The sequence below is a fragment of the Nitrosomonas nitrosa genome, assembly GCF_003051105.1.
GTDB lineage: Bacteria > Pseudomonadota > Gammaproteobacteria > Burkholderiales > Nitrosomonadaceae > Nitrosomonas > Nitrosomonas nitrosa.
Genome location: NZ_QAOO01000027.1, coordinates 1 through 41,684 on the forward strand (window position 1 = coordinate 1; position 41,684 = coordinate 41,684).

The 41,684-nt window shown below is 47.4% G+C and carries 35 protein-coding genes and 2 pseudogenes; 26 read left to right on the top strand and 11 right to left on the bottom strand.

Features of this window, described 5'->3' with window-relative positions; genetic code table 11:
* Positions 1 to 996: pseudogene (locus tag C8R30_RS12760) on the top strand (hypothetical protein); the annotation flags it as partial.
* A gap of 20 nt (positions 997 to 1,016) precedes the next feature.
* Positions 1,017 to 2,192 carry a JAB domain-containing protein gene (locus C8R30_RS12765; protein ID WP_107790262.1) on the top strand — a complete coding sequence of 392 codons (1,176 nt, stop codon included), beginning with the start codon at positions 1,017 to 1,019 and terminating at the stop codon, positions 2,190 to 2,192.
* A 335-nt stretch (positions 2,193 to 2,527) separates the two neighbouring features.
* On the opposite strand, the pseudogene C8R30_RS12770 reads toward C8R30_RS12765, so the two are convergent.
* Positions 2,528 to 2,929: pseudogene (locus C8R30_RS12770) on the bottom strand (ISL3 family transposase); the annotation flags it as partial.
* A 138-nt stretch (positions 2,930 to 3,067) separates the two neighbouring features.
* Between C8R30_RS12770 and C8R30_RS12775 the strand changes: the two are divergent.
* From C8R30_RS12775 to C8R30_RS12885, 24 genes are all read left to right on the top strand, one after another.
* Entirely contained in the window at positions 3,068 to 4,030 is a 963-nt protein-coding gene (locus C8R30_RS12775) for an AraC family transcriptional regulator (protein WP_107790264.1), read from the top strand.
* Between the two features lie 75 nt (positions 4,031 to 4,105).
* Positions 4,106 to 5,219 (top strand): IS630 family transposase gene (locus tag C8R30_RS12780; RefSeq protein WP_107790293.1). Its coding sequence is split into 2 segments (ribosomal slippage): positions 4,106 to 4,533 and positions 4,532 to 5,219, totalling 1,116 coding nucleotides; the frame shifts between segments, so codons are not numbered across the junction.
* 523 nt (positions 5,220 to 5,742) lie between these two features.
* The gene (locus C8R30_RS12785) at positions 5,743 to 6,963 is read left to right on the top strand and encodes an RICIN domain-containing protein (protein WP_107790265.1); all 1,221 of its coding nucleotides are present in this window, start codon (positions 5,743 to 5,745) and stop codon (positions 6,961 to 6,963) included.
* 134 nt (positions 6,964 to 7,097) lie between these two features.
* A complete protein-coding gene (locus C8R30_RS12790; protein WP_107790266.1) occupies positions 7,098 to 7,604 on the top strand; it encodes a fascin domain-containing protein in 507 nt (168 codons plus the stop codon).
* 357 nt (positions 7,605 to 7,961) lie between these two features.
* Positions 7,962 to 11,018: a hypothetical protein gene (locus C8R30_RS16470; RefSeq protein WP_258192042.1), complete on the top strand. Its 3,057-nt coding sequence runs from the start codon at positions 7,962 to 7,964 to the stop codon at positions 11,016 to 11,018.
* Positions 11,019 to 11,665: 647 nt separating this feature from the next.
* Positions 11,666 to 12,289, top strand: a complete 624-nt coding sequence (locus C8R30_RS12800) for a Pvc16 family protein (RefSeq protein WP_107790267.1) — start codon at positions 11,666 to 11,668, stop codon at positions 12,287 to 12,289.
* Positions 12,290 to 12,296: 7 nt separating this feature from the next.
* Complete coding sequence (locus C8R30_RS12805; RefSeq protein ID WP_146162697.1) at positions 12,297 to 13,445, top strand: hypothetical protein; 1,149 nt, start codon at positions 12,297 to 12,299, stop codon at positions 13,443 to 13,445.
* Positions 13,446 to 13,449: 4 nt separating this feature from the next.
* On the top strand, positions 13,450 to 14,940 hold the full coding sequence (locus tag C8R30_RS12810; RefSeq protein ID WP_107790269.1) for a phage tail sheath family protein: 1,491 nt from the start codon (positions 13,450 to 13,452) through the stop codon (positions 14,938 to 14,940).
* Between the two features lie 11 nt (positions 14,941 to 14,951).
* On the top strand, positions 14,952 to 16,370 hold the full coding sequence (locus C8R30_RS12815; RefSeq protein WP_219908883.1) for a phage tail sheath family protein: 1,419 nt from the start codon (positions 14,952 to 14,954) through the stop codon (positions 16,368 to 16,370).
* Positions 16,371 to 16,396: 26 nt separating this feature from the next.
* On the top strand, positions 16,397 to 16,852 hold the full coding sequence (locus C8R30_RS12820) for a phage tail protein (protein WP_107790271.1): 456 nt from the start codon (positions 16,397 to 16,399) through the stop codon (positions 16,850 to 16,852).
* Positions 16,853 to 17,383 carry a phage tail protein gene (locus C8R30_RS12825; RefSeq protein WP_107790272.1) on the top strand — a complete coding sequence of 177 codons (531 nt, stop codon included), beginning with the start codon at positions 16,853 to 16,855 and terminating at the stop codon, positions 17,381 to 17,383.
* Between the two features lie 2 nt (positions 17,384 to 17,385).
* Complete coding sequence (locus C8R30_RS15980; RefSeq protein ID WP_181258748.1) at positions 17,386 to 17,553, top strand: DUF5908 family protein; 168 nt, start codon at positions 17,386 to 17,388, stop codon at positions 17,551 to 17,553.
* Positions 17,550 to 18,302, top strand: coding sequence for a CIS tube protein (locus tag C8R30_RS12830; protein WP_107790273.1), 753 nt, complete (start codon positions 17,550 to 17,552; stop codon positions 18,300 to 18,302). Before C8R30_RS15980 ends, C8R30_RS12830 begins: the two co-directional genes overlap by 4 nt.
* A gap of 17 nt (positions 18,303 to 18,319) precedes the next feature.
* Positions 18,320 to 20,041, top strand: a complete 1,722-nt coding sequence (gene vgrG / locus C8R30_RS12835; RefSeq protein WP_107790274.1) for a type VI secretion system tip protein VgrG — start codon at positions 18,320 to 18,322, stop codon at positions 20,039 to 20,041.
* A gap of 97 nt (positions 20,042 to 20,138) precedes the next feature.
* On the top strand, positions 20,139 to 20,369 hold the full coding sequence (locus C8R30_RS12840) for a PAAR domain-containing protein (protein WP_219908884.1): 231 nt from the start codon (positions 20,139 to 20,141) through the stop codon (positions 20,367 to 20,369).
* Positions 20,370 to 20,372: 3 nt separating this feature from the next.
* A complete protein-coding gene (locus C8R30_RS12845; protein ID WP_219908885.1) occupies positions 20,373 to 20,810 on the top strand; it encodes a GPW/gp25 family protein in 438 nt (145 codons plus the stop codon).
* A 5-nt stretch (positions 20,811 to 20,815) separates the two neighbouring features.
* Positions 20,816 to 23,992: a baseplate J/gp47 family protein gene (locus C8R30_RS12850; RefSeq protein ID WP_107790276.1), complete on the top strand. Its 3,177-nt coding sequence runs from the start codon at positions 20,816 to 20,818 to the stop codon at positions 23,990 to 23,992.
* Positions 23,992 to 24,567 carry a hypothetical protein gene (locus C8R30_RS12855; protein WP_107790277.1) on the top strand — a complete coding sequence of 192 codons (576 nt, stop codon included), beginning with the start codon at positions 23,992 to 23,994 and terminating at the stop codon, positions 24,565 to 24,567. Before C8R30_RS12850 ends, C8R30_RS12855 begins: the two co-directional genes overlap by 1 nt.
* Before the next feature lie 8 nt (positions 24,568 to 24,575).
* Positions 24,576 to 25,154: a hypothetical protein gene (locus tag C8R30_RS12860; RefSeq protein ID WP_107790278.1), complete on the top strand. Its 579-nt coding sequence runs from the start codon at positions 24,576 to 24,578 to the stop codon at positions 25,152 to 25,154.
* A 6-nt stretch (positions 25,155 to 25,160) separates the two neighbouring features.
* Positions 25,161 to 28,229, top strand: a complete 3,069-nt coding sequence (locus C8R30_RS12865; protein WP_107790279.1) for a hypothetical protein — start codon at positions 25,161 to 25,163, stop codon at positions 28,227 to 28,229.
* Positions 28,219 to 29,598, top strand: coding sequence for a contractile injection system tape measure protein (locus C8R30_RS12870; protein WP_107790280.1), 1,380 nt, complete (start codon positions 28,219 to 28,221; stop codon positions 29,596 to 29,598). Before C8R30_RS12865 ends, C8R30_RS12870 begins: the two co-directional genes overlap by 11 nt.
* A 15-nt stretch (positions 29,599 to 29,613) precedes the next feature.
* Entirely contained in the window at positions 29,614 to 31,674 is a 2,061-nt protein-coding gene (locus C8R30_RS12875; RefSeq protein ID WP_107790281.1) for an eCIS core domain-containing protein, read from the top strand.
* Between the two features lie 203 nt (positions 31,675 to 31,877).
* Entirely contained in the window at positions 31,878 to 34,211 is a 2,334-nt protein-coding gene (locus C8R30_RS12880; RefSeq protein ID WP_107790282.1) for an eCIS core domain-containing protein, read from the top strand.
* Positions 34,212 to 34,341: 130 nt separating this feature from the next.
* Positions 34,342 to 35,649, top strand: coding sequence for an ATP-binding protein (locus C8R30_RS12885; protein WP_107790283.1), 1,308 nt, complete (start codon positions 34,342 to 34,344; stop codon positions 35,647 to 35,649).
* Positions 35,650 to 35,664: 15 nt separating this feature from the next.
* Here C8R30_RS12885 and C8R30_RS12890 read toward each other — a convergent pair whose 3' ends face one another.
* From C8R30_RS12890 to C8R30_RS12935, 10 genes are all read right to left on the bottom strand, one after another.
* Entirely contained in the window at positions 35,665 to 36,231 is a 567-nt protein-coding gene (locus tag C8R30_RS12890) for a transglycosylase SLT domain-containing protein (protein WP_258192043.1), read from the bottom strand.
* Positions 36,167 to 36,553, bottom strand: a complete 387-nt coding sequence (locus tag C8R30_RS12895; protein ID WP_107790285.1) for a DUF5615 family PIN-like protein — start codon at positions 36,551 to 36,553, stop codon at positions 36,167 to 36,169. Before C8R30_RS12895 ends, C8R30_RS12890 begins: the two co-directional genes overlap by 65 nt.
* Complete coding sequence (locus C8R30_RS12900) at positions 36,550 to 36,780, bottom strand: DUF433 domain-containing protein (protein ID WP_107790286.1); 231 nt, start codon at positions 36,778 to 36,780, stop codon at positions 36,550 to 36,552. The genes C8R30_RS12895 and C8R30_RS12900 overlap by 4 nt, the downstream gene beginning before the upstream one ends.
* A gap of 101 nt (positions 36,781 to 36,881) precedes the next feature.
* Positions 36,882 to 37,178: a TrbM/KikA/MpfK family conjugal transfer protein gene (locus tag C8R30_RS12905; RefSeq protein WP_107790287.1), complete on the bottom strand. Its 297-nt coding sequence runs from the start codon at positions 37,176 to 37,178 to the stop codon at positions 36,882 to 36,884.
* Complete coding sequence (trbL, locus tag C8R30_RS12910) at positions 37,179 to 38,255, bottom strand: P-type conjugative transfer protein TrbL (RefSeq protein WP_107790288.1); 1,077 nt, start codon at positions 38,253 to 38,255, stop codon at positions 37,179 to 37,181.
* Between the two features lie 34 nt (positions 38,256 to 38,289).
* Positions 38,290 to 38,493 carry a hypothetical protein gene (locus C8R30_RS12915; RefSeq protein WP_107790289.1) on the bottom strand — a complete coding sequence of 68 codons (204 nt, stop codon included), beginning with the start codon at positions 38,491 to 38,493 and terminating at the stop codon, positions 38,290 to 38,292.
* A gap of 22 nt (positions 38,494 to 38,515) precedes the next feature.
* A complete protein-coding gene (gene trbJ, locus C8R30_RS12920; protein WP_107790290.1) occupies positions 38,516 to 39,331 on the bottom strand; it encodes a P-type conjugative transfer protein TrbJ in 816 nt (271 codons plus the stop codon).
* Positions 39,328 to 40,749: a TrbI/VirB10 family protein gene (locus tag C8R30_RS12925; protein WP_107790291.1), complete on the bottom strand. Its 1,422-nt coding sequence runs from the start codon at positions 40,747 to 40,749 to the stop codon at positions 39,328 to 39,330. Before C8R30_RS12925 ends, trbJ begins: the two co-directional genes overlap by 4 nt.
* A 2-nt stretch (positions 40,750 to 40,751) precedes the next feature.
* Positions 40,752 to 41,312, bottom strand: a complete 561-nt coding sequence (locus C8R30_RS12930) for a conjugal transfer protein TrbH (protein WP_107790292.1) — start codon at positions 41,310 to 41,312, stop codon at positions 40,752 to 40,754.
* 2 nt (positions 41,313 to 41,314) lie between these two features.
* The coding region (locus C8R30_RS12935) for a TrbG/VirB9 family P-type conjugative transfer protein (RefSeq protein WP_181258749.1) at positions 41,315 to 41,684 on the bottom strand (370 nt) is incomplete at its 5' end.

Here is a 41,684-nt window from a genome sequence, read left to right on the forward strand (position 1 = left end):
AAAGTCGAGATACGCTGGAGGGCCAAAGGCTATACGCTGACCGAAGCGCAAAAGGCTGCCTTTGCCGCCCAGGTTGCGATCAAACAGCAGGAACGAAAAGCCGAACAACAGGCGCAGCATGTCAAAGTCGCACAAGCCATCAAAGCCCTGTTGGTTATTGCCTTGCCTGCCAATGGTGATCATCCTTATTTGCAAGACAAAAATGCAAGACTGGGGAGTTTAAAAGTGGTGCCGCAATCGTCAGCTGGTTTGCCGCAAGATTCCATCATCAAAATCTGCAATGACCGGCAGGAAGTCAAATCGGTTCGAGAACAACATCCCGACAGTCTTGTGTTTGTCGCGGGTGATTTGCTGCTGCCGATTTATGATGCAAATGGAGACATCTGGAGCGCACAGACGATACAACCTAACGGCACCAAGCTCTTTGTGGCGGGCAGCCAAAAGGAAGGTCACTTCCATGTGGTTGACGGTAATAACCAGGATTTGGTGGGACTGACGGCGCTCGACAACACCAAAGTCATTATGATTGCGGAAGGTTATTCCACCGCCGATACCGTATCGCAAGCTATAGACGGCCCGGTTGTCGCGGCATTCGATTCGGGTAATCTCATTCCGGTTGCAAAACTGTTACATGATAAATTTCCGAACAAACCCATTGTTATCGCCGGTGATGACGATCAGCACCTGGTCGCGCTGAATGGGAAAAACACCGGCAGGGACAAAGCGCAGGAAGCGGCTAGACTGGTTAGTGGTATCGCGGTCTTTCCTGTCTTCGCTACCAATGAACAAGCATCGCAAAAACTCAGCGACTTTAACGATCTGGCCAACAAAAGCGTATTGGGAATGGAAGCCGTCAAACGGCAGGTGGGTGCAGCAATCAAGAAAGTGATTCAGCAAAACACGATTCAAAAACATCCGACCCAAACCCAATCCGAAAGCCAAAGTCGGCATCAGGTCGGCACAAAAGCCAAAACACAAAAACAGGCATTGGCTTAATACGGACAGGAGAATCAGTCATGCGTGATAATCTACAAGCCACACCTGTAAATCCATCCAGACCAGATGCAGGTGATCTCTATGACAACATTGAAACCCGTCCCAATACCACCGAAGCACAAAAAGAAACTGGCAGAAACGCCTATATCGAACTGCTCGAATCTCAAGCTCGATGGGCAGGTGGCACGATACTGGGTTGTCATTTCCCGAAAGATTTCAAAGAGCAAGGAGGCGTCACACTCCTGAACCGGAAAATCGAATCCGCGCACGAGTTTGCTGTGATGGCACAGATATTGCGCGACCCGCGCTTTGAAACACTGCGCATATTTTATACCCGTAAAACCCGCATCATTCACCACACAGCCATCAGCTCCCGACTGCCCGGATCGGTGTATCTGGAACAGATCAACGGTAGCGACCATCATCTGGGTGATTGGGTGAACAATACCCGATTCCGCGTACAGGCCGATGGCTACTGGCTGCTGCATAATCATCCTAGTGGGAATGCAGCAGCATCCCGCCAGGATGAAAGATTCACCGCGCAAATGGTTTCCCTTGCACCGGGCTTTAAAGGTCATGTCATTATCAACACCAACCAGTACAGCGTCATCGACTCAAAACTCGAGGTCAACTTCATCAACTGGATGGGCGGTCAGGCCGGTGGATACCAGGGTGATGCTTACAAACAACATGATTGTTTGCTGGAAAACATTGCCACGCCGGATGATCTGGCAAGAATCGGCATGGCGTTGAAGCATAAAGATCAATACTTTAGCCTGGTTGGCGCCCATGCCACCGGTGCTGTTCAGTCGATCAGTGAATTGCCGATCTTACTGCTGGAACGCTCACCCAAAATATTGTTGGCGAGATTGCAGAGATTTACAAGAAACGCCGGTGTGAGCTCGTTATTTGCTATTACGCCTGACAAGCACTTCAATCAGCCGGTATTATTGAAGGCCTGTGAAAGCGGGGTTTTACGGGACGTGATCGGTATCAGCACCAATAATGATAATCGCGATTACCGCTCTCTCAGAAAAGAAGGGGTTATTGCAACCGGCTCCAATCTTGAAATCAGTGCCCTGTACAGAAAATCCCGGGCATTGATTACCGAAGACGACAATCTGCATGAGCTTAAAAACAAAACAAATAAAATAAACATGACAATACAAAAAGGCCGCCGGAGGCGTAGCCGCTAGAAAAGGATAAAGCAGGAAAAAAACAATGTGCGGCAGAGTATTGAATACCAGCGTGAACTGATTTACTTCCCGAATCGGGAAGCATGATTGCCGGTGCGGTTGCATAACGGTAATGTGACTTGGATTTCTGAGCAAACTGTGTACCAATTAGGTTAATAAAAAATCTCTTCAGCAAAATCTGTGGTTGTACTCAGGCATCGGTAATTCGCCAAGTGTATGATACAAAGCGATTTCAAGATATTTCAGTGTTTTGAAACCATAGGCTTTTTTCATAGTAAGTTTCTTCACGCCAGGCCATAATCGACGACAGATTTGACTGCCCGGTAAACCTAAACCGTATCCCAGCTCGTCTCGAAGATTTCGGCAGTCTCTTTCCAGGAGAGCCACCTTGCTCAGCGGGCCAGATAGGTCTGATTTGAGAAAGTCATTCGCTCCTTGCCTTGACCTCAAGGTAGCGCTTCTATCTTAATACCGTGGGTTGGGCATCGGACACGGCGCGGTGCATAGCGCAAGTCGCATTTAAATGACCAAATCGGCTGATACTCGAATAATCGTTGGGGGTTGTCGGTCATAGCTCGTACCCGCTTACCACATTCAAGGCAGATCGGCTGACTATTGATGCGTGGTTTGATGTCAATGACTGAAGCTTCTACACCTTCCACCATCATGATAATGATGGAGTCATAAACAAATGACTTGAACCTCACAATATTGTTTAGTAAAGTATTGATCAGCATTGCTTATCCTTGGCATAGATCCGATAGTTTTGGGAAAACAATCTTACCTCCCCATGAGGAGTAATGCCCTAATTTCTGCCGGATATTACCCACAGATTTTGCGGAAGTGGCCATCTTCATTAAATGAGGTAGAGAAAAATGGGTCATTTTAGGTTTTCTACAACAGACTTTCCTGAAAGCGAGCGGGTTAATGCATTTCAGGATGTTTATGCTTCCATTGCTAACATGGATATGGAACCTTATCAGGGTCATGCACCATTCGTGGAAATGGTAGGGCAGTTATTACCTAATCTAGGCGTTTACGAGACCATCGTTTCACCCCATCTATCTCGGCGTACTGCTACCCATGTCGCTGCTGAAAGCAATGACAATCTGGCATTAGTCGTCCCTATTGATCACTCGGCATTAATCTTTCCAGATAATGGCAAACAATTGCATTGTATGCCTGGAGAAGCAGTGCTGATGCCAACGGATTCCATTCACCAGGCGCTTAACCCAAATACGATCACAATCGCGGTCATTGTCGTGCCTAGAACACAGATTGCGCACAGAGTTTCTGAACTGAACGAGCGCTTGATGAAAAAAATCAGCAGCGCATCTATGCCTGAATTACGCTTGCTTGTGGGTTATACCCGAATGTTGATACAAATGAAGCAAGATCTGTCACCTGAGCTCGCTTCATTAGCTTCTACTCAGATACACGATCTGCTCACACTGCTGCTCGGCGCAAAACAGGATGAGATGGAAATAGCGAAGGGGCGGGGGCTCCGTGCAGCACGGCTCAAAGCGGTGAAAAGCGATATTCTGGAGCATATTGCTGAGAGCGAACTCACTATCAACCAGGTAGCCTTGCGCCAAGGTATATCTCCTCAATATATCCGCGCCTTATTTCACAGTGAGCAAACTACGTTTGCAGATTACGTCACCGGAATACGCCTTGAGCAAGCCTATCGCTTCCTGTGCAGCCCCTTGCATATTGGTTGCAGCATCAGCACACTTGCTTTCGATATGGGTTTCAACAATCTTTCCTGGTTCAATCGCGTTTTCAAGCAACGATTTGGCTTGACGCCTTCAGAAGTACGAGATCTGTCTAGTAGCTAGTCATGAAAAAACAAAATGATAGGAAATAATCTTAATGTATGCTATCAAGAGGTTTTTGCTGTGAGGGAAGCAATCATGTCAGCCATTAAATATAAAGTTAATCTGAACACTAATGAGAAGCAGATGTTACAAGTCATAGTACAAAAAGGCAAAAGTGCCGCACGTAGCCAAACACGCGCTCGCATTCTGCTCAAAGCCGCAGAGGGTTTGCGAGACCAAGACATTATCGATGCGCTAAACGTCTCGCCATCGATGGTGGCCAAGACGCGACAGCGCTGCGTGGAAGAGGGGCCGGAATCCGCCTTGAAAGATCATCCCCGTCCCGGCAAGACGCCCAAACTCACCGACAAACAGGCAGCCCATCTCATTGCAGTGGCTTGCAGCGATGCACCCGATGGCCATGACCACTGGACACTGCGTCTGCTGGCGGACAAAGTAGTGGAGTTGAATTACGCTGATTCCTGCAGTTACGAAACCATTCGCCAGCTTTTAAAAAAACACGCTTAAACCTTGGCAAAAGCAGGAATGGTGTATACCAGAGGTCAGTTCTGACTTTGTGGCGGCGATGGAAGATGTGCTCGACCTGTATGAAGAGCCCTATGATCCGATGCGTCCGGTCGTCTGTTTCGATGAAAGCCCCAAGCAACTCATCGCTGAAGTACGCAAGCCACTTCCAGCCGAACCAGGTAAGCCTGCCCGTTATGATACCGAGTACGAGCGCAAAGGGGTTTGTGACTTGATGATGATTTGCGAGCCTAGGCGCGGCTTTCGCCAGGTTGACATCACCGACCAGAGTACCAAGATCGATTTTGCCCAATGCATGAAGCACATTGCCGACCTTTATCCGCAAGCCAGCGTTATTCGGGTAGTATTAGATAATCTCAACACCCACAAAATTGGCTCTCTCTACGAGGCATTTCCAGCCGAGCAAGCACACAATTTAGCGCGAAGACTGGAATTCCATTACACGCCCAAGCACGGTAGCTGGTTGAACATTGCCGAAATCGAACTGGCTGTATTGTCCAACATGTGCCTGACAAAACGTATTCCGGATAAAGATCGTCTCCGCTGTGAAGTAGATGCCAATATCCATGCTCGCAATGCTAAAGCTGTTCCCGTCAATTGGCGTTTCACCTCTCAGGATGCTCGTCGTAAACTGGCGCGTTTGTATCCTCGTGTTCCAACGTGACTGACTACTAGGCAATCTGCAGATCATTCATAGCAAAAACCTTTCTACTCAAGCATCCTTTCTTGCTTCCTTTTACTGTAACGAATTGTTTGTAATTTACTGCAAGCAGATGAATTACAAAAATTAATTTATCATTAAAATCAGATGCCTATCTTCAATATAAACTGGCTGTGTAAAGTATAGTAGCGCTCAGTACTATTAATTATAGCGTTCAGTAGTAGAGTGATTTATTAAATCCAGTTAAAACGGTACTTGTCAGTATGACATTTACAAGCTGGGTCTATGATGATCTTAAAATGATGCAAGATAGCTTCCAGTTCGTTAGTTACTCAGATGCCGGTTCATTGAACGAAAAGAGCAGTTAGGCAGAGTGATTTTTTTTGTGCTTATTGTGGTTCTATCCTGAAAAGAATAAATGAACAAACGTTCCAGTACTTATCAATAAATAGGCAAGGGAGAATTGAAAGTGGTCACAAATTATTTTATTAAACGAATTAAGGTCTGGTTGTGTGTGGGAAGTTTTATGCTCGCTATGACTAATGTATTTGCAGATCACTTACCCACTGGAATTTATAAGATAAGTTCTGCAGTAAGCGCAAAGGTGCTAGATTCAACGGGCGCTGATATTTCAACTAATGGTACTCGATTTCAGTTATGGGATTATCTGGGCGGGCTGAACCAGCATTTTTTTATCGAGTCATCCCCAAATCATGGTATTTATCGCATTCAACTGGCCGCAAGCCGTAAAGCATTGGATGCTGCTTGGCCCTCTATGAATCAGAACGGTGGCGCCATTATTCTCTGGGACAAAGATAACAATCCAAGAGCGGCCCCAACTCAGCAATGGCGCATAAATCGTATTGCTGGAAGTTCTAACACTTTTTCTATCAGATTGGCTGCAAATGGTAAAAGCTTGGATGCCGGTGCAGGCACCGAGTCGCTCAATGGTGGCATTGTACAGTTGTGGGATTTTCACGGTGGTCGTAACCAGCAATGGATTATTGAGCGTGTTCCGGGGATGAGAGTCATACCAAAAGCGACATGGATAAGCAGCATAAATGACATTCTTAGGCAAACTTCCGTACGACTAAACAACTACACACCAAATCGGCATGAATTCGATAGCAGCCTTGAGCATGCTTATTTCCGTCCAAATGACAGTTTCTTTAGAACGGTTATTGGTGGCCGAGAATTCAGGAGGCCTATATCGATTCCAGTGGTCAGACGCGATCCCTCTTCCATTTATATCGTTGACATGAGTACTCGTCGGATAACAACCGGTTTTGTTGGCGCAAATAGTGGCTATGCATCAGGAGCGATACGCGTCAATCTTTTCTTTGAGAGTGAAGGCAAAGAGTTTTGGACAAACTGTGTTAACAATGCGGGTTGTTTTGCAATTATGGATCGTGATATTCAAATGAATAATGCTGTAATTCAAATTGATCTCGAGCCTAATATACAACGTGGCCGTTTTTCGTATACCAATCCCGATGCTAATTTATTTTCTACGGTATCAATTTCAGGATGTCATGATGACCTGTTCGCCTTCCTTTGTGACTGGTTCAGTCCCAATGCCGGAAGTGATTTACAACGAAATGTAGAGAGAAGAATAGAGGCGATTTTTAGCAATGATTTTTTAAAAAACGCTATATCGACAATGATTACAAATCGGCTAGAAATTTCACTTCCGCTTAAGAGTGTAAGAGTTTATCAAAATGGAGATCTGGAAATCGTGCAGAATTAATGTAACTGGCAATTTTTTGTATAACATATTTTGACCAAGGTGGCTTACTCGTCAGGGTTCGAACAGACGGGCTGTTATTCAAACTCTGACATCACGGCTTTGATCAACTCGAATAATAAGTTAAGGAGCGGAAGATGATTACGCAAATAGCCTTAGAATCCAGCAATGGTAGTTATCTTGTCGCTGAAGGTGGTGGTGGGCGTGAGGTACTGGCCAATCGTGATGGCGTTGGATTATGGGAAACATTTCATCTGTTTAACCGAACTCGCCCAGGTGAAGAACTGCGTCACAGAGATTCAGTCGCGCTTCAAGCATGGTATGGCCGGTTTCTTTCTGCAGAAGGAGGTGGTGGAGGGCAAGTAAAGGCTACGCTAGGATGGATCGAGAATTCGTCTATATTTACCATTGAGAAGCTTAATGGTAGTGGTGTGATTCGCTCTGGCGAGCAGGTTGCACTGCGTGCGTCCAATGGCAACTACGTAGTCGCTGAAGGAGGTGGGGGAGGTGCAGTCAACGCAAATCGTGAACGCCGTGCTTCCTGGGAAACATTCAAGATAAAGATATTTCAACCCCAATTAAATCGATTTCACGCTTCAAGTAATCGATATGTTACCGAGAGGAGGATGGCGGCGGTCATATAACAGCAAACCGTGAAAGGGTTGGACTATGGGAAACGTTTTCTCTCATTAATTTTTCCCATTGTGATCGCAGTATCTAGAACGGTAATCTGATTGCTTTATAGGCATGGAGGGGGAATTTTATTCGTGTGAACGAAACCGGAGCTGTGAATGGAGGGACCAACCGGCTAGAAGCGGATTCACTTTTTAGCGTAATTAATCGGCCTTCGACCACAAGGCGTTTGAAAGAAACATATTATTGCCATCGGAATATAATATTTTATATTGTATATAATCAGTTACTTATATTTGTTTCTTGAAAGCATGCTGCGGTATACCTGCAATGACTAATTTTATGGGAATCTTTTGTTTGGGAGGCTTATGGTTACTTTGACTAAACTTAGTAGTGTTTATGGCGGTATTGCAGTAACGTGTATTGCGCTTTCTGGAGGTGTTCAAGCTGATAGCGTAAGGATCACATTTGAGCAAAGCGAAAATGAGAGTGCTGTGAGTGGTGTAGAAGCTACCGGTCTTTATGCATCAATGGGCGTCAGATTTCCATCGCGTCCGACCATTGAGTGGTATGGGCTTTCTGGGCAGGTACAGGTACTACAACAAGGAAAAGTAACCTTTAATCGGGTAAACTGTGAGCCCCTAGTAATGGAATTCGAACCTGCTATGGCAGTTCGTGAAGTAGGTATGCGCGTTATAAACCGTCATGTGCGTGATTACACGATCGAGGCTTTTTCTGATCTAATCGAGGTTGACAGCTTCCGATATGTCCCTGCAGGAGGATCGCCACATCAATCTGGCCCATTGTCCCTTTCTCGTAATATTACACTACGAGCTGAGCCAGGAGAAGGCAATATTACACGGGTTGTTGCTACCCCACCTTCGGATTGTTTCGACTTAATGGTGATCGACAATCTCTCTTATGAAACCTTGCATCCGGTAACACCAATTTCGGCAATTTCGGTTCTTGCTTATGAAGTAACGCAAGGGATTATGTCCCGGTTAACTCATCTAGGCGATGAGCGCGTTTCTTACCCTGACACGCGTGTTATGGCGCTGCCTGAAAAAAGATTGACATATGTTTCGGGGCGTGATACTGGCGTAAGATTTTTTCTCGGCGCTAGTGGATTGCCTGAAGCGAATTTCAATGGTGATTTGAGCGTTACAGTGTTTTATGAGGACGGATCACGCAAAACTAAGATGATCAGAGAAAACACTGAAGGTGGCAGTAATGTACCTCTGGTTGAGAGAAGTGCAGAACCCAGTACGCTGCGACGCGTGCTGGCACAAAGACGGGCTCAGGTCGATCAATCCCTTGATTATGTCATTCCTGGAAAATTTCTTCAGAATGCTCGCTCTATGCGCCTGACGCTGACGACAATCCCTACAGGCATGCCACTGGCAAATATAAATATTAACTTCGTTGGGCCTTACAGTATGGGCCTAGATATCATTCGTGTAAACGGCATGGGACGGGACGCTGGGATAGGGCTTGCCCCGACGCAGGAGACGGCTGATTTAATAACCCGGTTTATTCAAGATCTTTATCCCATCACAGGTTCTATTTCAGTACGTAATAATATCGTAACAGGCATAAGTACGGGGGGATCGGAAGGAGGATGTAGATCTCTACTTTCCGCACTAGATTCGATGGCAATTGGCACTAATGTCAGATCTCCAATTTCTGATGTGAATTTTTGGACCTATATGTATATTGTTCAGAGTCCACCCTGTGGCGGGGTCGGCAGTTACAACTTACCTGGATTGTTGACTAGTCCAGCTGTTTCAACGGCAGCCCATGAGGTGAGTCATAATATAGGTATCAATCATGCTAGTAATCAACATAATGAAAGTCTAGGTGGTACTCTGAATGACTGGGAACGTTGGCCCTATACTCATGGTTCAATTGGTGCTATTGACGAGATGGTTGGTTTTAATGACGGTGTCTTTGGAGTCGTGATGAGACCAAATATGGCCAGTGTTGATCTTGATATGATCGATAACTGGGGGGTGTGGACACTCAGTCCTATTGCGCCTTGCCAATCGGTTAATCCAGCTCAAATATTTCCTGCCTGCACTTCACCTGATGCCAATCTTGTTCATGACTATATGTCCTATGGACCTAAGACGCTTATCCCAATTTGGGGAGCGCAGCATTGGATTTCTGATGTTAATTATCATCGATTGCTACGTTGGTTTGAGAATTGTCGTGTGCTCGATCCTCCACATCAATTTATGACGGGGGGAACCTCTAATGTAAGCGATACATCCGGAATGTGCAGTGGTGCTGGCACATTAGCTGGTAGAGCGAGCTCCAGTATAAAAATAGAGAAGGCGCCACGTGAGGGATTTGTCTTTTCAGGTTTGATTGAGAAGGATGGTGTCATTTCTAAATTTAATGCAGTCCGCAAGCGTGCCTTAGCACAATCCTTCATCAATCCTGCTGGTCCTTATCGCATTGTCTTCTATACGGAAGACGGAATAGTCATCAGATCAATTCCTTTCAATGCTCATAACTTATCGGGTGGCGGTGGAAGCCGTATTTTCAGTGTCGTGGCTCCATTTGATGCGAAGCTCGCTAGGGTGGAGATTTACCATAATAAAAAGATAGTGTTTTCCAAGGATTCAGGAGCCGTTACGCCGACAATTGAGCTTCTGAGCCCGAGAGGTGGAGAAGTTTGGCGTTCTGGAAAGCAACGCATCAAATGGAAACACAACACCGAGGCAAGTGAAATCTATATCCAATATAGCCCTGACAAGGGTACTAGCTGGTATCCTTTGGGTCTGGTCGGCAGTGACCAAAATTATCTTGATGTCAATGTTGAGGATCTTTTTCCTTCGAACAATGCGTTGCTATATCTTTCGACAACGAAAGATCTTAAGAGTGGAATGGTCATTATAGATCGAGAGTTTGCTATTGGGCAGAACTCAATTATTCCTCAGGATGGTGGTAATTCTTCACTGGATTTCAAAGAAGATTGCATCCAGCATGATCCGAATGCGATTGAAATCAGAGAAGTAAACAGTAGTTGGAAGATTGTTCAAGGTAATCGTTGGCTGTTTGATTTTGAGAGTAAGGCCGATGAAGCGAAAGCTGCTTATGCGGCCATAAAGCGTTATGGGTTTGATACGACCTGTTATGTAGGGCGACCTAATCCTTCCATGATCTACTTGAAAAAAGGTAAAAGTATTCCAGGTGGTTCATCTCAAGGGGCAGATTGTATCAATATTGATTGGAATTCGGTTAGAGCCCAACAAGAAGGGTCGGATTGGGTCCTCTTGTCAAATCGATCCCGTATAGCAATGTTCCCGAATGAAACGGAGGCGAAGCGTGCACTTAGCGTTGTCAAAGCTTATCGCTTGAATCGGCAATGTTTTATCGGCCGACCGGGACCATCTTTTAAATATTGGCTTTCTGCACATTAGGCTTAGGATCTATTAGTTTCAGGATTCTCGAACAGGCTTTGACATGAATCACTCATGACAAACCTCCCGCCGTGAGTGATTTATTTTTTTCTGCCAAAGAAACAGTTCAATTGCGAAGAACATGTTCGCGAATCAAGAAAAAAATAAGAGCGGTAATTGAGGTTATTGTTTAGTATACGTTCAACTTACCAACTGTTATTCTTTCAATTTTAGTTTAATAATCACCGTACGAAAGTCGAGGTACGCTGTAGTGATGTGTTTTTATCACGATATGATTAATAAAGTGTTTACTCTAGTCAAAAAATGGTATTAGAATGAAATCAATTTGTTTAGCATTTCATTTAAATAGATTCGAATATGAACATGACTAATTGACTGTCAGCTATCCTCAATCAAGAGGGTTTCAACGTGATTAATCGAATATTTATACTGCTTATATTCTCGATCTGTTAAAAATAAAGCAGCTCCAGAAATTCACTAAGGAGGGTGTAAGGTAAATGTACATAATTTCGATTACTGATCCTCCTGTCATGCATATGAGTAATCCCGATCCATGTAGCTGTTTTGATTTGGTCTGGCAGTACTTCATAACTAGTTTTATCAATCAGTTTTTACTGACAGATTGATACTTATTCGGATGTGTGATTATGAGTAGCTTACTTTTACAAATAATAATCAAGCAGCTCAATCACTACATAAAATCTGTTGAAGATTCTCCACAAGACACGACCTTCGATCCCGTCATATTGGGGAATATGGCAAAAACGAGAATTGCGGGAGGTGCTGGAGATGATGATGGCCTGGAAGAACGGATTGTCGTCAGCCTGGTCAATGTCGCTGAAGAAGCGGCGCTAAAAAACAAACCAGCTACAAAACAAGTTGGCTCGCAGATTTACGAACTACAACCGCCGGTATATATCAATTTATATTTATTGTTTGCTGCAAACTTCAACGAATATTCTTCTGCGATTGAATATTTGTTCCGTGTAATAGAGTTTTTCCAAAGTAAAAAAATATTCAAGTTTAAAAATGCACCGCTGGCGTCAGTGGATCCCAATCAGGGCGTAAGCCAAGGTGAAATTGAAATCTGTTTGGACCTGCATACCCTGAGTTTCGAGCAATTGAATGATTTATGGGGTTCACTGGGAGGCAAACAGCTCCCGTTTGTAATGTACCGGGCACGATTGATTCCGATTCAGATGGAATTGCCAATGGCGCGAACGGGTATGATCACTGAAGTCGATCTGACAACGCAGGGAATGATGGGATGACTTGATTATGGGTGTGAGAATAAATTATCAACCGTTGTGCAATATCCGTATCTTGCATGGCTATTATCTGCACCCAGATAGCTGGCCGGACAATGTTTTAAACGCCGAAGAACAGCGCAGTATCGTTGACGATCCAGCCATAATCGAAAATTATTCAATACTGAATGATTTGTCTATTGCCCCAACCCCCTCAACCCGCCTGTCAATGGCTGACTATAGAATCAGATTTCGTGAAAATCCACTGGGCTTTTTCCTTTGGTTGCAAGCCGAGGAAGCTGGTGCAACTTTTATTCCTTTCGTGCCATTTGCAGAGCCATTACTCCTGACATTTCATTTGAAAGTCAAGAATCCATTTTTCTGGAATTTTACGAACATACCCTTCGATAACTTTGCAACCAATCTCTATTACTTTTCAAATCGGGTGAACAACAGCGGTAAAGGAACGCTGTATTTGAACAATGAAGGTACTTACGTCTCGGGCCGCGATCGTATTGCTGTCCGGCCAAGTATATTTTCAATTGATGTTTCAGGATTAGGGTTGAATGAAGTAACTTTCGTACTCGAAAATGAGTTTCATCGCAGTGAAAATACCTGTGAATCTGACGATACAGGAACTCCACTGGGAAGTTGCGAACTTGATTGGCGTTCCTTGCCATCTGGGCTATACAGTCTCGCTGCGTTTGATGATCGTGGAGAGCCTATTCCTTCTCTGACACATCAGTTTTATCTTAATACCGGCGAAGTATCGGCAAATACTTTGGCAATAATCGATCTGTTTTATTTGCCGGACACGATCCATAGCGGCTATGCGCTTCTGGATCCCGTTACTCATAGCTTATCGAAGCCGAACTTTGTCTTGTGGTGGCAGAATCGTCTTGCCTATTGGCGCTATATTTTTGATAAACGGCAATCGGTCTTTCCTGTATCGGGCAGCGACGTAAGATATACAGACGCAACGCAAACACGATTAATAACAAATCAAATACAGCCACTGATAGCAGGATATAGACCGATCCGCTTCCGGCATGTTATTCCCAATACATCGATCAATGAAGAGTTTTTACTCCCCAATCCAGGAGTGGAAACAGTCTACCCGGAAGATCGTGACATTTTTTCCGAGGTATATCTTGGCAACTTAGATATCAGTAGGGTGTGACTAAATGCAAACAAAAAAAACTCCAGGTGTATATGTAGAAGAAATTACTACTCTCGCGCCTTCTGTCGTACCGGTGTCGACAGCTATTCCCGCTTTTATTGGTTACACCGAAAAGCGGCCTTCATCTTCGATTGAAGCCATACGAATCAGTTCGCTGATGGACTTCGAACGTTTATTTGGTGGGCCATTTCAGGAAACTTTTTCTGCCAAAGCGCAGTATGAGGCCAGTACGGAAGAATACACGATCACTACTATGCCCGAGGATCCGGGGCAGCCAACGTTTCGGTTGTATTACAGCTTGCGCATGTTCTATGCAAACGGTGGTGGAACCTGCTATATCGTCTCGGTAGGTGAATATAAAGCCGAAAATGGAATAACTGAACCGAATTCTGACGTACTGATCAATGGCCTCAATGTGCTGGATCAGGAAGATGAACCAACATTGCTGATATTTCCTGATGCACCGGCTGTAATTAACGAAACCAATTTTAATCTTTATCAGCAGGCCCTTTCAAAATGTGCCCAGTTAAAAAGCCGCTTTACCCTGATCGATCTGCACCGTGGTGATCAGGATTTTGGTCTTCTTGATAAAGTCATCCAGGAGTTTAGAAGCGCTATAGATATCAACAATCTTTCCTATGGCGCAGCCTACTACCCCTGGCTTCTGACCAATCTGAGATATGGTTACTATGAGAGTGACGTCGAAATTAGTATAACTGGGACACCACCATCCGAAGTAACTGAAATCAAGTTGAGTTACGATCTTAACGATTTAGATAATCTTCCGAACGTAACGGATCCTGTTGGTGGGACACTCGGGAATCATGAGAAAGAACAGTATTATCAAAACCGTTCCTTATTTCATATCGACAATATCCTCTATACCAAAATCAAGTCACACATCGAAAATTTCAGGGTGAAATTACCCCCCAGTGGGGCAGTAGCAGGGGTGTATGCACGGGTGGATAACACGCGAGGTGTCTTTAAAGCCCCTGCAAATGAAGGCTTAAGCAGCGTCATTCGTCCCTTGGTCAATATCGATGATCTGCAACAGGAGAGTTTGAATGAGCATTCAACCGGAAAATCGGTCAATGTCATTCGTTCTTTTGCAGATAAAGGTGTGCTGATCTGGGGTGCGCGTACATTGGATGGAAACAGCAATGAATGGCGCTATATATCCGTGCGCCGCTTCTTCCTGTTTGTAGAGGAATCGATCAAAAAAGCCATCGAGAATTTTGTTTTCGAAGCCAACAATGAATCCATCTGGATTCGTCTGCGCAGTCTGATCGAGAATTTTTTGACATTACAGTGGAAAGCGGGCGCACTCGTAGGGGCCAAGCCTGACCAGGCTTTTGAAGTTCTCATTGGACTGGGAAAGACAATGACCGCACAGGATATATTAGAGGGAAGATTGATCATTCATGTTGGGCTGGCAGTCGTCAGGCCGGCTGAATTCATTATTCTCAAATTCACACACAAACTTCCAGAAGCGTAGGGGGAAATATCGTGGAAAGAACACCGGGCGTATATATTCAAGAAATAGGACTTCTCCCCTCTTCGGTTGCTCCGATTTCAACGGCGATACCTGCTTTTATCGGTTATACCGACAAAGGAGGGGGGACGGGACGGCCACTGGATGGCCAAGCTGTCAGAATCAATTCGCTTCTGGAATATGAAAAAATGTATGGCAAGGCTGAAAATCAGCGGTTGGTCATTACAGTCGATACAGCTACCAATACGCCAATAAAAGTTGCAGTAGATACAACAGACCCTTCACCCTACCTGATGTACTACCAGGTACTGATGTATTTTTTAAACGGTGGCGGACCTTGTTACATCATCTCTGTAAATCGCTATCAAGATACCGGGACTAAGGTTCAATCGAAATATCTCGATGATTCAGTCATAGATAGTAGCACCGGCCGTGTCGGTGGTTTGGCGCTAGCAAGAAAAGTGGATGAAATTACCTTACTCGTATTTCCCGATGCTCCTGCTTTGGAAGATAAAGACTACTATAATCTGTATCAGGCGGCACTAAAGCAATGCAGCGAATTGCAGAATAGGTTTACTTTGATCGATGTGAAAGATCCCGTTTCGCCCGATACTTCAGCTTCACCGATAGCAGCTTTTCGTGGAACAACTACTTTTCCAGGCATTGGAATTAACTACCTCAATTACGGCGCAGCCTACTATCCCTATCTCAACACTACATTAAGCTATCAATATGATTTAGCAAGCTCGCTCAGTTTTGTTGATCGTAATAAAGATACCATTACAGATACCGGTTCTCTTAGTGCTAATACCAAATTCATAGCGTCACTGGAAAGGTTGATAGCCGGATTTCCTGTTACGCTGCCACCCAGTGGCGCAATCGCAGGCATCTACGCCCAGATAGATCGTACCCGCGGGGTATTCAAAGCGCCCGCAAATGTCAGTTTGAATTCGGTTATTTCACCTGTACGCAAAATCACCGACGAAGAACAGCAGGAGTTGAATATTCACTCTACAGGCAAATCAGTCAATGCCATTCGCGCTTTTGCTGGAAAAGGTATATTGGTATGGGGAGGGAGAACACTCGAGGGTAACAGCAAAGAATGGCGCTATATTTCTGTCCGGCGCTTTTTCCTGTTTGTAGAAGAATCGCTACGCAAAGCCATCGAACCCTTCGTGTTTGAAGGCAACAATGAAAATACCTGGATACGCATCAGAGGCTTGATCGAAAACTTTCTGACCAGTCAATGGCGAGCCGGTGCATTGTTTGGCAGTACACCCAGTCAGGCATTCTTTGTCAATATTGGTCTGGGTGCAACCATGTCAGCTCAGGATGTTTTGGAAGGAAGGCTCATCGCCGAAATAGGTATGGCTGCGGTACGCCCTGCGGAATTCATCATCCTGAAATTTACCCATAGGGTTCAAAACGCATAATTTAACTGCAAAAACGGATATCGACTATGACTACAGTAAATGATTACCCATTGACCAAGTTTCACTTCAGCGTGAATTGGGGCGGTGCAGATATGAGTTTTCAGGAAGTGACCGGATTGGAGCTTACCCGTGAAACGGCCGAATATCGTGGCGGCATGGACCCAAGCTTTACCAAGCAATGTATTCCAGGTATGAAAAGCTATGGGGAACTTACCCTCAAGCGCGGAACTTTTGCAGGAAGCAATGACTTCTTCGATTGGTGGAATGGTGACACCAATAAGGAAAATAACGGCATGCCTGAGCGCCGTACCGTCACGATAACTTTGCTCAATGCCGCTCGAAAAGCGGTAGTGACCTGGACGATCGATAACGCGCTGCCTACCAAAGTGACATCGACTGATCTGAATGCCCAGAACAATGAAATCGCCATCGAGACGCTGGTATTGAAGCATGAGGGTATCCATATCGCTCAAGAGGCGTAAATGGCTGCCAATGAACTGTATTACCCGCCTGTTGGTTTTTACTTCCGGGTCACTTTCGAGAAAATTAATACGGTGGCAGAGGATTTCCGGTTTCAATCCGTCTCGGGTTTGCAGTCGGAAATCGTGACCGAAACCTTTAGAGAAGGCGGGCAGAATCAGTTCGAGCATGTACTGCCGGTAAAAGCGCAATATCCCGATCTGGTATTGAAGCGGGGGCTGCTCGCGCCAAAAACCGAAGCAGCGGGGATAAACGAGAATGATAAGAAAGGGCTTGAACAGATCTATCAAGGCGCATTGGATTTTGAAACAAAAGACGTCCAGCAGTGGTGCCAAAGGACCATCCAAACCTTGTTTGTTCAGCCTACCGATATCATGATTACGTTATTGAATTCGGCAGGCAAACCGCTGATGTCATGGAATGTCGTGCATGCCTGGCCCAAGAAATGGATGGTTGCGGATTTCAATGCGGAGGAGAATCAAATTGTCATCGAGACGATGGAATTCACTTATCATTATTTCAGGTTGATCTGATCATGGCGATCCGTATACGGGAAGTGCACATCAAAGCCATCGTACGCGATGATGAAGCGCGCCCTCAGCAAGATACCTCACACCAACAAACCCCCGTGGACATGCAATCCATCGTGGCCGCATGTGTGGAACAAGTCATGCGCAAACTGAGAGAGAGGGAAGAGCGATGATATTCGGTGAACTGGCAAAACTGAAAATCATCGCATTTAAAGACGCGTCTTTCAATGATTCGAAACGGGCAGGCGAGCGTTTCTTTCTCGCTCAAGTCAATCCGGAAAACTACTCGATCAATTACTCCGCTTCTTACAGAGTGAATGAACAAGCACCCGGTCTTGATGGTTATGATCCGCCCTGGGAAAGAAATGCGCCCAAAAGCATGCGTTTCGAGTTCCTGTTCGACGGCACAGGCGCAATCCCCATTTTTGAATCGAATATCTCCGAACACCTTCCGAATATTTCGGTAGTGGAAAATCTCGTCGACGAAGTCACCAGCCGGGTCAGTGTGTTATCACAAATAGCATTTTTTGAAAATACTGTTTTCAATGTTCAGGGTGACACCCATGTCCCCAATTATCTCGTCATCAACTGGGGATCACTGGTTTTCAAATGCCGTCTCAAAGAGATGAGCATCACCTATAAATTGTTCTCCCCGGAAGGTTTTCCATTACGGGCCACGGCGAATGCCACGTTCATCGAGGTGCACAGTGAAGCCGATGTGATCAAAAAGGTAAGCCCGGGGTCACCGGATATCACTCATGTACTGCAAGTGCAAGAAGGCGACACCCTGCCCTTAATGGCAAAACGCGTTTATGGTGATGAACGTTATTACCTCGCAGTGGCGCAGGCTAATCAGCTCGTTCAGTTTCGTAATTTAGCACCCGGCCAGGAAATCTATTTCCCGCCGATTCGGCGAGGCTGACCAGGTCAGACGAAACGATGAACGCAAAATTGGCGCCTAAATTCCAGACACGCGACTTAGTCACCTACACCATCAAAATCGAAGGTGAAACACTACCGCAACAGCTTAAATTGTTGGGACTGACAGTATGCAAAGAAGTGGCCAGAATTCCCAGCGCCAAGCTCATCATTACCGATGGCAGCCCCGGCAGCCAGGATTTCCCGATCAGCAATCAACCCTGGTTTGTGCCAGGCAAAGAAATCGAGATTTTTCTGGGCTATCGTTCGGACGAAATGCGTGTATTCAAAGGCATCATCGTCAACCACCGGCTTTCGGTCCGATCGGGTTTCTCGAATCTGGAGATCGATTGCCGCGATGCCGCCTACCGCATGACCCTGAGGCGCAAAAGTCAGTATTTTGAAGCACTCAGCGACAGCGATCTGGCAGCCCAACTGATTGATGCCTATCAGCTCTCTCACGACATTACCACCACCGAGCACCAGCATGCCGAACTGGTTCAGTATGATGTCAGCGACTGGGATTTTCTGCTCATGCGCATGGAATTCAACGGCCTGATCACGGTGCTCGAAGACGGTGCATTTACCATTGCCCCACCTGATTTTGATCAGCAGAGTGCATTCCGCCTGGAATACGGCAGGAATGTGCTGGAATTCGATGGGGAACTGGAGCTGCGCGATCAGTTCGAAGAAGTCAGTGCGCGTTCCTGGGATTATTCCAATCAGGAGCTATTGGAGCGGACTGCCGCCGAGCCGGATATCCAGGCAAATGGCAACCTGCCCGCATCAGAGATTGCCTCTGCCAATCAAGACGAATCCGTCATTCATCGGCATGGCGGCCACGTGGTGGAAGACGAATTACAAGCCTGGGCGGATGCGCGGCTATTGAAGGATCGCCTGTCACGCACTCGTGGCCGGGTGCGCTTTCATGGAAATCCCGAATTGAAACCGGGCCAATTGATCGAATTGCATGGCTTCGGTGACCGTTATAACGGTGTGGTGTTCGTAGCGGGTGTGCGGCACGAGTTCCATCAAGGTGTCTGGCTGACCGATGTGGAGTTTGGCTTGTCGCCGCAATGGTTTGCGCAAAGCGTAACCATTCAGAAGCCACCGGCTGAGGGTATGCTGGCCGCTGTCAGCGGTTTGCAGATCGGCGTAGTCACTCAGATAGAAGACGACCCGGATGGCGACTTCCGTATCCGTATCCGCTTGCCAATCGTCGACAACGAAGCGGAAGGAATCTGGGCCAGAATCGCTACACTGGATGCAGGTTCGGAACGCGGCACCTTTTTTCTGCCCGAAGTCGATGACGAAGTCATTGCCGGTTTTATCAATGACGATCCGCGCGACGCGATCGTATTGGGCATGCTGCACAGCCGCGCCAAGCCTGCACCCTTTACCGCCAACGAGGATAATCTGGAAAAAGGCTACGTCTCGCGTGAAGGTCTGCGGCTGGTGTTCCATGAAGAGGACAAATCGATTTCCCTGCAAACCCCGGGCGGCAACAGCCTCGTCATCAGCGACGATGAAAAAGGACTGGTATTGTCGGATCAGAACGGCAACAGCATCCGCCTGAATGACGAAGGGATCAGCTTCAACAGCGAAACGGACATCGAATTCAATGCCAAAAACAATGTGAAGGCCAAGGCACAGAATAAATGGAGCGCTGAAGCAAGCGCGCAGGTGGAGCTGCAGGCAAATGGCGTGACCAGCATAAAAGGCAATCCCGTCAATATCAATTGAGAGAGCAAGTTTAAAAAGTCAAGGATCAGGAGAGCGTATGGGAAATCCAGCAGCGAGAGTCGGCGATATGCACGTCTGCCCGATGGCGACCGGTAACGTGCCTCACAATGGCGGCCCCGTAGGCCCGCAAGGTTCACCCAATGTCAATATCGGTAATCTGCCCGCTGCGCGCGTCAGTGATTCCCTCACCTGCAATGGCCCGCTGGATATGATTGCACTGGGTTCCAATACGGTTTTCATCAACGGCCTGCCCGCAGCGCGGCTGGGTGACCAGACCGCGCATGGCGGGGTCATCACCCAGGGCTCACCACTGGTCAATATCGGATAAACGATGATGACGAACAAGCTCTTGAAAGCCGATTTTCTGGGCAGAGGACTGGGGTTCCCCCCCACCTTCAAAAAATCCGCACCTGCGGGCGGCGATATCGTCATGGTGGAAGGCGCGCTGGATATCCAGCAAAGCCTGCAAATCCTGCTGTCCACCCGGCCGGGTGAGCGCGTGCTGCAACCCGATTTTGGCTGCAATCTGGATACCATGCTGTTCGAGCCGCTGACGTTGTCGCTGTTGTCGCTGATGCAGGACACGGTAAAGACCGCGATCATTCGCCACGAACCGCGCATTATCGTCAATGATGTGCGTATCGATGCATCCGGTCAGCTCGAAGGCACGGTGATGATTCAGGTCGATTACACCATACGCAGCAACAATTCCCGATTCAATTTTGTCTTCCCGTTCTATATTCAGGAAGGCACGGACGTGGGGCGCTAACGATCATGGCCTGGAAAGTCGGACATCCGGTCAAACGAGACGGCGCGAGCCAAAGGCAGCGGTTCCCGCCGATGCTGAGTCCCGAGCAGGTACCGGTCGATGCGCGCCCGCCGGAAGAATTACTCGCCATGCTCTACCGTATCGCCGGGCAATTCAGTTATTACGATCTAAATGATCAGGTGGATGGCACCTTTCAGGCATTTTTCCCCGATGCTTTCCTGAATGAAAAAGGCCTGTTGAGCGTGGACAGCATTCGCGATTACCTCACTGCCGCCAGTCAGAAACGCGATAACGGGCCGTTCATGACGATACTGCTGGCATTCCTGCATCTGTACCGTTATTTGCAGGCGGATATCAACCGCCTCAGTGGCGAACATCTGAAATACTATTACGAGCAGGTGCTGCGCTTTCAACGCCGCCCGCCGCAGCCGGACCGGGTGCACGTGCTCTTCGAATTGTCGCCCCAGGTCAACCAACACTATCTGCCCGCCGGTACCGAGCTCAAAGCAGGCAAGGATAATCTCGGTAAGCCGCTGCATTATGTGACCGACCGGGACATCGTCGTTAACCGGGCCCGCATCGCGCAGTTGAAAACGATACTGGTCGAACCCACCGGCCGCATTTATGCAGCGGAAGTCGCCAACTCGGCCGATGGCCTGGGCGCGCCGCTGGTCAGCGCTCCCCCTGCTTGGCCTGCCTTTGGTCACCCAAGCATGATGCAACTGAGTACCGTCGGTTTTGCCATTGCATCGCATCTGTTGTGGCTGCAGGAAGGACAGCGCACCATCACGGTGACGCTGACGTTTGAATCGTTGGAGTCCAAGCCCGAATCACCCGATGCCAAAGCACTTTTCAGCCGTTTGATTCCTTACGCCAGCGGAAAGGACGATTGGATCGAACTGCAACTGCGCGCGGTGCAGGTTATGGGCAGTAAAGTGATATTGGATATTTCGGTACGCCCCGATCAACCGGCCATCACCACCTTTAATGCTGAAAAACTGGAGGGCTATTTCGATACGGAATTCCCGGTACTCAAATTGCTGCAGAATCCACAGCAGCCTTTCTACCACCAGTTAAAAAACCTGAAACTGCAGCAGATCGACTTGACAGTCAAAGTCGATGCAAACTCCAGTCAGGCCGGGTTGCAGCAACTGGTAGTGCAGAATGACTATGGCGTGCTCGATGCAGGTGGTAGTTTTCAGCCATTCGGACCCGCACCGTCAGTGGGGTCGCTGTTTTATATCGGCAGCCGTGAGGCATTCAGCAAACCACTGACCGGTTTGACGATACAGATTCGATGGGCAGATTTGCCAGGTGTTGATAATGGTTTTAATAAGTACTATGAAGGTTATAACCCTCGACCAGAAAATAATGGGGTTTACACTGTTAGTCTCGCTGCATTGGCTAGCACTACCTGGCAACCTTTTGGACCGGCTGTCAATTTATTCGATTCCGCATCTGGCAAACTGGTATCCGATCGTACCATTCCTGGTATCCGCCCCAATTTGCGGCTGCATTCCGAACTGCCCGAATTTGAACAATGGGATGCGTCACTGGTGCAGGGATTCATTCGTTTGCGATTGAACAACCGGGATTTTGGTCATAAACAATATCCAAAAATATTCGCTACAGAGGCGGCTAAACGTGTTGATCCACCCAACTTTCCCAATCCACCCTATACCCCCACGATCCAATCGATTTCCTTGGGCTACGAATCGACACAAAGCATACAATTGAATCAGACAGCCAATATCAATCAGATACAGCTTTTCCATTGCCTGCCGTTTGGCAGCGAGCGTATGCCGCCACCGTTGGCAGAGATTGGCAATTTTCTGCCGGATCTGGCACTAGGCAATTTGTATATCGGCCTGGAAAAATTGCAGCCGCCGCAGAACGTGTATTTGCTGTTTCAGGCATTGGAAGGCTCGGCGGAATCCGTCGATGCCGTTCGGCAGCAGGATATTCAGTGGCACTATCTGACTGCCGCTGGTTGGTCACCATTGAGCGGCCCGGACATCGTGACCGACACCACTGAAGGCTTGCAGCAACCGGGCATGATGGTCTTCAATATCGGTCGTGATGCCGTGAATCGATCGACAGTGTTGCCCAGTGACTTGCACTGGCTGCGCGCCTCGATACAGAAAGACCCGGCAGGCGCAGCGCAGATGGTCACGCTGGAAACGCAGGTAGTGACCGCAGTGTTTGACGACCGGGGCAACGATCCCGATCACTTATCGACGCCTTTAGCAGCCAACCGCATCAGTGCCCTGAATCAGCGCAACAGTGCAATCAAAAAAGTCTCGCAACCTTATCCTTCGTTCAATGGCGTGCCAGCCGAGCAGGATATACCGTTTTACAGCCGGATCAGCGAGCGGTTGCGGCATAAACAACGCGCAGTCAATTTATGGGACTATGAGCGTATGGTGCTGGCAGCCTTTCCGCAAGTGTACAAAGCCAAAAGCATTCCGCATACCGCTATCGATACGGAGCGTTACTACTCGGAGTTTCTACCGGGCCATACCAGCATCGTCGTTATCCCGCGATCCCGCCAGCACCACGCTGTAAATGCCCTGGAGCCGAAAGCATCGACCGACTTGATCGAGAAAATCGGCCGCTACCTGCGCGCCTATGGCAGTGGATTTGTCGGCGGTAAACAGCAACGCTTGCAGGTCATCAATCCCCGCTATGAGCCGGTTCGCGTGTCATGCAGTGTCGGCTTTCATGCAGGCTTCGATGGTGGCTATTATCGCGAGGTGCTCAACGACGCCCTGCGCCGTCATCTGTCACCTTGGGCATATGATGACGGCGCCGATATCCCGTTTGGCGGCAAGGTCTATAAATCGCAACTCCTGGCGTTTGTCGAGGAGCAGCCCTATGTCGATTATGTTACCGACTTCAAGCTGTTCCATCAGAATGCCGGGCCGGGCATCGGCGAGATGAGTATCGATATCGATTTTGTCGTCAGAGGCAATGAAGAAGGCGATGAAGTGGAAGTTGCCAGCGCTTCGACTGCTGCCTCCATTCTGGTATCTGCAAAAGAGCATCAGATCGAACCGCTCAGACCGGATGAATACCCTTGTGACGAGGCCGAGCTGTGCGGGGGGGGTATTGGCTGTATGTATATCAATATTGATTTTATTGTGGGTGCGACGGATAACTTAAAAACTGGAGGAGTTAACTAATGCCGAAATCACGGGGATATCTTTATGATCTTTTTAAAAATAATCGGAAACCTAATGAAGATGATTTTAAGGCGCTGATTGATTCGAGTGTTAATCTTCAGGATGATCGTCCTAATGCAGGTTGGTATTACTTTCGATTCCTTCCATATAATAATGATCCAGGTAATTCATTTGACTACAATTTAGGAGTAGGGGGTACTCAGGCTCCGGATCAGGTTACGGGTAGAGGATCGCCTGGTTCACGTAAGGGAGGTGCTATGGGTATTTTCATACCAAGGGGAGTAAGTAGAATCAATAGATTGAGAGTAGTGGGAAATTCCAGCATCAGAGGAGAATCTCAATCCTTGTATGTCCAGCTTATAAAATCGACTCGATCGCCTGATCAACTGGAAGTCTTCTCAAATACTATAACTATTACTCAGCATAGTGGGGACCAAGATATAAGCTACCAAGAAATACCTTTTCAGATAAATATTAATCCAAGCGAGGATGCGCTATCTCTGAGAATTATGATGGTTAGCGCTAGTGCTAGGAATAATATATTTATAAATTCTATAGGTATTGAATTTTCATAGGATAATTTATGAAAAAAAAAGTACAAGTTAATAAAGGATACAACGCGTTTACTTTACAAGTTGGTGGTAATCCAAATTGTACTAAAATTTTGGATAACAATGGTAGGCTACTAAGAAGTTCCTTAGCAAAGGAGCCTCACTATTTGACCCATATCTGTGAATCAGGCAATTACGAATATGAGGTTGAAACAGATGGGGAGATCTTAGATATTAAGCTTGAAAAACTGGAATTACGACCTGCATTGTTTTCAGTTACACCTTCCAATCTTGATGATGTCTATGCGAACACTGAATGGTATGACATTACTGAAGAGTCTAATAAATTAGACTATATCAAACCTGCCTTGATCGACTATTTTTCCAATCTGTCTTTTCAAATACGTGGGCAGTTAGTGCCTGAATATAAGCTGCAAAATGCCGTACTCGGCGTTTATGACGAAAAAACTCTGGCAAGTTATCGTGCCACCATCCAACGCTTTCGTGATGAATTTTATCGAATCAAGGAAGCTATCGAGTCGGCCAAGACGCTGGAGGAGTTAAAATCTGTCAAGGCGGATTTTCCCACTGAAATCATCCCCGCCAAGTAGCGTGCAATGGAGCCGATCCCTTCTCTGACCGCTTTAAGGCAGCAGCATCTAGCTGACAGCGTCGATACTGATCAGTTACGTGAGCAGGCGCGCCAGCGTATCGAAGCGCTCGCCAGCGAGTTGTGGACGGACTACAACAGCCATGATCCTGGTATCACCATCCTGGAGCAGTTGGCTTATGCCATCACCGATCTCGGACTGCGTTCCCGTCTGCCCATTGAAGACTTGCTGGCGAACGGGAGTGAACCTTCTTTCTATACCGCTCGTGAGGTGTTGCCCAATGCCGCGCTTACGCCCAATGACTACCGGCGGTTGCTGCTTGCGCTGGACGACATCGTCCGTGATGCACAAGTGGTTACGACTACGAGCGACCGCGTTGAAGGACTTTACGCACTAAAGGTATTGTTCGCAGAGGGTCGGTTGAATGAAAGCTGGCTGGAACAGGGAATTGATCTGCGCGACGATGCGGAAAAATTAGTTTTTCAGACGCGCGTTTATTTTGTTCCACCTGATTGGAGAAGTTTGCCGGATGCATGGTTGACTGAGGGTTCGATCGATGCGATCAGCCTCTCCGATAGTGGCCTGAGCCGGATTGTGGAAGAGGGCCGTGTGCCGCGTTATCATGCGAAAGTGATTGTATCCATTAATTCACAGCCACTGGAGTTGGGCACATGGATTTATACGCAAACTCCAGTACCGCCTGAGTATGAAGCCCTTTTTCAAAGCAAATTGCGCGAATATCTGCGCAGCACTCAAAAGCTTGAAGCAGGAACCAGTGGAGAAGCGGAAGAAGAAACAGCAGAGAATAAAGTAATTGTGGGTGTTTTTCCTCGCTTCCGGGTGCGTACTCAGCAAATCCTTGGCTACCTCGATACCCTGTACGCGTTTCTGAACCAGCATCGCAATCTGTGCGAGGATTGGGTGCGCATCGAGCCGGTACGCATCCAGCAAATCGCGGTTTGCGTGACAGAACTGGAATTGACGCCGGATGCGGGGCCGTTGGCGGTGCTCGCGGAAATTTATTTTTCTTTACAGCAGTTTATCGAGCCACAATTGCGCCCGCGCAGCCTCGACCAGTTGCTGGCGGAAGGGAAGGTTCCGGAGGATATTTTTCAGGGCGAGCAACTGGAGCCGGAATCAGGTTTCCTTTTGGAGGAAGATTTGCAAGGACTGGAGCGCGGCAACACGCTCTATACCTCCGATCTGGTGCGGTTGATCATGCAGGTGCCGGGAGTATTCGCGCTCAGCGGGCTCAGTTTGCGGGCTTTTATCGATCGCTTCGAAGTCAATCGCGATGTACTCAACTGCATGCGTTTGTTCGATCCCGATGATTTTTACCCGCGCCTCAGTCTGGACGATTGTGAAATAAAGCTCTACCGTCAGGGTGTGCAGGTTCTGCTGGACATGCAGACCGTTAAAGATCGCGTACAGCAACTGCATACGGCATTCAAGGCGGGTTTCCCGAAGGAGACCGTCGCCGATCTGCCGGTGCCGCATGGCACGGCGCTGGATATCGAAAGCTACTATTCCATTCAGAACGAGTTTCCACAAACCTACCGCCTGCGGCAGGGGGAGATTACTCCCGGCATGCCGCCAGAACGCAAGGCGCAGGCGAAGCAGTTGAAAGGCTATCTGCTGTTGTTCGAGCAACTGCTGGCCAATTACTGCAGCCAGTTGCTGCATGTGCATGATTTGTTTTCCATCCGCAAGCAGATCGGGCAGACCTATTATCATCAGCCACTTTATTGGGTGCCCGCGGTGCAGGCGCTGTTGCAAGCTTTCCTGGACGAGCAAAGGGGTACGCCATTGAGCTGGGAAGCGTTTACCCGCAACTGTAACGGTTATATCAAGGCATTGAATGGGGCAGCGGAAGATCAGCAAGCTTTCCGCGAGCGCCGCCAGCAATTCATCGAACATCTGCTGAGCCGCTATGGTGAAAGCTTCGGCGATTACCCGGCCTGGGTAAGGGTTAACAATGCTGGGCTGGTATCTTCGGATCTGTTGATGGATCAACTGGAATTTTTGCTGGATTTTCCGGCATTGAGTGCACGGCGAGCAACGGCGCATAACTATGGGACTGCTGAAGTCTGGGGCACGGACAATGTTTCCGGTTTGGAGAAACGCGTTGCACGGTTATTGGGTATGCCCGACTGCCGACGCCGTTCTTTATCGAAGGTGTTCGATATCGGGGAATATTTTGAAACTTATAACGAGATCGATCGGGTGGAAGACCGTGTCCGTGAAGTGCGCTTCCGTTTTTGGAATGCACCCAGAATAGAAGTGTACGAATACGGCAGAATAACGTCAGTCGATGACGTGGACCGCACTAAATACGATATTTTGTTATCGAGTACGCAGCATTATGAGCTGGATGCCGCGCTGGATAAAGAAGTCAAAAAAGTCGTTGAAGATTTTGCTTGCCATGGCAGGTATTATGCAGTCACACAAACTCAACCCACCCGGTCTTCCGAATGCAAGTATTACATCAATTTGCTCGATGCCAGCTTCAATGGAACGGATCCGATCGCCCGTATCATCGATTATCCCGTTAACCGTGGCGAGGTGGAACAGCATATCAGCGAGGTGATCCATCTCATGCAGGGCCGGTATGCGGAAGGCATGCATTTGATCGAGCATATGCTGCTGAGGCCAATGGAGGGATCGACTCAAGCACTGGCACCGGTTCAATTTGAATTGAAAAGTGAATCAGGGAATACTTATTACCATACCTTCGTTAATGATCCTTATTCGTTTCAGATCAGCATTTTTCTACCCGGCTGGGCGCCACGGTTTCAGGATCTGGAGTTTCGTGTCATTGTTGAACGCACCATCCGCCAGGAAACCCCCGCGCATATACTGCCGTGGATTTATTGGGTCGATCTTGAAGACAAGCAGGTACCCGGTGTGTTTACCGAATTCGAGAAAGCATACCAGCAATGGCTAGAGTCGCTGAATTCAGCCAATCGCGCCACCAACCAGGATAATTTTATATACGTATTTAACGCATTAGTCAGACAACCCTATGTGACATTGACCAACCTCACTGCTTACCGGCCGTTTAGCATTGAACGATAATACGCATATTATTCAGAAACTCTTCATCGAGCTGACTGTACCGCGCGGCGGGGATGCCTTTGGCCTGGGCCAGCGGTTGGAACAACTGTTGCAAGAGAAGCTATACCCGAAACTCGATCCCGTATTCGATCAGCTGGCCGGTTCCGGACAATGGGTCGAACTCGATAAATTGGAAATCGACCTGGGGGAGCTGTCTGTGCAGCAGGATGACGATCAGTGGCTCGATCAGGCTTACCAGCAGTTTCGAGGCACGATCGAGTCTGCCGTTGCATCGGCTGTGCAAACGGCAGCCGGGAGCAGCGGCCATCGGCAGATCGAGTGTCTGGCGTATTTCCTGCAATATGGTCATTTGCCCTGGTGGGCCGGGGAGCCTGACCTGGAAAAGCTGCTGGAAGAGCAGATCCATAGGCAACCGCGGGAAGTATTGGCGTTACTCAAATCCCCCATAGCAATGGAACGCTGGATCGCCCAATTTCCGGACCGGTTGCATCGAGCGCTATTGGATGCCTTGGCCATTCATTTGCCGGTTACATTGGCAGACTGGCAAGACCAGGCTACCTTTCTGTCGCGTCAGCAAGCCGGTAAAGTTTATTGGCAAACGACCTGGAGCATCATTCAAGCACAAGAAAGTCCATTGGATGAGCAGGAATGGCAAGCGCAACTGCTACGCAATTTGTTTGCCAATGGGGATACACGGTTCCATACCATCAATGTCAACGGCCAGTTGGCAAAACTAAACCGCTTATTAAATGGTTTTGAGGAAATATTATCTTCTGAAACCCCGCTGCGGAAATTTCTTGCCCGGCAAACCAAAGATGTAACCCCGCCCACTCCACAAAATTTATCAGGCAGCCCTGCAAAAGAACCAGACGGCATTTATGTGCCGCTCGCGGGAACAGTATTGGTGCATCCATTCCTGCCTACGTTGTTCAACAAAGCGAACCTGTTGAATGGTGAAAACTTCAAGGATTTTGCCGCGCAGGAAAGAGCTGTCCATCTGCTTTATTATATCGCCACCCGCCAACAGCAGCCGATAGAGTCAGAAGTGGTGCTGCTCAAACTGCTGTGCGGCCTGCAGCCGGAAACATTGATTGCCCGCGAGATAGTGTTGGGCGCCGATGAAACCAACGAAGCCGAACGCATGCTGCAAGCACTGATCGAACACTGGCCGATCATACAAGGCACCACCACTGAAGAACTGCGCGGCACCTTTTTCATACGCGAAGGCAAACTCACCACCACCGATCTCGGCTGGCGATTGACCGTGGAACAAACCAGCTTCGACGTCCTGCTCGGCAAACTCCCCTGGGGCCTATCCCCCATCATGCACCCCTGGATGGACCGCATGCTCTGGGTAGAATGGGCATAAACCGGCTAAACCCATATGAAAACCGCCAAACAAGCAAATCAAACAACAGAAGGTGCTAGGCGGGGGCCTTTTATTCAGCGGCAGTGTAGTCATTGCGCAAAGGAAAAGGAAGAAGAAGCGCCTTTTATCTCATCGTCCCGAGTAGGCAGAGTACAATCCAAACTCGCCGTCGGCCAACCAGGGGATCAGTACGAGCGAGAAGCCGACCAGATGGCTGATTATGTGATGCGTATGCCGGTACCAGGTTCACTTGCACCAATTATTAGTCGAATACCTCCTGCTCAACCACACTTGCAAAGATTATGTGCTGAATGTGAGGACGAAATTCAGCCCCAACCATCGAATACTTTACTCCCATCGTCTGAACTCATTGTGCAACGCAATGGCAATGGAGACAAAGCTGCAACCCAAACTTCTTCTGATTTAAGTAATCAATTGCAGCGCCGACAGGGGCGAGGAGAACGCTTGCCGCAAGATATTCAAACGGAGATGGAAAATGCCTTTGGTACAGACTTTAGTGGTGTAAGAGTGCACAGAGACAGTGAAGCGATGCAAATGAGTCAGGAGCTTAATGCGCAGGCTTTTACGCATGGATCTAATATTTATTTTGATCATGGGAAATATTCGCCGAGCGAGTCTTTGGGTAAACGTTTATTGGTACATGAGTTAATGCATGTTGTGCAGCAGAGTAGTGGAAATTTTCATTCAAGAAGTAAGCAAGTATTCTCAAAATCATCATCTATTCCACAAATTATGCGAACAGCATGGGAATCATATTCTGAACAACCTTCAACAGATTATTTGCGTGGCGACATTTTTCCTGTAGATATAGTAAATCTCGGCCCAATCAGAGCAAATACAAGAAACTGTGCTTTTACTCCTCTATTTCAGGTCCCAAATTTTGGTGTTCCTAACCAAATGAGCCCTCTAAATAGACTAACCATTAGAGCAACTGCGATGTCTTCGGATGGACGATATCGAATTAGCTCATCTGATGAAGATTGGAGCATGGATATTTTTGAAGCATACTCATCGACTAGTCCTGGTGCTGGATCTCGTTACTATTGTGATACTCCAAATCCCTATCGTAATCACCGAGCTGCAGGACACTTAAATGAAACGCTTACGATTGTGTATCCCAGCCCCCCTGCTCTCTGGAGTACCCGTAATCTTTTTATAAGGTTTAGGAACGGAAGCGGATCTCGTATTATTAGTGCCAATATTCACTTTGAATATCCTCAACCAGCAGCTCCAGATGCATCAGAACAGTTTTGGGATTCCATACAAAGAGTCCTAGGATTACTTGGGATGACACCATGGGTAGGTATCATATTTGATGGAATTGATTTTGTGATATCTGCTGCAAGAGGAAGGTGGGTGGAAGCTGGTTTTGCTGCTATGGCTATATTGCCGGGCTTAGGAGATGCGGCCAGAGCTGCCAGAGTATCATCACAAATTCATGACGGTATTTGGCTTACTCGATCCATACATTCTGGGAATGACGTAATTGGTTATCGCATTTCACAAGATATTTTGAGAGCTATGAGTGCTGACGATATTGTTCGAGCGATAAGGGAAAGTTCCTCAGAGCTGGCTCGTGTAAGTATTCCTTCTCGTCTAGAAAGGGTACCTAGATCATTAGGCCGTAGAAGAGGTCCCGTAGATAATACCCTTCTAACACAAGCACTTTACGTTAGAACACATCTTGTGGGAATCACTTACCCGTTATTGCACGATATTAATGTTGCAGCAGCAAGAGTTCGCATTGGCGACGAAATCGAATATATTACTTTCAGAAACACACGGCATGACGTACATTCAGAAACTTGGATACTTAGTGAAGTTGAAAGAATTCGGAATAATCACCCTAGCGTAAGAGTCATTGTTGAACAGGTATTTACTGAGAGAGCTCCATGTCGAGGTTTGCATAATTGTTCTGGAAGTTTGAGGTTATTAGAACGTTCGCAAATTTCGCAATTTGGAAATGATGGTCAATTAGCAGTATTTTATGGTAGCGCTGAACTTGATGCACAAGTCGTCAATGATCTTAGAGTGCTGTGGGGTCTTGAGCAGTAGGCAAAAGTAAATTAATAAAGAAGAAGAAAAATCAGGCCCAGTTAAAAAGTGTCGCGATCACAGATCATGTCATGACTTTTACAAATGACGGAAAGTGATTTATGTAATTTTAACGAATCAATTCACTTATCAGCTTTAGCATTGAGTAATAATTCGAAGTGGACTGTATGCACTGAGTGGAATAAGCATTTGAGTGTGCACATATGAAAGTCGCCAAACAAGTTAATCAAACAACAGAAGGTACTAGGGAGCCTTTTATTCAGCGGCAGTGTAGTCATTGTGTGGAAGAAGAAAACACACCTTTTATTTCACCCTCGCGGGTGGGGAGGGTGCAAGCGAAACTCATCATCGGTCAACCAGGAGACCAGTACGAGCGGGAAGCCGACCAGATAGCTGATTATGTGATGCGTATGCCAATGGAAAGAGAAACTCGACCATTGATCAGCCGTATATCGCATGTACAACCAAACTTACAAAGATTATGTACTGATTGCGAAGATGAAATTCAACGCAAGCCCTCGGATGTTTTAGAGCGTGAAGAAGAATTATCTGATGCTGCACTCCGGCCGTCAGAATCCATTGTGCAACGCAATGGCAATGGAGACAAAGCTGCAACCCAAACTTCTTCTGATTTAAGTAATCAATTGCAGCGCCGACAGGGGCGAGGAGAACGCTTGCCGCAAGATATTCAAACGGAGATGGAAAATGCCTTTGGTACAGACTTTAGTGGTGTAAGAGTGCACAGAGACAGTGAAGCTGTACAAATGAGTCAGGAGCTTAATGCGCGGGCTTTTACACATGGATCGGATATTTATTTTAATTATGGAAAGTACGACCCACAATCAGCGCAAGGACGCAAATTACTAGGTCATGAGCTAACACATGTAGTTCAGCAGAGAGCTGTTACTCTACGAAACGTTATACAACGACAAGTTGGGCACTGGAATTCTAATTGCAGGCAAGCTGCTGAATTTGAAGCGCGCAACTGCAATAGACCCAACTTGAGTTTACGCCGACGATTGGGAAGTCAGGTGCATCCAGAAATACAGAGACGATTTCGCAGAAACGATCATATTAATAATCTTACAGAAATTACAGTGCCAGGTGGAAATGAGTGTCGATTTGAAGGAAGTTCTACCAGCAGAATTGGCCGCGCTGATCTAATTAAAGTAATTAGTCGAGGCCCAAGGGGAGGATTAATCCTATTAAGGATTGCGGAAATCAAGCCCGCAAGTGGCTCTGAGCTTGCTGGGGGTGAAGCACAGGCTACATGTTATGCTAATAAAATTATTAGATATGGTCCAGATTGTTTATTATTGGGAATACTTCGCCTAAGACAAACATCAGCTTTTCGTCAAGAGTTTACCGAGTATGCTGCCACATTAAATATGTGTTCTCGGGTTGGGGCATTCCGGGGGTTTCGACAATATCATCAGAGAGGATATCAAGAGCAACTAGGACGTATCGTCAGCGCGGAGCATAATTACTTTCCGTTTACCCCTCTGTTTTTTCGTATGGGAGATCGATATGTTATGGTGCAAAGTTGTTTACCTAACGTAATTGGGTATTGGTTTGTTAACCAGAATCGTCAACAGCGATGTGCCGAGCAAAGGCAAGTTTCTGCCCAAGGTACTCAAGAGGAAGGAATCTTTGCTAGAATAGGATATAGTAATTTTCGTATTATCCAATTCAATCAACATATATCAGTGTCTGATGCAATTCGGTTTATCTGGCCTGAAGGGGCTCCTTTTAGGCATCCATTGGAACCGGTAACTGAAAGTGGTTTGGGTTTTGCTCCTGGTTTATATACTCAATTCGTTTTGAGTAATAATGTCCAATTAATTGGTGGGCTTGCTTTTTCTATTGAAAGTTTCCTTCCCGGGATGCGGCCTGAGTTACTAACCCAATACCAAGCACGAATTGCAAGTGGTCCCGACCCAATTCACAGTGTATCTACAGTGCCCCTTGAACAAAGAATTCCCGAATGGGCTCATCCGGAAGCTCGTGAGGCCATCTTAACAAGTAGTTTTCATTCAGGTGTAACCGTTGATGTTTATCCCAGCTCTGGAGATGGTTGGGGAAGAACAGTTCTTCGCGTTTCGCAAGGACGTGTTATGAGAGTGGAAATATATCGTGAGTATCCGGAAGAGATTTCTTGGTATTTAAATAATATTGCCGATGGCGATCATTCTATTGCAAGAATTAATCAAGAGGTATACGTTCAATGGAACCGTGATATCGCCTCTCTGGTGATAGAACGAGGTTGGAGTTTACGTCGTGCTCGTGACTATCTACGAGGAGTTTATCGCGAATTATTCATGCTTATTGTCGCTGGATTTGTTGGAGCCTTTGCTTCTGGAAGTATGCCTGGCCGTTCACCTGCAACAGCTTCCAGCGCTATGCGAGGCAACAGGCTAAGAATTAGAAATGTGCGCAGTGGAGCGAGATTTAATCCGCAATCAATACCTGTTCGTCGGGCTCCGACAATAAGTCAGCATGGACAACGTACTCGTCGATATTTTAGTAATGCTGCTTAATTAGCTGATAAAAAAAGAAAAACGAAAAAAATGGGTCAGAATCATTATTATAAATAACATCTTTATGTTTCGTTAATTGCTTTGTTATCCGCAGCGCGTGAACAGTGGGGATAATCATTGTTGGCATATCATGACTTATGAATCAAAACCTTTCGATTGGCAGTTATTGTTAAGCGATTTTCTAAGGATACTCAAATCTGTACCTGTATTAGATTCAGTATTGCCTGCAGACAGCGATATTTTTCTGTTTTTTCAGTCCCGGCTACCCAATAAATCTTTTCAAGCAATCGATCTTTTTTTGATGATCGGCACCCTGATTCCTCATTTCTCCCCGGCTTACTATGATCAGCTTTTTGTCGAGCTTTTCGGTGAAGGCAACTTCCCTGAACTGGGTGGTGTGCGTGGTAAACAGCATCGCGGTATCTTGCTTACTGGAGAAATGGCACTATTCCTGATCTGCAGAGAGGATTTACAGCGGCGGCAGGAGTTGTATGAGACTTATTTTTGTAACGACCACTGGTTGTTCAGGGAAAAAATTCTCAGCCTGGAGCCTCCCTTGCCAGGAGAGCCGCGTCTGAGTGGCAGGCTGGTGATGGCTGAGGAATATGTGGGGCTGTTTCTGATTGGAAGAATGGGGAAACCAAGTTTAGGTGCTGATTTTCCCGCACAGAAGATTGATACTTTGCAGGAATGGGATGACCTGGTGCTGCACCCACAGACGCGGCAGCAGGTAATGGATTTACAAGACTGGTTAATTCATGGACAAGCGTTGCTGACAGATTGGGGTTTGGCGCGTAGAGTGAAACCCGGGTATCGGGTATTGTTTTATGGCCCACCAGGCACGGGTAAAACGCTGACTGCTGCCTTACTGGGAAAATACACTGAACACGATGTTTATCGCGTGGATTTGTCGATGATCGTGTCCAAATATATTGGCGAGACGGAAAAGAACTTGGCCAAATTGTTTGATAAAGCGGAGCACAAAGGCTGGATTTTATTTTTCGATGAAGCCGATGCGTTGTTCGGCAAGCGCACTGGCGTGCAAAGCTCACATGACCGCTACGCCAACCAAGAGGTGTCTTATTTATTGCAGCGAGTGGAAGATTACGATGGTTTGGTGATTCTGGCATCGAATTACAAAGACAACATCGACGAAGCATTTATGCGGCGCTTCCAGGCGATTATCGCTTTCCCGCTTCCCCGTGCCGGTGAACGGCTGCATCTCTGGCAAAAGGCATTACCCGTGGCAGTGCAAATGGCCGCAGATGTTGACCTTAAACAGATCGCTGATCGCTATGAATTGTCAGGCGCCGATGTCGTCAATGTCGTGCATTATATTTGCCTGCGGGCTATGGCAGGTAAACAAACCCTCATTACGAACAAGCAAGTATTAGCTGGTATAGAGCGTGAACTGAGAAAAACCGGGAAGAAATTGTAGAACGTTATCTTCTTGCTAATCAATCACTTTGTTTTCTGGGATTTTCTTGTGATTTGGTTGAAAATGAGCTTCCAGCCAGTCTGCCCACTTGGAGGCTTTGGCTATAAGATCAGCGCGATATTTGGCATTATATTCTGGCGTTCTTGAATGATAATTCGCTGCTTTTGTCCAGATATCACCTTTGTCATTTTTGATATGCTGGCGCACGCGCCATGAGGCCAAGTCGTAGGCATAACATCCGCTCTGTGCAACATGATCAGTTGTAATACCATACTTTGATAAATCTTGTAGATACGCTGTATTGAATTGCATAGCGCCAACATCGTGCGTACCGTTTTTATTTTGTACCCATTGACCGGGCTTTCCACCTTCTTTTTCCGCGATGGCCAGCAAAATATTGGCGGGAATCTCGTACTTGACTGCAGCGATAATGGAGCATACTGCTCGTTCCTGCATGTCTGGCGGCAAGTCCATCATGAGCAAATCTGCAAGTTGCTGAGGATAATCGTCGATGGTGTCATCTATCTTCCAACGTCCAGGGTCGAAGTGGAAGTAGCCGTACTCTGGTACGGCTGGTGTCAACCGTTAGCAATGCACCATCAGCCAATTCTGTAGCCATTTGCTGTAAAGCTGCGATCACCTGTTTGCCGATAGTGTCAGGATTGACATTATCTGCACGGATTTGTACTACACTGGGTTTTTCACCATGCGTGGCGGCCAGGATAGTGCTGAAATCCAGATCGTGTGTCAGAACGATATAGTCGTTTGCTTTGGTATAAGCCATGATTTCACTGTCCGATGCATTGTATGTGCCAAGTACATACCAGTGAACTGCATCAAAACATGCGTTAGCCAGCTCATCGACCCAACGCGGTGACAAATTCATGTCGACGTGCAGTGTCATGAAGAAGCTAAAATGACTTCACGTTCCTCCGCACGCCATGCGGCGTAACGCAGCGCCTGCATAATGTCTTCATGCTCAAGGTAGGGATAGTCGGTAAGAATTTCATCGACGCTGCGGCCAGCACCAATTTGTCCGGCGATCATGCCGACTGTGACACGCATTCCCCGGATACATGCCTTGCCACCCATGATGCCGGATTGCTGGGTGATACGATCGAGTTGTTCCATATTCTTATCCTTTTCAATGACAAGCTGGTTGATTGCTGTTAGTAGGCAACGATTTACGCATGCTCATTAAATCAATTAAATGATGTCATTACAAGCAACGATTAAAATCCCAATTGTCTGCCGTACTTGCTGTTAATCATATCCGGCCAGTTACCTGCCGAAGTACATTGGCCTAGAAATCGGCCGCGAGCTTTAAATGTCTTGTTCAGGCTGATACCACCATGACTGTTGAACAGGATGATATCGAAGTAATTCTGAACAAATCTTCTGCAACCGGAAGCAACACCGGAGCCTTGCAGCATTCCTGCCATACAAAGCACGGTACTGCAGGAATCCTTGGCCTGAGCTGGTACGCATAGTAACGACATCACTATAAAGCTTAAGAGATACTTTTTCATTTATTTATCTCCTCTGGAAATGTAATTACCGCTTTTCTCTGCATTCTGTCCAGATTTAACCGCATTCATCAATGGTTCTATGCCTTTGATGGGGCTGTTTCTGCGCAATGCAGAAACGCCATAAGCGGCGATAGTCGCTGTCGTTCCAGCCGCAGCTACCAAACCACCCGCGCTGTAACTGCCGATTCCGGCTGCGGATCCGATACTGCTGCCGGTAACGATTCCAGAAATCAAAGGAGGCAGTTTGGAAATGAGCACCCATAAGGCTATGGTAAAAACCAGCATGACAGCAAGTTCTTCAAAATTCAGTACGTTCTTACCCATTTTGGAATAAAAACTGGATAACAAATCACTTCCGATGCCTACAATGAGCAGCATTACAAACAACTGAAGGCCAACGCCGAGAACGGTTTTAAAGTAGTTGATGGCGATATCCGTCGTCCATCTGGCGCCACCAAAGCCCAATAAAAAGATGCCGGCATACATGAGAACCCATGCTGAAATTAATAGAAGCAACATATTGACTGCAATCACCGCGATGACGATAAGAATAATCAACGAAATGATAAGCGCTATCAAGCTGTCTACCGGTTGCAAAATAGTGAGATTGTTGGTTGCCTGGTTCCAGATTGAAATACCGATATTCATTACGCTGGCGTGCCCGGTGTTTCCCGGTAATCCTGCAGCACTATTTCCCAATTGTTGCATCGACGCTATAACGGTGCCTGCGATATTGTGACCTGAAACAGCATTGGTCAGTAGCCAGAAGAAGAATCCGGTAAAAATGATAAATCGCGTGAATTCTGCAAAAAACTCGCCAATATCAGCTTTGCGTAACAACATCATGCCAAATGTCCAAACCATAGAAATCAATACCAGTGTCCAGAACAAACGTTCTGCCGCTCCTTGAACGATTGTTTGCCAGGATTTGACTTTGCCGCCAAATTTTTGAACGACTTGGTCCAGTACGCTTTGGTTGGTTACGGGATCGACATAAGCGAGTTCAGCAAACGCACGGGTGGAAAAACACAATAAAATAATCAGGGTGATAATGAATGTGACTTTATTTTCAATCATCTTACTACCCCTTTTATATAGCATAAGCCTGAAGTTACTCGGATTCGTTCATTTGTTGATTAAATTTTTCAGGATCGGATATATCCATTTCAAACCAGTTCTTACCTTGAGGCAATTCATTCAGTTCTTTTCGGGGCTCCTTCATTTCAAGTTTGCCATCGCCATCATTGGAGCAACCTGATAACAGCAATAAATATGCTGAGCAGATAACAACAATAACTAAGCGGATTTTTTTCATGATTTTCTCCATGGTTAGATAATTAAAACGCGTCTGTAACTGACCAATTTCTCCCAGGCGGCAGGGTTTGTGGACTTAACCGTTTGGTTGCCGTTTCACGCGCAGCCTGCCACATGGCTTCCCGATCTATTTTGGCTTGGTTTTGCGCATTGATGGCATTGTGTTGTGCGATAAGCAGGTGCCGGATTTGCAGCAACTGGTTTGCTTGGTGGGCTGCGAGCTGATTGGCATATTGCAATGCCTCCATTTGTCCTTCAGCAGTTTGGGTGCGTTGCTGCAGGATTTGCAGTTGTGCGGCATCGAGCGGAATCTGTTGTGAATGATGATCAAGGCCGCGCAGCACAGCATCGCTGGCGCTCTTTTGCGCATCGGTGCTGGCATCCTGTCCCTGTTTCAATATGCCCCAAGCCGATTCGGTGCAACTGTCTTCGAGATTGAAGCATGGTGAGCTGCGGTAATAATTCACATTGCGGAAGCGCTGCAGATAACCGTCCAGGCCGCCATAGCGTTGACCGTAGTAGCGGACGGTATCGGTCATATGCATGAGCTTGTTCATCGTATATTGCGCCTGCGCCCAGACATATGCCGGTGGCGCCAGGGTATTGCGGATCATGTTTTCGTATTGCTGCAGTTGCGTCTGATACTGCTGTATCTGCTTCAAGGTCTGTGCCACATTTTCTATCGCGGCAACCGTGGTTTGCTGTACGTTGGCCGCATCGATGACCGGGATTCCGCCAGTGTGGGCGGTTGTGTTGAACATTGCAAAGAGAATGGCAACCATACCGGCTATTTTGCGCCAACTATTGGGCCGTGCGGATGGACTCTTACTGTTTGTCATTGGTGATCGCTCCATGCATAGTCAAAGGATTGCCAGGGCTTGTTGAACACCATGTCCTTGGTCACGATGATGTTGAACCGGTACCCCGGCCTGATTTCGAGGGTGGGTGAGATATTCATGTTCTTGCGGATGAGATTGGCGGTGACCAGTCCCAGTTGCTGGCCGAGTGACTGACTCATGATACTGCCTGCGTTCTGCCGCCCGAATGCGCCGCCTGCATCGCGCTGGCTGTAGGCTGTTCCAGCTACAATCGCGGACATGATCAATGCCGAGCCGAAAATACGCAGGTAATGATTGTTCACCTGATCTTTGAATCCGGCATAACCCACACCGTCGGCACCCGGCATCGCCCCGATATCCATCGTCTTGCCATCCGGGAAGACAATACGCTGCCAGGCAACGAGCACACGTGCCTGACCGTATTCGACTTCGCTCGAATACGTACCCACGAGGCGCGAGCCTTGCGGGATCAAACGGTGTTTGCCAACCGGCGAGTCATAAATATTCTGGCTCACTTGCGCCATGATTTGTCCCGGCAGTTCGGAATTGATTCCGGAAATCAACGTTGCCGGAATTACAAAACCGGTTTGCAGAATGTAAGGCGATTGCGGTTTTCTGACTTGGCTGTCGAGTTTCCAGCGATCATCGCCAATGGTCGAGTCGAAACGTGCATAATCATTGGCATAGCCGGTTGGCTGATCGTTCAGCAGCATGGGGGCGTCATCGTCATAATCGTCAGAAATACCCGCACCCAATCCGCCTTGTCCTTGCCGCAGTTGTGTAAGCCGTGCATGATAGGCAGCGGTCGGATCCTCACGCAGATTCGCATCGATCTGCTGGCGTACTCGTGCCAGCTCCGCGAGCGCTTCCTCGCGCGAGGGCGTGTTGCCGGTGCCGGTATAGTGGGGTGCAGATGCGGCGCTTCTGGGTGCGATCACATTGACGTTGGTTTTGGCTTTGATCGCTTCTTCAAGTTGTTGGCGTTTGAGCAGGCGGATATGTTCGAGTTCGGCATGGCGTGATGTATGGGTACTCTCCAGCTCTGGAGGCAGTGGCGGCAAATCGAGATCAGCAGGCCGCTCGATGATGATTGCCTCGCGCCAATCTTTGATAAACCGGTCATCCGGTAGATCTGCCGTTTCTGGCTGCACTTTGGGTTCGATAATGCCGCCGATATAGTCTTTGGCGATCAGACTTGCAAAATTGCTGCTCGACTGAACATCATGATTGCTATCGAAATCGTCTACATGATTGCGCTCGGTGGCGCGGTTCATCGCCACAATGCCCATGAGCAGCATAAATATCAGCATGATGGCGCCGAAGATATAAAGCGGCAGATTGTTGACGCGGCGCACACCCACGCTTTTGGCAACAGTGTCAGGCGAGGTATCCGGCGATAGCCGCTTATCCGTTGACATCCTCAATTCTCCCGTAGCCTGCGCACCCACAAGCCTGCGGGTTCGATCTGTCCGGAATGCACTACGAAAGCGCGCGTCAGTTTCAGGTCTTCGATCAGGATGCTGACATGATACAGATCATCGGAGCGGTCGATGATATAGCGTAGTGCCAGACTCGGTTTGGCTTCCGCTTGTGTAGTTTGCTGAGCGTATTCATCCGCTTCATCGATCTTTTGAGATAGCACAACTGCCAATAACGGATTATCTTGCTTCACCGTTTCCTGCACGGCATATCCCTGCATGCGCAAGTTGTCGATCAATGCTTGACCGAAAGGATCGCTCGCAGGATGCTGCACAGCGAATTGTGTGCTGGCAGCCGGATATAGCCGTCCGATCTGGTCTGTCACATCATCCGCCATGACTTTGCCGTACTGGCTGAACGCCGGTGACGGATTCTGGATAAAATTGCCATACGGTTGTGTCATTGCACAGCCGCCCAGCAATAGCAAAATAGCTGCACAGATCAGCACAGGTTTATAGGCGAAATAGTTATCGGTTTTAACTGCATTAAATCGTAGCCTCATGATCAATTCCCTCGTGTAACCGTCACGCGGCTTTGATTGTTGCCGGCACCTGCCACCAGGATTGCCTTGTCGAATAGTGCATCCACGATGTAGCGGTCACCCTGCAGCCGGTAATTGACCATGACCGTATCGTCTTTCCTGAACAAGCCGCCTTTCTTGTTGAGCAGCAACAAAGTCGGCGCTTCAGTCTGCGCCATGATTCTCGGCATCTGGATAATGGTTTTCTGTCCGTCGTTATACACGCGCACCGGTTTCCATACCGCATTGCCGGAAACCAAATACGCAAAATCGAGATTGCCAAGATATTCTCCGGTTTCAGGGATGACACGCGATTGCCGGATTGCCATCGTGCGGTTTTTCTGGGCTTTGATG

What these genes read in the sequence shown, in the direction of transcription:
- C8R30_RS16470 (WP_258192042.1), top strand. Translation starts at nt 7,962, where the DNA reads ATGGTTACTTTGACTAAACTTAGTAGTGTTTATGGCGGTATTGCAGTA.
- C8R30_RS12785 (WP_107790265.1), top strand. Translation starts at nt 5,743, where the DNA reads ATGCTCGCTATGACTAATGTATTTGCAGATCACTTACCCACTGGAATT.
- C8R30_RS12790 (WP_107790266.1), top strand. Translation starts at nt 7,098, where the DNA reads ATGATTACGCAAATAGCCTTAGAATCCAGCAATGGTAGTTATCTTGTC.
- C8R30_RS12820 (WP_107790271.1), top strand. Translation starts at nt 16,397, where the DNA reads ATGACTACAGTAAATGATTACCCATTGACCAAGTTTCACTTCAGCGTG.
- C8R30_RS12930 (WP_107790292.1), bottom strand. Translation starts at nt 41,312, where the DNA reads ATGAGGCTACGATTTAATGCAGTTAAAACCGATAACTATTTCGCCTAT.
- C8R30_RS12900 (WP_107790286.1), bottom strand. Translation starts at nt 36,780, where the DNA reads ATGGAACAACTCGATCGTATCACCCAGCAATCCGGCATCATGGGTGGC.
- C8R30_RS12880 (WP_107790282.1), top strand. Translation starts at nt 31,878, where the DNA reads ATGAAAGTCGCCAAACAAGTTAATCAAACAACAGAAGGTACTAGGGAG.
- C8R30_RS12845 (WP_219908885.1), top strand. Translation starts at nt 20,373, where the DNA reads ATGATGACGAACAAGCTCTTGAAAGCCGATTTTCTGGGCAGAGGACTG.
- C8R30_RS12800 (WP_107790267.1), top strand. Translation starts at nt 11,666, where the DNA reads ATGAGTAGCTTACTTTTACAAATAATAATCAAGCAGCTCAATCACTAC.
- C8R30_RS12850 (WP_107790276.1), top strand. Translation starts at nt 20,816, where the DNA reads ATGGCCTGGAAAGTCGGACATCCGGTCAAACGAGACGGCGCGAGCCAA.
- trbL (WP_107790288.1), bottom strand. Translation starts at nt 38,255, where the DNA reads ATGATTGAAAATAAAGTCACATTCATTATCACCCTGATTATTTTATTG.
- C8R30_RS12830 (WP_107790273.1), top strand. Translation starts at nt 17,550, where the DNA reads ATGATATTCGGTGAACTGGCAAAACTGAAAATCATCGCATTTAAAGAC.
- C8R30_RS12875 (WP_107790281.1), top strand. Translation starts at nt 29,614, where the DNA reads ATGAAAACCGCCAAACAAGCAAATCAAACAACAGAAGGTGCTAGGCGG.
- C8R30_RS12825 (WP_107790272.1), top strand. Translation starts at nt 16,853, where the DNA reads ATGGCTGCCAATGAACTGTATTACCCGCCTGTTGGTTTTTACTTCCGG.
- C8R30_RS12885 (WP_107790283.1), top strand. Translation starts at nt 34,342, where the DNA reads ATGACTTATGAATCAAAACCTTTCGATTGGCAGTTATTGTTAAGCGAT.
- C8R30_RS12855 (WP_107790277.1), top strand. Translation starts at nt 23,992, where the DNA reads ATGCCGAAATCACGGGGATATCTTTATGATCTTTTTAAAAATAATCGG.
- C8R30_RS12895 (WP_107790285.1), bottom strand. Translation starts at nt 36,553, where the DNA reads ATGACACTGCACGTCGACATGAATTTGTCACCGCGTTGGGTCGATGAG.
- C8R30_RS12810 (WP_107790269.1), top strand. Translation starts at nt 13,450, where the DNA reads ATGCAAACAAAAAAAACTCCAGGTGTATATGTAGAAGAAATTACTACT.
- C8R30_RS15980 (WP_181258748.1), top strand. Translation starts at nt 17,386, where the DNA reads ATGGCGATCCGTATACGGGAAGTGCACATCAAAGCCATCGTACGCGAT.
- vgrG (WP_107790274.1), top strand. Translation starts at nt 18,320, where the DNA reads ATGAACGCAAAATTGGCGCCTAAATTCCAGACACGCGACTTAGTCACC.
- C8R30_RS12860 (WP_107790278.1), top strand. Translation starts at nt 24,576, where the DNA reads ATGAAAAAAAAAGTACAAGTTAATAAAGGATACAACGCGTTTACTTTA.
- C8R30_RS12765 (WP_107790262.1), top strand. Translation starts at nt 1,017, where the DNA reads ATGCGTGATAATCTACAAGCCACACCTGTAAATCCATCCAGACCAGAT.
- C8R30_RS12915 (WP_107790289.1), bottom strand. Translation starts at nt 38,493, where the DNA reads ATGAAAAAAATCCGCTTAGTTATTGTTGTTATCTGCTCAGCATATTTA.
- C8R30_RS12905 (WP_107790287.1), bottom strand. Translation starts at nt 37,178, where the DNA reads ATGAAAAAGTATCTCTTAAGCTTTATAGTGATGTCGTTACTATGCGTA.
- C8R30_RS12775 (WP_107790264.1), top strand. Translation starts at nt 3,068, where the DNA reads ATGGGTCATTTTAGGTTTTCTACAACAGACTTTCCTGAAAGCGAGCGG.
- C8R30_RS12925 (WP_107790291.1), bottom strand. Translation starts at nt 40,749, where the DNA reads ATGTCAACGGATAAGCGGCTATCGCCGGATACCTCGCCTGACACTGTT.
- C8R30_RS12805 (WP_146162697.1), top strand. Translation starts at nt 12,297, where the DNA reads ATGGGTGTGAGAATAAATTATCAACCGTTGTGCAATATCCGTATCTTG.
- trbJ (WP_107790290.1), bottom strand. Translation starts at nt 39,331, where the DNA reads ATGACAAACAGTAAGAGTCCATCCGCACGGCCCAATAGTTGGCGCAAA.
- C8R30_RS12865 (WP_107790279.1), top strand. Translation starts at nt 25,161, where the DNA reads ATGGAGCCGATCCCTTCTCTGACCGCTTTAAGGCAGCAGCATCTAGCT.